This is a genomic window from Mangrovibacterium lignilyticum (assembly GCF_010882175.1).
GTDB classification, from domain to species: Bacteria; Bacteroidota; Bacteroidia; order Bacteroidales; family Prolixibacteraceae; genus Mangrovibacterium; species Mangrovibacterium lignilyticum.
Genome location: NZ_WKLH01000002.1, coordinates 634,387 through 692,057 on the forward strand (window position 1 = coordinate 634,387; position 57,671 = coordinate 692,057).

The following is a 57,671-nucleotide window of genomic DNA, read 5'->3' on the forward strand; positions in this document are numbered from 1 at the left end:
AAGAAAGGTTTTAAATGGACCATCGCAGTACTCATTGCCTTTGCCGACATCAATACTTGCGGGACAAACACTTTGTTTTCGCGGAACTTCACGCCAACACGCTCCATTCCGGGCATCAGGCCCTTAGTTAACACATCCTGAGCAGCAACGCCTTGTTCAATTGCCTGACGTGTAATTTCATCGGCTCCGTCCATTCCTTTCATTTGTGGCGGAAACGGAGCAGCCTTATTGACTTTTCCAAACTCTACGCATTCCGAAAGTTGATTCAATAAATCACTCATATTTTATCAGTTTAATCAGGTTCTCCACAAATTTATCGGTGAAAACAGGCATAAAAAATAGTCCATTTTTTGAAAAAGATGTATTATCTTACTTTCTTCGAAAAATAAGAAAATACAAATGATAATAAAACGAAGATTTTCGAAAGTTCCCGACGTTATTCTGAGCGCACAGCGCCATGATGAGCTCACCCTGGACTTGTATTTATGCGAACTGACCGAATTGTTGATGGGTAAACAAACAATCCACAAACAGCTCACTCCCTTGAATGATTACCTATTAATATACTGCACTAAGGGCCATTTATTACTCTCCATTGCTTCCGACAGGGTTTGGATGCAGAAAGAGCAATTTTGTATCATCCCTAAGGGCTTTCAATACCATTTTGAAGTCGGAGAAAGCGAGCCGACAAATGTTTTCTTATGCTATTTTAACGGCTCCAAGACCAAGATACTTGAAAAAGAATTCACAGCGGTTCGAGACCTTGTTCCATCGGTAAACAACCTCGTTGCCAATCGCAAGATGCTGTTTGACGAGCTTTTTGCAAACCTGAGCAGAGGGTACAACAACGCGAACATGCACTATATAAACTTCACCTTTGCCCACCTACTGGCTACATTTGTATTTGCCTCGCGAACCGGGGATGATCTTTTGACCGAGGAAAACCCGATGGTTCAAAACCTGATTAGCTTTATGGAGCAGAATATTGAAAAGAAAATGACATTAAATGATTTTGCGCACGAAAGCGGCTACTCAATTACTTATTTGTCAACGATTTTCAGGCGGGTCACCAACTACAGCCCACTAAGTTACTTTTCACACCTGAAAATTAGCAAGGCCTGCGAATACCTTGATCAAACCAGTATGAAGATTAAGCAAATTGCCTACAAAATGGGCTACACAGACGCTTATTACTTCTCGAAGGATTTTCAGAAGAAAATGGGACTTTCACCCCGCGCTTATCGTCAAAGGCTGAAACAATAAAAAAAGCCAGCCGACTAAGTTGCCGACTGACTTAAAGCAAAAACCAATGTAGAAATTTATATTATTTCTATCTGTTCCTTAAGAATGAATTAAGATGTCCGCTATGATTTCACAAAGCGCAACACCTCCGTTTTGTTTGTAAATTCCACATTCACAATATAAATCCCGGTATTCATGTCAGGCAAACTAAACTCTTTCCGGTAATCACCGTTCACCTGAAGATTTAGTAGCTTCTTTTGAAGCACCCGACCTGAAACGTCAATGACCGTCACCGATTTAATAACATCGCCATTGCTGAACCCCACCAAGGTAAACGACGGGTTGTTAACCGGGTTAGGAACAACGTAAATATCGTTCAGTTTCTCCTGAAGGTCATTCATCCCGGTTGAAAAATCGGGCGTACAGCTTCCCTGGTTATTTGGCGTAAAAAATGCCACAACCTCTTTTGTCTTGCTGTCTCCATCTGCATCAGTCACTGTTAATATAAAGGACGCCATTCCACATGTCGCGCATTTAAATTCAGCGACATTGTCTGTAATCTCCACACTCCCGTTTGTTACATTGGCAGCAACAAATGAAGCAGTAGCCTCATAGCCTTTGAAGAACTCAGTCAAATTGATCGTAATTGGTTTGTTAACCGACTGGATAAAATGTGGTTTAGCCATCCATTGCAGGTAATCTTCCAACTCGGTATAACCGTCACTGTCAAGATCCTGATTGGCTTCAGAGTAATCACCTTCAACCGAATTTATATTTAGATTGTAGTAGTTTTCCCACCAATTAGGAAGGCCGTCTCCATCACTATCCCAGGATGCATCGCGGCTCTCTTCCGGGTAATCTTCCCAGCTACTAACATCCGCCTGATCATCGGGCAAGCCCGCTTTTCCGGAAACGCTGCCGGAGTAGGTGTATGTTCCGTTTAACGACTCATTAATCACCCGAACATCATGGTCATCGAGTTTCGGCTGAACGCATCCCACGTCAGACAAAACATCTTTGTAGGCTGCTTTGGCTGTCTGTGTTTCAACATAAGATTCGAAGAAAGGCTCGCTTACAAAGGTCTCCCAATCAACAATAGCACCATTCGATATCGTAAATTTTCGACCTTCGTCCTGGTTCGTTTCATCAAAATGGCCAGGCATCACATTGCCATCGAAATAAGCTCTTTGTGTTCCATTTCCCGTGCCTTCATGTTGCATGTTTAATGCATAAAAGAAATTAGTTGCCGCTCCCGGTTTATAATAGTTGCCTACAAAGTTGACTTCCATTGCTCCACCGTCGGTAGCCCGGTGGCCCCAGTTGTAAACCACATTGTTCCGTAAATCGAGTCTTCCCGCATAGTAACCGTTTCCGTCCAGCCCTCCGGCTAAACTCCAGTTACGCCCTTCGCAATGGGCCAGCAAGTTATGATGGAAGCTACCAACATCGCCACCAATACTGGCCGCATAGCCGTGAGCAGTACCTTCCGGATAATTCGGGTGACCAGCAACATTTAATGCTTCAGAAATCAGCGTTCGTTGCAGGCTGATATTTTTCCCCGAACGGGAACTAAATGCCTCATCAATCGTCCAGCTAATAGAGCAGTGGTCGATGATGCAGTTATTGCTTCCCTGCATCCCCATGCCGTCCAAGCCATGATCGTAATCACCAATATTTCCTCGTCTAACCCGAATATTCTGAACAATCGCATCGTTTGCTCCACTCAGACCAAAAGGTGCATCGCGCAGGCAAATTCCTTTTCCGGGAGCAGTTTGGCCAGCAATAGTCACATAACTACTCGCCAAAACCAAACGGGATTGTAATGTTATCAATCCTGAAACATCGAAAACAATTGTTCGGGGGCCGGTTTCATTTTCTATGGCATATCGCAAACTACCTTCGCCACTATCATCCAGATTGGTAACGTGTACCACTTTACCTCCACGGCCACCTTTAGCATAGCGTCCGTAACCTTCAGCTCCGGGGAAAGAGAGCTGAGCCAAACGAAATGACCATATATTTCCTTTGGTCAGTGTTCCGTCTTCCTTCTGTTCATCAATTCGCCAGAAATAATCGTTTTGCGTATTCAAGCCGGTCAATTGATATTCAGTTTCAGCTTGGGAACCTTTATACGCAGCATCATCTGTTGTCGCATCAGCCACTGTTGCTGAATCGGTAGCAAAATAAATTAGGTGCAAAGTCGCTTCATCATCGGCTGTCCAGCTAAGTGCCACCGATCCGTTATCGGCAACTACATGTTCGTCCCCATTTTCAGGACTTGGGCTGATGGCTTGGTCGAGCATATTTGGCGTGTTGAGCTCGATGCCGTTTACAACAACATTTTTAAAATCTTCGTCACCAGCTGTCTCTGCCCTAAACGTGATTGCAACATTTTCTGATTCCTGCACGGTAAAAGTCAGATAAACAATCTTAGCTTCGTAATTGGTAGCGGCTCGGATTGTTGGAACAACATTGTCCTCAACAAGCTCTCCGTTAACAAGAATATCGACAGGGCTAAACGTCCCCGCTGTCGGACTATCAACATTATTCAAATAAACCAGCAAGGAATGATCCCCGGCTTCAAGTCCGCTGATGGTCAATGTGATTTCACCTCCAGCATTGCCATTGTCTACAGTTACACCATCACTGACTAACTTTGCCGTGCCAATTCCGGCTTTATACCAATTACTTTTCAATCCAACTCCGGCTGCACCTGTCTTCTCCAAGGTAAAGCTAACACCGTCAAATGTCATGCTTACAGGATTTGTATAGCTAACCCAAGGCTCATAGCCAGGTGTGTTGGTTTCAGATTCACTTCTCCCGGCTTGGTTGAAGTCGATCTTTACAATTGGGCTTCCGGCCCACAGAGAAACTGAGAACATAATTCCGCAAAAAGTTGGAAAAACCCGCCTCGTCAGCATCTTTAATACTTGATATCTCATTAAGTTTAGTTTTGATTTGCAACGAAGGTTTCAGGCTACAGTTCAATTCCTTTTTCCCGCAAACGTTCATGCCATTCTTCACTGGCTTTATTCAAGTCATAACCTTCTTTCGACAGGTAGTTATTAATCCGGCCTTTGTATTTACCAAACCAGGCATGTTTTGCTTTTGATGAACCGGCATCCATCGCTTTTTCGCGCGCCTCAACCAACGCATTCCAAATGTAGGTTTTCTGGTCTTTGGTCAAGTCGGGAAGCATATCCAAATAGCCATCCCAGGTATGCACCAACACACTGTAAGTCATACCATTTTTAACTTCATCAATTTGCTCCGCAGTCAGTTCTTTAGACAAGTCTTTTAAATACGATTTATGCAGTTTAGCCAGATCCTTTTCGCGCTTGGCGTTTAGCTTCTCAATCTCCTTTTCTTTCTTGGCCTTTTCGAGATCCGATTTTTTCAGTTCCTCTATTTTCTCGTCTGTGGTGTCGTGAATGCCATTCAATCGGTAATACTGTGCCGCAATTAAGTCCTGCACCTGCTTCTCTTTCGCGGCATCCTTCAAATCCATGGACTCAACAATTTTTGCTGCCCTTCCGGATACGACTTCCCAATATTCTTGATTGGTAAACTCTTTATAATTCATTTGCTGTGCCATTCCGCTCAGGCTAAAAACCAGGATCGACACAAAAGCGATTAAACTTATCTTTTTCATCTTGTCTGCTTGTTAGTTTTATTGAAAAATTGATTTTAAGTAAGCCACATTGGCTCCGAAATTTCCACGAACATCGCGTGGGTTATTGGCGTCTCTCGACCGTTCTACAATTAACCAGCCACTCCATCCCATTTTATCGAGCGTACTCTTCACCTTCTGCATGTCAATCTCGGGATCGTTCTCTAACCAAACGCTATCTTTATTGGTTGCGTGTATCTGGCAGATCCGGTCGGCTCCCAGTATTTCAAGTTCCTGGTATAAATCGCGTCCGGCTTTCAGAGGGTTTGAGAAGTTGAAACTAATTTGAATAGCCGGACTACCAATTTCGTCCAACAGTTGCACTTCACCCGTTGCATCCAGTGCGGTTTCGATTCCAATTACGACTTCAGCTTCTTCGGCATATTTTGCCACCTCTTTTAGCCGTTCAACAATAGCCTCGCGGCGTTCCGGATGTTGCACAAGGTCACCTTCGACGCCCAAAGGCAGAAATCCAACTTTTGTGCCAACCTTTTTCATGCTAGTAATGCAATCACGAACCGCCTGAACTGCAGTTTCCTTATAGGGGAACGATTGAGCATAAAAACCGGACATGGACAAGGCACAAATTTCAATTCCGTTATCTTTTGATGCCTGTAAAAACAAGTTCAGCAATGAATCGTTGGCCAGCTTGTTATCGAAAGTTGGTCTTTTCCCCAGACCTCCCATATCCACTTCCAATCCTTCAGCTCCAATTTCTTTCGCCAAAGGAAAAGCACTGAGCTTTTGCCGTTTTAGAATCATCAGGTCGACAACAGCAATTTTATACTGTTGTTCTTTTTCGCTTTTCTTACTTGCTGACTGGCAACTAACCGTATTCAGGCATAGCGCAGCAAGCAAAAAGAGACTTATGATTTTATAGTTTGATTTTTTCATTTTCATGTTAGTTTGATTTCAGTCTACATCTTTCGAAGCCAGAAAACAGCGTCCGAATCCTTGTTGGCTTTCAGCTGAACTGATTTTCCTCCTTTTACCCGAACGGACTTACCGACCTGTTCGCCTGATGAAGGGGCAATTTGAACAAGCTGATAATTTCCGTTTGGAACTTCGACCGAATATTCGGGGTTTTTCCCATTCAAAAAGAAGATACTTCCTCCACCTGCTTGCTCTAATTTGTAGACCCCCTCTTCAGCAACATCCACTACGTTCATACCGGAAGCCGCGTCGAGAAAACCGTCAACTTTAATTGCAGGAATACCGGCAAGCGACCCGCCAGCCATAAAAACAGCCCACGCCCACTTATCCGATTGGTCGAATGAATACATGACTGCCTTTTCGGGGAAAGCTTTTTTATAAGTAAGTACATCACTGTATACCTGATCGAACGAACGTTTTCCGATCTTCTCCAAACGCATATGCTGACGAGGCGCTAAATGTTGACCGCCAAGTGGTGCAAATTGGCTACCGTCGTCACGACTCGACCAGTATCGAATATCAATCAAGTCAACGATTTTTGAGCGAACCGGGTCAGCCAGAATAGAATCCTGAACATCTTTGGTAGCGCTCAATCCTACCAACTCATGAATACCGGTTTCTTTTTCCCATTCAGCAATCGCATCCAGCCAGAACTGCATGAAATGAAGCGGTCCGGTATATTCGGCACTCAATAATTGAATGACACCATTATTATCCTTGAAATTATCCAAACACTGCCGGATGAACTTTCGATGCAATTCGCGACGAACCGGGTTGGTTACATCGTAGAAATGCTGATCCATAAACACACGCTTGTCTCCTGCAAAAGGTACTGGCTCCGGAAAGCCGGTGTTATTGATATTATTGACTGTTCGCCAGGGTGAATCAACCCAGTGTGCGCCTGCTTCAATAATGTTGTGTTGAAAATAATTTTGATGAATCAGCAATAGCCCTTCCTGATCGGCCATATCGGCAAATTGCTTCAGGCGCCCCCAGTACCAAGGGTTGTATTTCGTCAAGTCATACTTGCTCAGGCCATCCCAAGCCAACTCTTTACCGCTACGGGCAAAAGGCAATTCGTAGTATGGAGCCCAAGCCTCACCATCCATCCTGCGGATGCGCTCGTGATCATCGCGACGGCGATCATACCAAAGCGCATAATGCTGCTCAGCCCCAATCATATTTGCATCCGTCATCCATTGGATGACATCCGTCAATCGATCGGTATATCCGGTTCCCAGTCTTCCCGGCACATAGCGTGTAATTGCGGGCTGGGCCTGTTTCACTTTTCGCGGACGCAAGCTACCGTTCCACCATGGCACCGTATGTCGTTTACCGGTCAGCACCTCTTCTCCGCGAACTAACCATCCGTTATCAACATGCATTTTTGGCGCTAATTCCTTCGGCGCATCGGTCGATTTTTTGATATTTAGCCTGCTGTATGCAATTGCATTTTCTGAAGCTAATGAGATTGGATTTTCGGCTGCCTTTTGTTCGATGAATTCAATCAATGTAACAGCCGGGTGTTCTGCAAATTTTGTTAGCTCTGCAGCTTCTTCCAAAGTCGGGCTACTCGTTTCATTGGTTGTTATATCAATCACCGGCGATTTGGGTAGTTTATCAGCCCCAATACGCTCGCCTAGTTGAGCAAAAAACAGACTTCGTGGATGAATATGCTCATTGGCATTTTTCCAGTAGCCATTGCCTGCAAATTGTGCCCAGGCACCAAACGCCCAATTAGTCGCTCCCGGTGGGTTGTAGCACTCTATTAATGCCGCAGAACATTGCCAGAACATGCAATTGGCAGCCGTCCATCCGGCGCCATGGTCATGCATTTCCCGATTCCGGAAACTCAGCGCATTACCATCAACATTTACAATATCGAACAACGCTCCCGATGCCCAACTATCAACAGTACCGCTAAAGCTCGAAGCCAAATGCGATTCACACTGCACAAATGCATTTGGGCCGGCAGCACATGCTCCTGTTGAAAAATCGTGATACCCAAACTCCGCATACAAGCGCAGAAACAGACACTGCTGACCTTCGGTAAAAAAAGTATTGCGACGCAATGCTGCGATCTCGGACACAGGATCAAACGACATACAATCCTGGACAGTAATCCGCGATGCTGATTCGAAAACAGCAACAGCAGAGCCAGCCAGATTTTTAAATTGAACTCGTCTAACCCACGCATCCGTCGTATTTTCAAAACTGATTCCATTCCAGCAATGTTCTTCATCTTTCACATTGTCCGTATTGAAATCGGAAATAATACTCAAGTTCTCTATTCCAATGTGATTAATCCTTTCATCAGCCTGATAAGCTTGAACAAAAGCACCTCCGTATTTACGATCAAGAGCCGTCGTCAAGGGTGCATCCAGCACCAGGGTATCTCCTTTTACCGAGACCACGGTCCTATCCCATCGCAAATCTCTTCCCCCGGGCTTCCACCCCAGCCAATCCGTTTCGCCACCAAACCAATTCATTTGCAACAAGTCAATCCAGTTTTGGGTTGAAGGGCGTGTAATGGCCACTTTTGTGCCTACCGGAAACATCGTCGTATCTTCTACCTTCAACTTAAACGATCCGACAGGAACGTAATCCTGATTCAGCCCTACCTGCTTCTCATTCAGTGTTACCTCTTCCCCTTCGATCCGAATCAAAGTTTCACGGCTAATACCAGCGGCTTTTAAAACCGTGCCGTTATTTCCGAAACCGGCTCCGCGAATCACAATTCCGGAATCATGAATCATCAATCGGCCAGCCAGATTATACTGCCCCGGCTCTAACAACAAAGCACCTCTAAAACCATTCTTATCGAGAGGAAGCCCCGCCAAATAATTAATTGCTTGTTGCAAGCTTGCCGTAGCATCACCTTTTGTTGGCCCCAGCATCACTTTTACCGGAACAAAAGGAATATTCTCGGAAGAAGCCTTGTAGCCACAATAGGAAAAATCGGGAACCCGATTTCCCAGCGTGTCCGCTGAATAAACCAAATTCCCGATTTCTGATAGCTGAAGCGGCGGTGTTTGTTCTTTTTTCTTCTGCGCATTTGCAGACCAAATAGCTCCTAAAGAAAGTAGTAGCAAAAAAACATGTTTCAACATCTTACTCATATTTCTTTTAAAGCGTCCGGACACCATCTTCATTTTTAAAGTTTTAATTGATTACCAAAGTTTACCGTCTTTTTTGTTCAACGTATCGTAATCATTCTCCTTGTTGGTCCAATCAACTTTCACAGTCGGATCAATTCCGTTAATGTATTTTTCGATGTTTGTATAACCATCGCCGTTAAGGTCTCCGTTAGCGTCAGATGGGTCATTCGGGTTCAATTTATACTTTTTCTCCCAAGCATCTGGCATACCATCGCCATCAGAATCTTTGTAAGGTGTTCCTTTGTATTCAGGATAACCGCCAACTTGAGCAATATCGGTAATAATTCCTTTTTTGTACGAATCTTCCGGCAAACGACGGTATTTAAAATGAGGAACATGGCTTAAATCAACATTCTTCGGATATTCGACAACACCGGTTTTAACCTGCTTGGTAACACGCGCATCTACAGCATCGCGTTTGGGGAAGGTAGCACCTGCATTGTCCAACACATATTCGAAAGCCTCTTTTGCAGGATAAATAGTCATATAAGGCATCGGATGCGGGTTATCCCATTTGATGTAGGGCGTATACTCGCCGGCATCTTCCATCTCTTCGATCTGCACACCACCATCCCAATTGTCTTTTGTTACTTTATCGTTTCCTTCAACAACGTTTCCATTCACATAAACCAAGCCGTAAACTTTCCGGCCATTCATGGTATAACGCGATTCAGGCTTCAGTATTCGATGCCCCACTGGTGAATCAGCAGGCGTTAACGGACCAGGTTTAAAATAGTTATTGATGATGTTGTAACGAGCAGTCTGGTCTCCACCATCTAAAGAACGGTGTACCCAGTTAAACAAAACATTATTGACAAAATTGAAGACACCATTCCAACCGATCGATGGATTCCTTCCGGTATTATCAGCCCAAAGGTTGCGAATAAAAGAACAATTCTCGCCACCAATGGTACTTCCAAAAGCATGATTCCAGGTATCCAGTCCTTCAGAAAAAATTGAATTTTGGATGGTGATATTCACGGTACCCAGTTTTTCTTCCGGTTTACGAGGATCAGTCAGATACATGTGACGATAGATCGACATGTTTTCATCGAGTCCCCAGCTGGCCGAAATATGATCGAGCATAATGTTTCCGACCGGGTTACCACCAATGGCATCGTCACGACGACCAACCCAGGTTTCACCCCTGCGGAAACGCATGTGACGAATGATCACATCGTGCGTATTAATCCAAACAGTTTCACCGGCAATACAAACGCCATCGCCAGGTGCTGTTTGTCCGGCAATAGTGATATAAGGTGCCCGGATAATCAGTGGAGATTTAATGCGGATGATCCCTGCAACATTGAAAACAATAATCCGCGAACCACCAGTTTCGCAAGCTTCGCGAAAACTACCAGGACCATCATCGTTCAAGTTAGTTACTGTAATTACTTGTCCACCACGACCTCCAAAGGTGTACATACCGCCACCTTCAGCACCAGGGAAAGCAGGAATTACAGCCTGTGGCAAATCAGTCGGACGCTTTGCCCAAGGTACATATGGTTTCCCTTGAGCGGCTTCTTTTTCGATAGCCGGTATCGCTTTTTCCCAAGCTATGTCGGAATGCTCTTCCGCTGCCTTCATCAGTTCTTCTGCTGCATGTTTCACTGAATCCGGAATTGTTGGATACTGTGCATACACAGAACCTGAATAGAATGTGCAGGCTGCTAATGCAATAACGACTCCTAATCTTCTAAACTTCTTTCTCATAATATTATACTTTTCTACAATTACCTCTAGATCAATTGCTTATTTTCATTTCAATTATTAAACAAAAACTATTCCCTATATTTTTAGCAAATAGCAGTTACCAATAGGTGAGGTGCCGCTAATTGGATCACACCCAACGGGGCACAAGTAGTGTGTTTTACTTGTAGCTTCTTCATTAAACATCTATTTCCAGCACATCGGTTAATGAGGTTTAATTGAGTGCAACATGTTCGAATTCATTTTGAAATATCTTAACAGAAACACTTCTCTCATCATGTTACGTCTTCAAAAATAATACAAAAATGATAACGTTTACATTTTACAGGGCACTATTTACGAGTATTTTAAACTTTATTTTTAAAACTAACATGTAATCGTTACAACACCAGAATATTACTTTTAAAAATAGGTTGTAGAACATACTGAGGGTCTCTTTTAGAAAAATTAAAAAATGGTTTAACATGAAAACTCCTTTTTAAGGAAAGAAAAAAACCGCTGAGAATAATCTCAACGGTTTCTCCTATATCAGTTAACAACTCGTCAGTCTGTTCTAGAGTGACTCATCATCATAAATCGAGTTTCTATTCATATAACGCTGGATTACCTTTCGATGCTGAACCACCGGTAATCGTAAAGTCCAGGTTATTCAGATTGGCAAATGTGACAGAAACTGTAGGTCCTGCGAGTGGATTATTCACCGTATTTGAGTTTGCACCGTACAATTGAGCTAAAGAAGTTCTTGTAGTCATCGACACTGCATCGGCCGCCTCATTTGTTGACGGGTTAAAGTTGTAGCCATTAGCTATCTGTCCGGTCCTTGTTGAATACGAACCATTGCTGATATTGGCAAACAAACAATCTTGCACAAAGATACCACCCGCGTATGATTTTCCCTCATAGTTGTAATCTTCAACCAGGAAGATTGGAGCTTCATCAGCAATTGCAATCAAGGTCGTGTTAGAAAGCGTAAACGTACTTCCCAAGGTGTTGTTATTTAAATTCTTACCAGCGTCAATTCTCACCAAAGAATTTCCACGTGTATAAACATCACCTTCAATCGTACCACCTTGAGTGGCTACCTTATAAGCTGTTGATCCCTCGATTGTAATATTTTTAACAGCTGAACACCAATATGGGTTACCTGCCTCAAATTTCGAGTTTACGCCTTCCTCGTCCCATTTTCTGAAGTCAATCAGGCTACCGTAAATATTTGCAAAAGTCGTATTCGAAATCGTAATACTCTCGAGTCTTTGGTAAGCCTCTTTCGGCGAGTAAATCGCTGATCCGGTATAATTAACAACCCAACAATCCTGAATATTGATACCAGTTGCCTCAGCAGGAACACCTTGTTCCACAACATCCATATTGGCACTTTGGAACGTAATGAAGTTTTCTAACTCATTATTACCATCGATGTTTAGTCGCATCAAGTTGAGCATACCGCTTTGTTCCTGGTATTCAACAGCCAATTTAATCGTTACAGTAGAAGCTTGCGTACCGTCGTAAGACTCAGGTCCCATCAAGTAAATATCGCCGGTAGGCATGGGGCCTGAATATTCGTAATCGGTTGTTTGTTCAGCAGAAAGCGTAATTGCACCGCCGCTCGACATAAATTCTTCGATAGCCATAGCCAATTCGCTACTGTTGTACACAATTGCTCCACCTGACATTGATGTTTTCAACGTATAGCGGCCAACAACTCCGCCGTCCTTATCGATCAGTTCTGCAGTATAACCAGTAAAAGAAACCAACCCTTCAACGGTTATCGAAGTAGAAGAAGAAGGAATCTCCATTTCAACAACAACAGCCGTTTCCTCAGCATTCGGATTCAGATCATCTTCATTCGGCGTCACGACAATTTTCTTTGCCACCCCGGCACCAATAGGTTTCCATTTAAAGGTTGCTGTTGTTGCAGTTGTTGCAACTTTCGTATTACTTCCCACGATGTCGTCAATAACAGACTCGAATGTGATCGTTGCCGCATGCCCCTGAGTTTCGTTCATATAGGGCATAATTTCCACTTCGTATATTGTTCCGCTCAGGAGTTCTTCATCAACCAGCACACTATAATCATCAACTCCTTCTATGTGAGTAACTTCTTTGACCGTTGAGATTGGCGTGCCACCTTCTTCAATCAGTCCCTTATAGGTGGTCACTAAATAATGAGTAGCAGGAGTTTCGTCCCGATCTTCCCACGTATAAGTTCCCATATTGTACGTGCTTGAGAATTTATCTTGATCAAGCGAATAAGTCAGGTTAATCGGCTGAAAAATGAATACTTCATCCCCTCCGTCTATGTCATCTTTACAGGCATTAAAGGCCATAGACATACTCAGTACCACCCCAAGAAGTACCAAGTAATTTATAATTTTTTTCATATTCTTATTTTTAAAGAATTCTGTTCAATAATTTAATTTGAAGCGTAATATTATTCTGCCTGGAAATCAAATGTTCCCGCAGCACCAGTCTCAGTACTCCATCCTTTTGTCTGCACCAACCAATCATTTTGGGTAAGCAGGTTTGAACGGAAGCCACTCACATAGTAGTTGTTATTCCATGTAAACACATTCTCTTGCTGCAAGTACTGATCCATATAATTGGACAGTTCCGCTTCTTCAAAATTAGCATCATACCAAGCGCCTAAGTCCTCCAATTGACTTTGAAAGTTGGCCGAGTTTGGATCGGCTGCGACTAAGTTAGCCTCAGCAATCGGATCATCTTTGCCGGAAACAGTACCTGTGTATTTAAGGAAATAACCTCGGCGTGCGCCACCGGCCATTGGCTCTACACCAATCTTGTTACAGGTATTATTTGTGGTAATCGCTTCGTCTCCTCCATCGTTGAACAACATCCAGCGTTGCATATCCCAGTAGCGTTTACCTTCGTATGCCAACTCAACCTGGCGCTCGTATAAAACGGCGTTAAATGCATCCATTTTTCCATTTGGATTATCAATCTCTCCGGCACCTACCCTGTTGCGAACACGATTGATGTATTCCGCAGCCATGGCTGTATTGCCAACACCTGCGTAACCTTCGGCCATGATTAACAAAAATTCAGCATAACGATATTCCATGATGTTAATTCCCGACAACGAATAATTCGTACTGGATGCACTGGCATTTCCAGACATTTTACGCACAAACACGGGGCTCTGAATATTATCATTCTCGCCGGCGAAATAGTTAGTAGAACCCGATTGCCACATGTAGGTATATAAGGTGTCTGCAGTATTCTCCTGGTAAGGCCAAATTACCCCGTTAAATGCAAATGTGCGATAAAAACGAGGATCCCTGTTCAAAAAGAATTTGAAAGAATCGTAACCGTTTCCGGGAGTTGGACGGGAACCGTCAGCCATTGGAAATAGATCAATCATATCGCGGGGAACAGCAACGCCCCCACTACCACCCTGACTAGCCAGGCGCAAACCATTTTCCCAGTTGTTTTGGTAAGCATTGCTCGAACCGCTTTCCGGGGCATTCAATAATTGAATGACAATTGCCTCCATATTACTTGACGCACTGTAAGCATCTTCGCTCAACATTTCTTCCCAATCTTTTACAGAACTTCCATAAAGGCCATAACCTTCAGCCTCCAAGGCGGTTTCTGCCTCCATACCTGCATTTACAACATCCTGCCATCTGGATGCATCTTCCCAGTTCGGGTTAAACAGCGGACTGGCATAAGTTAACAGCACACGAACTTTTTGGGCCAGCGCCGCACAGGAAGTAGGACGTCCATAGTCTGAAGCAGGATCGCTCCAGGTACCGGGAAGCAACTGGGCTGCCATATCCAAATCAGAAATAATTTGCGCAACCGTTTCTCCTGTTGTGGAACGAGGAATTTTGATCGATTCATCATCACTTGATGAATTTTGCACACTGGTCACAATTGGAACACCACCATAAACCTTCATCAAGTCGTAATATTGTAAAGCACGCAGATAATACATCTGCCCTTTCACTTCATTTCTGAATTTTTCAGAAAGGTAATCAGCTCCGTAAGCATCTATCTTCTCCAGAACATCTGTAACGTACCGAATCCGGTCGTACGAATAGTTCGTAACCGAACTGCTCAGGCGGTCAGGACCAATGTATGATGGAAACATGGAGTCATCTCCGGTTGAATAGGATGCATTTGTTTGAATCCACTTATACGAAGAAATTCCTCCTCCACGCTCTTCAGTAAGGCGAGACGGCATATTTGTATAAACTCCGACCAAATTCCGATCAGGCGAAGTAAAACCCGAAAAATAGTAGGTATAAAGTGTCGCCACGTGGCGATTCAGCAAGTTTTCACTTTCGTAGATATTATCTCCAAAGCGGTCAATTGGCCCGGCTTCCTTTAAAAAATCTTCACTGCAAGAGTTGAACGCAGTCAGAATAGCCAGCCCTAATGTTATATGTTTCAGTATATTTTTCATTTGAATAATCTTTAGTATTAAAATATAATCTTCAATATCCTGATTAGAACTGAACATTTACTCCCAATGACCAGGAACGTAAAGTCGGATAGCCGGCCGTTGACGAGTCGTACATATTTCGATATTTCTTCGGATATGGATTGTATAAATCCCACAGGTTATATCCAGTCACAACAAAGGAAGCTTTATCGACACCGATAGCCTTCATCCAATCTTTTGGTAGATTATAGCTTAAAGACATATTTCTTACAAAGCATCTGAATGTGCCTACTTCCCAGAAATCTGATTCGTTCAGGTTGCCGGATACAGATGAAATTGGGTAACGCCCAGCCGATGGATTGTTCGGATTATACATATCAGCCCAAAAAATCTCAGGATTCCAGAAGAAATCATTGGTGTATGATTGTACTCTGTCAATATATCTTACACCTCCCCACGAAGTGCTAATCTGTGTTTTTAGTCCGAATGATTTATAGTTAAGTCCCAGGTTCGTTACAAACCCATGATGGGCATTTGCTTTTGAAAGCTCGTAGAAATCCTGGCTACCATCTTCACCAATACGACCGTCGGCTTCGCTCATCGAGCCATCGTCATTGGGTTTACCATAACGGTCCTGGTAAGCCAAGTTACCCAATTGCATTTGACTTTTATCGGTAACACCAAAGTAGTAAGCTCCATCGCTTCCTGCAGTCGTAGCATTTTGCGACAGGTAGTCCCAATAGCTATCTATATCTCCCTGGGTGCGAAGAATACCATCGCCACCCGAAGTCGCTGTCCAGGCTTTATAACCGAACGAAGGACGGATGGTTGATTCGCCTTCCTTCATGCTAACATCGGCAGGATACCGATAGTTCGATTCGAAATACTTCACAACCTTGTTGTTACTGCGTCCCCAGTTAACACCAATGCTATAGCGCAATTCGGAACCAATTTTATCGCTCCATTGTATCTGTGCTTCATATCCCCAGGCATCAATCGCGCTGTAGTTTTGTTCCGTGAAGGCTCCTCCTGTTGTAATCGGAGATCCCAGCTGTGCACTCATCACTGTCAACATATCTCGCGACATATCGTAGTAAAAATCAAAGCCCAGCGTCAGACGATCGTCCAGCACGCTTGCATCAATACCAAAGTTATTTTTGTAGGTTTTATCCCACTTAACATCCGGGTTAGGAGATTTCCCAGGCTTTAAACCTTCGACTTTGTTACCTCCGTCTTCGCCAAACCCTGTACCACCGTCTGAAGTATAATCATACTGTTGCAACCAAAGCCATGCACGTATATTATCCTTACCGGTAACACCAAGCGAATAACGAATTTTTAAATAATCAACCCAAGGCAGTGCATTTTCAAACCACGATTCCTCAGACATGACCCAACCTAAAGAAAGGGAAGGAAATGTCCCCCAATAGTTATCCGGGGCAAATTTTGTAGAGGCATCGCTACGAATAAGGAATGACGCCAAATACCTGTTTTTGTAAGAGTAGTTCACACGACCAATGTATGACATCGAGGCATTTTGATATCTCATGACATAGGACCCATCCTGAATATCACCGGCAGTAGAACTACCCCCTAAATAGGGATCATCCGGGTTGGAATAGATCTTACGCTGACTGCTTCGGTATCCTTTGGAACGTTCTATTGCCCCCATCGCAGAGATAGTATGTTCGCCGAATGAACCCGAATAATTGACGTAAAAGTTGTATTGGTCTCTTTTGTTATATTGGGTATCATAAAGAATCTCCAAATCATCACCCCCATTATTTGTTGCCGATACAAAACTGGCATCAGGGTCGTACAGGTGGTGGTTAACCTGATTTGTATTTTCCTGGTACAACAACTCTACAGGAAGTGCGACCTGGTCGCCCTCGGTGTAGCTTTGCTGAATGCTGTAGGTTCCTTTCACCGATAAGCCTTTGATAAAAGGCACTTCATATTCCAACCCGAAATTAGCATTATAAGACATTGACTCTTCAATGGATTTGGAACCCGAAGCCTCATTTGCAAAATAGTTCCATCCCGCCATGCTCGATTTCGAGTTGACCGAAGATGCCGTAGTCGCAATCGTCGTTCCCATTAGCGGAGAGAAAAAGTAGTTATCGTCTTCATACGCTACTTCCCATGGGATATGCGTTGGCATGTGCAAAAGAACGGCGTAATCACTTCTCGTCCCTGTAGCATAACCATTCCTGATATTTGCGCTGGCTTTTGTGTACGAACGTTCCAGATTTCCCTTGTTTGCACTAAGGTTTGCATTCAATTTTAAGCCATCTGCAACTTTCACCGTTACATTTGAACGGAAGTTATAGCGTTGATAGTCCTGCGACCCCAGGTTTGCTCCCTGATCAAAAACAGACATCCCTGCATAATAGGTCGCATTGTCTGAACCGCCGCTAACCCCTACCGAGTGTCTTTGTGTCATACTCGCCTTCCAGGCTTCGTCAAGCCAGTTGTAATTGGCGCGGGACATATCGTAGATCTCGTTAATCGAGTAAAGGTCATTTACTTCCGCGTCGCCGGTAATATCCACGAGCGTATTCCAGTAATTACCGTATTCTTCTCCGCTTAAAACTTTACCGTGGCTGATTGCATCGTTATAGGTAACTTGCCCGGAATAAGTAATTTTTGCAACTCCTCGCTTTCCTCTTTTCGTTGTAACAATGATAGCACCTTGCGCCGCACGAGCTCCGTAAATTGCAGCACTCGCATCCTTAAGCACTGTTATATTTTCGATCTCAGAAGGGTCCAGCATATTAAACTGTTCCAAGGTTGGAAGGCCGGTATTGGCATCCAATTGCATCACATCGTCAATGATTACAAGAGGAACTGAAGTACCTCCGTCTTTCGACAGACTAAAAGTCTGGCGAATGCTCACATCAGCCGATTCACCCGGCCGACTGGAAACATTGCTGATATTAAGCCCGGGAATTACCCCTTGCAATGATTCCGACAAATTTGAAACCGGAAGTTCGGAAATTTCCTGCGCTGATACAGTAGCGACAGCAGCAGTAAGAGCTCCTTTAGTTTGTGTTCCGTATCCTACAGCAACAACTTCTTCAAGTGCAATATTTCCGGAGGCCATTGTAACATTAATGGAAGTTCTCCCTTTTACCGAAATCGTTTGAGTTTCCATTCCGATAAACGAAAATATAATAGAACCGTCGGCAGGAACTTGTGCGAGCGAATATTTACCGTTGACATCGGTTATCGTTCCGTTTGTTGTTCCTGCGATAACAACTGTAACGCCGGGAAGCGGGCCAGTATCGTCTCTGACTACCCCCGATACAGTAATAACGTCTTCAGATTGCATTGTAGCCGAAGGTGAGTCAGCCGACACAATAACGATCTTATTACCGGAAGCAAGATTGTATTCAAGGTTTTGTCCTGCAAGAACCTCGCTCAGAACGGTCTCAATTGATGCATTCTCTGCCTCAATGCTTACCAATTCATCAAAATTCACATCATTACTTTCGTAAATAAACTGATAACCTGTGCTCTCTTCAATTCTGTGTAGAATGGTTGACAACTTCTCATTTGAAGCTTCGATAGTAATTGTTGAAGCAAGAGTGCCAACCGATGCTGTAGCTTGTACATGTGTAAATAACATGAAAGCAAACAGCAGACACGTCATTTTCGCCGGAAAAGGTAGTCTCCCAAAACCCGGAGCTAACTTAGAATAAAGACCTTTTCTCATAAAATTTTGTGGTTTAAATTAGTAATTATCGTGTTCATATTAGTTAAATAGTGCTGGTTTGAGAATGCAACAACTTTTCCTAAACTTCCATCGTCTTTACAACCAGCGACCTCTTCATTCGGCCAAGTAGTAATCAAATGGAAACGTTTACATGGAATGCCAGTCAGGTTTTTATTTTGTGATTGCAACAACTCTGAGCTAACCTGGAGTAAAGATTTGTTTTCGTAGAACTCTAATATTTAAAGCATTGTACACTTTAACTATTGTTTTCAATAAGCACCTCTTAACTCTAAGTCAGCATCAGGTTTGAAATCGGATAACACTCCATCATGCAGTCAAAAGTAATAAAAAATAATGGTAACGTTTACATTAAATTTCAAAAAATATAATAACTCGTGCAAAACTGGCTACAATAACCTAAAATACAACTAATTGACAAAATACAAAGAATATTATCAAACCTGTTCCACACGACATTAACTTTCAAAATCACGTAATAACATGGCACAAAAAAAAGCAAGCCCGGAGGCTTGCTTTTATATTATTTGTATGTGATCAGATTAGTTAACAACAACCGTCATTTGAGCAGTGTTACCCTCGCTGTCTGTGATCGTAATGATAGCAGTTCCGGAAGCAACACCAGTAACAGTTAATCCATCGACAGTGGCAATAGCTTCGTCGCTTGAAGTCGCAGAAGCAAAAGTTGCACCTTCAACTTCAGATTTAAACGTAATGTCAAGTGTACCAGCAACATCAACACCGTTGTTATTAAATTGCCAATAGTTATCAGCGTAAGAAAGGGCTGCGAGAACACCATCTTCATACTTTTGGCCAGATGGAGCTTCAGCATAAACTACTGATTTACCGTTTTCAGTGAAATTAATCACACCTTGATCAGATATTGATGCGATATTCGTATCAGACATTCTGAAAGTAATATTGCCTTCGTCTCCTGGCACATTGGTGTAGAACATCACTTGTACATTTGCATCGTTAATAGCAGTCGCATCGGCGTATTTCATACGAACCTGAGCACGGTTTTTAACTTCTTTATTCGCCTTCGTATTATAAGTTTTCTCGTAACTCTCACCATCGGAAGTATTAAGAACTACCGTGTAAGCATCCTCAGAATATGGAAGATCGTAGAATGAGATATATTTGAATTCACCATTTTTACCATCTGCCGGATCAATTTTTTCATGAACATATGCCGCTGTAAGCGCAGCAGCTTCATCGAATGTCGGAGTCACATAAGGAGCGTCCGCGTTAATATAGGAATATTCATAAACTGTCTTGTCTTGACTCCATGCACCAATCTCAGCAAGGACGTTACCGGCAGCATCTTTAACTTGCACGGATGAAATATCTTCATAAGTCACACCATTTCCAATCTGGATACGATCAGTGATTCTACGACACTCAGCCATGCTGTTTTGTGCAGAAGAAGCATCTCCATACCAAACAGACTCATTTTTAGATGCCTGTATTCCTGAAATTGGACTTGGCATCGTTGTATTGGTAGAGTCTAACACAGTACCCGAGGCATCAACAATATCGAACCAGTAAGACTCGTTTGAAATAAGAGCTGAAACTGTTACAGCAGTATCTGCTACAATAGAACCTACTTCTGCATAGCTAACTGCATCGCCTCTGACGTAATATCCACCATCTACGATAGGGGCACCACGCAAATAAACATTTACACCTGCTGGCACAATACCACTGTTAACACAGGCAATATCCCAGTCGAAAGAAATTGTAGTAAGCGTTCTGTCTGTAGTGGCAAACTGATCGTGAACTGTTGGATTTTTCCATACTGGATCTTCTGATCCCTCAACTGTAATTTTCACCTGAACAGTCACCCCGGCTTTGAACTTATCGCTTCTTCCGGTAGGTTTCATAATAAAAGACCCATTTGTATAATCGGGCAAGAAAAAGAAGTCGATGGCATTTTTATCAGCCTCAAGATCACCTCCTAAGAGCGTAACCTCTCCTGCTTCATCATAAACAACAACATCAGTAACGGTCATCTTTTCAGTATCCCAGGTATACTCAACTGAACCGTTAAGCAAACGAAGCTCTGTAAACGTTGGAGCAGGTTCAGCAGCGATAACTTCCACAGGAATAGTTACTTTAAGACCAGAAGAAGTTCCTGATACCGATACAGTTGTATTTCCACCCCCTACAGCTGTAACAACACCTGTATTGCTGACACTGGCCACAAGAGGATCAGCTGAAGTGAATGTGTAATTTTCCGTAAAAGCTTCACCATCTTTAGTGGTTGACGCAGTGATCGTTTCAGTAACAACATCTCCATCGTTCATGTCTAAGCTAATGGACGTAACATTTGTTGTCATTAGGTAAACCGGTTCTGCCACCTCGTCGTCCTTACATGACACCGCGATAACCCCAAGGATTAAAGCAAGAACTGGCAACCATCTTAGATTTGAAAACGTTTTCTTCATAAGTTGATAAATTTTAATATTAGAAATCAATAGTTAATTGTGATCTAGTTTGGATTACAAACGTAAACAGAAGAATTTAATGCTGCAAGCATTTTGCCGGATAATTTAAGATATTGAAAAGCCTAAATAACAGTTAGTTTCAACAAAACAAGAGCTAACAATCTAATTATCCGAAAGATATAATGTAAACGATTACATTTAATGTTTTGAAAAATGTTTGGCAACATAGCAGCCACACGATAGCGCCGAATTTCAGCTTTCACCCTCTTGGTAAAATATAAAAATCAGCTTTTAATAAACCAAATGGGCTCTAATACACATTTACAAATACCAGTCTAAATACGCTAAACAACAGTTATTAAACAAGATACATCACATTAAGCTTTTATTGTAAACGTTTGCATAACAGTTCTTGCAGTATGGTAAGCTTCTCGGGGAGACTTCGCTGGAGACCGTCGGGCGGGCAATGTTCCTTACAGCGAACTAATGTTTTATTGTGAGTCAGTTCGATGTCCATTTCAACCTGCATTTGTGCTTTGAGCTGCTGCAGCATTCTATGTTATAGCTGCCATGCTTTAATGTATGTTGGTAAACGACCATTGCTGCAGTGCAGTTTTTTGCAAGAAAACAATCCACAGTTATTTGAACGCCCTCAACACCCCTCAAACAATTGACACAGTTAATCTTCACACAAAATCTGAGACACTATCGAGAAATCATGATTTATTCCAGAGAAATCATGATTTATTCCAAGAAAATCATGATTTATTCCAAGAAAATCATGATTTGTTCCAGAGAAATCATGATTTATTCCAAGAAAATCATGATTTATTCCAAAGAAATCATGATTTGTTCCAAGAAAATCATGATTTATTCCAGAGAAATCATGATTTATTCCACAGGAATCATGATTTGTTCCAGGAAAATCATGATTCTTTCCCGGAAAACATTATCCCCAACGGTGCTAAAAAGGTTACCGGGTAGTTTCTGGACGTTGAAACTGGACGGGCACAATGCCAGCAGCCCCTTCCCTTTTTCTTTTTAAACAGATCTTTTGGAGGAGTTTCGACACAAAAAGAGGGAAGCAGTTTTTCTCTGCATCCCTCTTTTTATCGCTTGCGTTATTTCAATAAAATAGACTTAATGCCCGTTAAAGAGTATATAAAGTCCAACCATGACAACAACCAAGGCGATCCACAGGCCGACAACCCCTTTTGAAGGCTTCGACAATTTCCCGTAGTCCAATTCGTTAACGGTATTGCTTGTTTTATCGAGCAATGAAATAACGACAATCAATACCGAGAGAACCACAAATAAAATAAAAGAAAGCAACAGGAAATGAGGCCAAAAGTCATATTGTTCTTTCGGGAAAATCCACAGGTAAAACACTCCGGTTCCAATACTTAAGATCGTTCCTACAGACAAAATAAAGTTGGCAGCTCTGCGCGTTGTTTGTTTCCAAAGCACTCCGGACAAAAAGACAACAGCCATTGGTGGCGCAATGAAACCCAAAATTGCCTGGAACACATCGAACAGGTTCAGGCCTTTAATCGAGTCGATGCCCAATGCCATTAAAACAGCAATAGCGGCTCCCAAAACTGTTACCACCCGACCAATCTGCACAATCTCTTTTTGCGTGGCTTTTGGGCGGAATCGCTTCACATAGATATCCATCGTAAAAACGGTACTGAGAGAGTTCAGTGCTGAATCGATGGTACTCACCAAAGCTGCGATCAACACAGCCATGACCATCCCAATCATCCCGGAAGGCAGCAAACGAGTGACCATCGTCATATACGCTTCGTCCGGGTTCGAAAGATTTGGAAAAAGAACGAAACAAGTGATTCCCGGGATAATGAAAAGAGCAACATCCAGAATCTTTAACCAACCTGTAAAGTTAGCACCAAGCTGCCCCTGCTTCAAATTTTTGGCACCCAAAACCGATTGGACCATCGACTGGTCGGTACACCAAAACCAAACGCCCATTACCGGGTAGCCGAGTACGATAGCCAGCCAGGGATAATTGTCATTGTCCATCGGCAGCAATAAATTCCAGTAATTGCCTGGCGTGTGCTCGAAAACAGCCATCGGTCCTCCGGCTTTCACCAAACCGACAACCGTCAAAAACAAGGAAACAGCTATCAGTAAAATCATCTGAAATACGTTGGTGTAAGCAATTGCTTTCAATCCACCGGCTATAGTGAAAAAGCCAGCGATGCAGACCAGAATAATCACCGAAATCCATAGTGGGAAATTGAGGATTTGCCCAACAAGGATCCCCCCGGCAAAAAGCGTCAGCGCTAACCACGAAATCAGTATGGTCACCAATGTGTACCATGCCAAAATACTTCGTGTCGACTGTCCAAAACGTTTCCCCATAAATTCAGGTAATGTTTGAACATTCGCCCCCAGGTAACGGGGAGCAAAAACCAGCGACAACAGCAAAATAAAAACAAAGGCATACCAGCCAAAGTTTCCGGCAACAATACCGGTTGTATAACCGATGCTGGCCGAAGCAATCAACATCGAAGGTCCAACATTGGTACCCCACATCGTCAGCCCGATGCTGGACCATCCTAAGGTTTTGCCTGCCAAAAACAGATTTTCATCTTCGTCGTGTCCTTTCACAAAACTGACCCAATAGCCAATTCCGATCAGAACAATAAGGTACAGCGCAACGACAATAAAATCGATTGGCTGCAAAAAACTATTGATACTCTCCATGTTGTTTGTTTAGGTATGATTTCGTTTAATTTGGTTTATTTATTTCATAATGGAATATCTTCGAGAAGCGACTTCACCTTGACAGGCACCCCTGTTTTTAGTGATTCTTCCATTGCTTTCATCACAGCGATGGTACCAATTCCCTCCTTTAAATCGGGATAAGCCGTCACTCCTTTTTCCAGACAATCGGCAAAATATTCGAGGTAATTTTGGTATTCTCCGGCATGATGCGACTTGCCTTCAAAACGGAAATAGTGCTTTAGTTTATGGTCGAAGGTGATCAGCTTTTCTTCCCCTGTTTTATCAGTAATTGCATAGCGTAAATCCATGTAATCGCCCTGACTGCATCCTTCGCTTCCACGCAAAATACAGGTCATTTCGCTGTCGCGTTGTTGTGGTTGAATCGGGCAGGTGTAAGTACCGCTAACACTGGCAATTCGGCCATCAGTGGCTTTCAAAATAAAGTGCATCGTATCTTCATTCTTCAGCCCTCCGGCTTTTCCGTTTGGGCTGAGCATTCCATAGCCCATCACTTCTTCAATATTGGGCAAGTACCAACGCACCAAATCCACTGGGTGACTTAATCCGCCATACAACCACTTGAAGCTATCCTGTAACGACCATCCCTTCCCTAAAAACCAGCGATGGTCTGCATTGTAGTTCGCTTCAATGGTTACCAGTTCACCAATTTCCCCGGCAACGTAATCCTGCCGTTGTCGTTTCATAGGCTCGAAAAAACGCGAACTTTGACCAACGAAGACCTTTTTCCCGGTTTCTTCAGAAATCTTTAGCAACTCGGCAGCATCGGCTAAATTATCCAGCAGGGGTTTGGTACACACCACATGTTTACCAGCCGTCAATGCCATCTTAATATGCGTGGCATGTAAATGATCAGGCGTATAAATGCCAATGGCATCAATCTGCGGGTAGTCCAACATTTCCTGAAAATCAAGCGTGTAATTATGAAAGTCGAACTCTTTGCAGCGTTGCTGACAAAGTGCTTCATTTCTGTCGCAAATAGTTTTCAACTCCCATTTCTCACTTTTCAAGGCAGCTGACATCGTGCTTCTGCCTTCCCCCAATCCCAAAATTCCTAGTCGAAGCATATTCTACAGTTTTAAGTTAAAAGTTTACAGTTTTGAGTTACTATCGATATTTTTCAATGATTTTCATGGCCGCTTCAATGTCTTTCTCGTTTTTAAAGTCAACATTGATATGCATTCCCTGGTTACCGACATTGTCCAACAGCGGCTCCAGTTCATCCAGTGTTACCCAGTTGGCCATGATCGATTTCCCACCAGCCAGAATCTTCTTATACAGGTCAAACCAGCAGGGATCGCCGCCTTGTGGCTCACCAACCCCGGGGGTCCACTGGATGGCATTCAGCTCCGGAATATCAAGCAGCATATCCAGGTGGCGCTGTGCTCCCACTCCATCCAAATGATAAAGGGTGTAGTCGATTTTCTCGCATTGCTCCTTGATAAATGGAAAGACAAAGCGCTGGTAATCCTCTTCCGAGATCATGATGGAAATATCAGACTGGACTTTGGCAACCTTGCCCGGTGCCCAAAGCGAGAAATAGCAAAAGGCACTTTCATCGCCCTCGCGGATGATATCGTAAATCCGGTTGAACACCTCGAAATACACCTTATTGATCTGAGCTAGTTGTTGCTCCAATTCATCCGGCTGCATCATCATATCCATCAACACCTCCTGCGTGCCGCGAATACTGGCCAGCACATCCAGCCCTTCAACCAGGTCGGGACAGCCGACATAGTATTTGCCCTGTGCATTGGCTTTACTAGCTTTCAACAGATCGACATGCAGTTTCCACATCGGGTGATTCTCATCAAACTCCAGTTTCATTTCTGTTCCGGCTTTATGGCGGATCCAGATGGTATCTTCTCCGCCATCCAGTTCTGCTCCCATCAACGCGGCCAGCGAGCCGGGGCCCAAGTGCGTATTGGCAATCGGTGGAATGTCGGCTAAAAAGGAGCTGCGAGACAGCAAGTAGTGCAAATTGTCGGCCCGCCATTTGGGGTCGAACCAGTATTGTTGCAGATTTTGAGGTGCTGCAGGTTGTGCAATATTCTCGTAAGGTGTAACACCTTCCTGCAGGTGTTCCCACATACTCAGCACAATGCCTTTACCATTCCACCAATCAGTATAATGTTTCTTGGATTCCTCCCAATTTTTTTTCCAGGTATTCATGTTTCAGTTAGTTTTGGTTTAACGTTATTTTTGGACTTTGAGCAGGTTGGCAAGGATACTGTTGCCCAGGCCGCTGTAAGTTTGATCGAATACAAGCTTTTCAGTTCTGGCAAAATCCATTTCATCGGTATTGCTGACCGGTTCCGGGTAAACAGTGATCTTTGCACCGGCTTTCACCCACACAGGCATTTCATCCAGCGGGCAGTCGAAATTCTTCAGCCATTTGCCGCCGGTTAATTGCCCCCCAGAGAACAAATTTACCCACTCGCCTTCCGGTAAATACACGTCGCGTTTATTGGCACTGTTCATCACCGGGGCAACCATCATATCATCACCGAAATAATACTGGTCGTCGATGTGCCAGCACATTTTATCATTGGCATGATGGAAGATCAAGGCCCGCAACACCGGGTAACCGGTTTGCGTTGTTTTGTCACTTTGCTCCACTAAATAAGGCAGAATTGCATAGCGTAATTTCAACCATTTCCGAACGATTCCGGCAATAGCAGGATATTCATAGGGCTCGCGCTTGGAGGTTCCATGATAACGCAGGTGCGATGAAAACACACCGAACTGGGTCCAGCGCACATACAGATCATCAGGCACCACCGAGTTCATAAAATCGGGGACGCTGTGAAAGCCCGGCACATCGTGGCTCCAGAAACCAAAGCCGGACAAACCGATGTGTAATCCTCCTTTTAGCGATCCGGCCAGTCCATCCCAGGAACAGGCTGAGTCGCCTCCCCAGTGCAGCGGGTAACGCTGGCAACCAGCCCAGCCGGCCCTCGCCCAAACAATACCGTCACCGGTTATTTCTTTGGTCACCTCGTAAGCTGCCTTTTGATAAAGCAAACCATATAAGTTGTTGAGTTTTTCAGGCTCCATACCGTGGTATTTAGCCTGCATATGTATGTCTTCACCAAAATCGGTTTTGATACACAACACGCCCATATCGAGCAGTTCCTTCAGCAATCCCTTGTACCATTCTACAGCCTTGGGATAAGTAAAATCGATGGTGCCTGCGTAGTCCAATGCACTAAAGTTAGACCCGCCTTGCTTTTCGCTTTGCTCAAGAATACACATGTACTTGTTCTGCAATGCTTCTTCACATTGCTCAGCCTCCCGGGCAATATAAGGCATTTGCCACAAGCTCACCTTGTAGCCGTCCTCCCGCAAGTTTTTAATAAACCGCTTTGGATCGGGAAAACGCTCCGGGTTGAATTTCCATTCACAAAGCCAATCCGTGCGAAACCAGCCGGTATCTAAATGAATCACATCACAAGGAAAATCTTCGGCACGCAAACGACGGCAAATCTCATTCACCTCTTCCTCTGAAAAATATGTCATACGGCTCATCCAGGTACCAAAACTCCACAAGGGAAGCTTGGTTGGAAAACCTGTCAGGCAGCGATAGTTATATAAAATTTCTTCAGGTGTGTCGCCACCTAAAAAGAACAGATCCAATACCGGTTCTTCACTCATCAGCTGCACTGAGCGACTGGAATGGTCGGCGATGGAAAACTTCGAATAAGCTGATGTATGCATGAAAACACCATACTTCCGACTCGACAACAGGAAAGGCACATTTTTATACGTTCGGCGATTATTCACGCCCTGCCCGTCCTGATTTTTCAACTGGAATGTTTGTCCGGCCAGGTCCATTTTGGTAAAACGTTCACCGGTTCCTGCAAAACATTCGTCAGCCTCGCAATGAAACGACAATGTTGTACATCGTGTTTCCCCTTCCTTCTCAACATAGGCCAATGCAAATGCATCGTGGCGGGCAGGAAAAAACTGGTCGTAGGCACTTATCCGAATTTCCTTTTCTGCATCGGGATATAACACCAACTCCAAACCTTTGGAAGCTGCCGGTAACAAATCGCTCCAATAGTCCAGTTGAAACGCTTTGCGGTTGATCGATGCTTTTAATTGGCCATCGGCTGTTTGTATTTTCCAGCAATCAGTATCTTCAATAACTTTTAAAGTTTTTTGCTGAACATCAGTATGAAAGTGCAGGATCTCGGAACCTGGCAATTCAGCATTCTCAAAGCCAAATGCCACCCGTAAAATTTTATCGCCATATGCCCGAATACGAAGTTTCGCCATTTGTACAGGACAGTCAGTGTCGGGCTCCAAGTCGTTTTGTGCTTTTTGGCGCTGAAAGGGTATTTCTATCACCGCATCGCCTTGTTCCTCCCGAACAGCGAGCGGTTCTCCACATTTCCAAAGGAACTCGTCCCCCTTGAAGGCAGGGTCGAAATCCAGGAAATCGATTAGTTGATAATTGGTTCGTTTCATTAATTGGTTTTATTTAGGTCGAAAGGCTTACTGTACTTTTACAAAGCGGAACCACAGCGGCCCGTCTTTTTTCAATTTCAATTTCAATTTATAGGTTCCGGCATTGATGATCGTCCCGGTATCTGTCCGGAGACTTCGCCAGCGGTTTATGGCCGGAACGAATTCCAGATCCATCGAACTCATTGGACGACCGTCTTTACTTTCAATCGACATTTCTACCGGAATATCTTCTTCGTAAGGGTTTGAAAAACGGAACTCCAACCCGTATTTCGAGGCCAGTCCAACCTGGAAGGTAAAGATTGCTTCGTCACCAGCTTTCAACAGCTTTTGTGCCGGCTGCTCCAAATATTCCTCCAACACCGTATTGCCGTTTCCTTCAGCATCAGTTGCCTGGTAGGTCACCGAAGGACGTAAATCACGGGCATCGTCCAGCGTACTAACCGGAACAGCAGCAACCAAAGCACAGGCAACAGATCCCTGGTTTGCATCAAGCGTCACGGGTTCTCCTGCCTTTATTCTTTTTTGGTACAATTGGTATTCAATTTCACCATTCCGGGTAATCTTCACACCTGTCTTAGGAGATATTCTAAATCCATCGGGGATTAAATTGGTATCAATTAAAGCGAGGTAAATATCAGCCTCGGCAGCAACCGAGAATTCGAGTTTTTCCGCATTTTCGACATTTCCAGGTTTCAACCACTCAGTACCATAGAGCACTGGTGCTAATGACGAAAATAAACAAGTACCGGCGCCATCAATTGACTCACCTGTATTCAACCAATTTTCAGCGGTCCAGCTTTTGTTTTTTGTGCTAGGTTGAATGAGCGTTTTAGATGCCGGTGCAGCTTTTAACGTGTTGTCGACAGTTGAAATGGCAATAGCTGAAATCACAGCTTGCCCTGATTTTACGGTTGGAAACGACAGATCCAATTGGCCATCGGTTATCGAAACTGGAATTTTCTTTTTCAGCAAACGGTCGTGACCTACTTCCTTCCAGATGTCGAGGTCTTTCAACACAACTTCACCGTTAACAGCCACATCAAATACCCGCCAATCTTCGCAAACAGCACCACCGCCGGTACCAAACCAAGGCTCTATGAAATACAGCTCCAGTTCGTAATCGCCATCTTCCAGCGGAAAATGATAACCCAGTTTATGTTGCCCGTAACGGAAGGTTTGCAGCAACGGCCACTCTTTCGTTCCCTGTATTGGATCGTAAGTTTGGCGTTGACTACCATAGAAAGCCGGTAAGCCGGGATAATCGTCCGTCCAGTTGCGCGATCCCCAGCTGTCACCGCCATCCCAGCGAACATCAGCCATCCAGGTATTTCCCGATTGGTCGGCATAGTCTGCTCCTCCGCAATTTACCCGATAGATGTAGTTGCGACCTTGACTCCCTTGTTCCGGTGCAATTTTACCAGCCAACAATTCAATATTTTTAGCCTCGGGAAGATGATGCAATACGATTACATCCTGCGCCACTTCTTTGCCATCAACATAGCCAACAGCCATTAGTACATCATTTTGAATGTCGACATCATTAAACACAAAGTGATGGCCTCGTCCCGGATTCTTTTGCTTTCCAAACGATATTTCACGAACGCCGTTAAACAATTCAACTTCGTCGCAGTTAGAGAATACCCGAATGCCGTTTTTCAGGCCAGGTTCCGTCCAGCGATCGGGCCATGTGTGCGATACAATGTAAACCATCGGCTCGGTCTCTTTGGGCGCATAATTTGCGCGAAACATGTAATATCCGTCGAGTGGTTCACCCCAGGCCGAAAGCAATCCTTTGTAGTTCACCGGACCGACGCGATCCAGCTCACGAAATCCTTCACCTCCCTGTGTGCGCCCGGGATTTTCATGCGAATTCAACAACCAGTGATACTGTCCACAAACACGATCTTTCACTTTTTCAGCCAGACGAATCTTTGTCTCCATCAGCAAATTGAAACGGTCTTCACTCCACGGACCATCCTGTTCAAAGTCCCCTTCGGTATGAAAATCAATACTTCTCCATGCTCCATATTCTCCGTTCAGCAATTGTTTCGAAAGCTCCTGGTCGTATTCAAACGGCTTTCCGCCGTAGGTTCCCGACCAGTTTTGAATGACATTCCAGTCGGTTCCTTCCCCTCCATTGCAAGTTGTTACCAATCGTTGTGAGCTGGTTGTTGGATCCAACTTGCGGATTAAGTCTGTACATTCCTCAGCAAATTCTTTTGGGAGAGTACTCTCGTTTTCAAGTCCCCATAGGATAACAGACGGACTGTTTCGGCGCTCGCGCACCCAGTCGGTCATCAGCTGCTTAAAATTCTTCTTAAAATCGGGATTATCGAACCAAATGTGTGCAGCCATCTGGGTCCACCACAAAATTCCCAGGCTATCCCAATATTCCTGGTATCGGAAGTTATGCGGTTGGTGAGCATCTCGAAACGAGTTATAACCGGCGCCCACAATTTGTTGAACGCGGGCTTTAATTTGCTTATCGGTAAAAGCATGACTACGGCCCATAAGGTGTTCATACTCGGCAGTTCCGTTAATGTAAACCGGCTTTCCGTTCAGGTAAAAGCAGTTCGTTGCACCTTCGTGATTCACATCCCATTCTATCCATCGGATACCGTAGGGGGTGCCCAGTTTATCCAGCAATTCTTTGCCTTTGTAAACCGACGTTTCAACCGTATACAAATACGGATTTTCGATCGACCAAAGAATTGGGTTTTCGATTGATGTGAGCTGCTGACTGATAGTGTCTGTAACTCCCGGTTTTGCGGTAATTTTTGAGACAACTTCTTTTACAAGCTGGCCATCAACATCCAATAAGCGGCTGACAACTTTCAGCTTTTGTGGCTGTGAACCGTAGTTACGAAGCTCTGTTGTCAGGTTCAGTTCAGCTTCTTTTTCGCTGACATTATTGTCGTTCCAAATGTGCACACCAAAGGGTTCGATTCGAACTTTATCGGTTACAATCAAGTGAACAGGTCGAAAAATCCCTAAAGGCTGTGATCCCTCAGAGAATCCCCACTCGGCGCTACAACCGCCGCAAACCCAAGGCAGGTCGCGAATTTCGGTTGGATGATCTACTTTCACCAGCAGTTCATTGTCGCCGGCTTTTAGTGCTTTGGTAATGTCGAGCGTAAAACTTGTGCGCCCCCCGGCATGGTAACCGATAGAGTCGCCATTGAGCCAAACAGTAGCATAAGATCCCACCCCCTCAAACCACAGAAAATACTGTTTATCCTGTTCCAGCTTGTCAACTGTCAGGTTCTTTCGATACAAAGCTGAGCCGTGCAAATTACCATGAACCATCCGTCGATAGCCTGCGTAATCATCCCAGTTGTGCGGCACATCAACCGGTTTCCAGTCACTCTCTGAAAAGCGATTGTCAGAATAATAAACGAATGCTTTCTCTTCATCGAGCAAAAGCGTTCTCCATTGCTCGTTTAAGTTAACTTGCTTTCGCACCGGCTGCTGTTTATCCAGTGGTTGGGCATTGCTGAATTGTGCATTCAGCAAGCAGGTAAATGCCAAAACACCACCCTTAACAAGTTGCGCTATTCGACTTCTATTTTTATGTTTTAATCGACCAATCATGAATCTCTATTTTGCTAGTTTCAGGATGTACGTTTTTCCGGCTTCCGTTGGCAGATCGTAGCTAAAAGTCTCCGCCAGATTCACCGGTTCCAGTTTTGCTTTGTTTGAAATCAAAGGCTTTTTCACCTCACTCAGTTGGTAGAACGGATTTTCATTTTCTCCCTGAGCAACTATTAACTTCTTCCCGTTACTGCTCATTAACTGATTCAGCGAACGGATACGACAATTACCACCCAATTTTGAAAGCAGCTCCACTTCGGCAACTTTTCCGTTTTCCCATTTAATATCGATTTCAAAACCTCCGCGAGCCACTAGCCCGGCAATCTCTCCATCCTTCCACTGATCAGGCAAAGCCGGAAGAATGTCGATACAACCATCGTAGCTTTGCATTAGTATTTCGGCAATACCTGTAGTGCATCCAAAATTGCCATCAATCTGGAAAGGTGGATGTGCATCAAACAGGTTCGGATAAGTGCCACCGTGCTCTTTTCCGCCACCCGGAGGTACAGAAGGCGACAACTGATCACCAATTAATTTCAGAGCATGATTACCATCGCGGAAGCGAGCCCACAAATTCACTTTCCAGCCCATTGACCAGCCTGTAGACTCGTCGCCACGATATTCCAATGAGTTTTTGGCAGCCTGAAATAACTCGGGTGTGCGGAATGGTGAAATTTGGTTACTCGGGAACACAGCATACAAATGCGAAACGTGACGGTGATTATCATCAGCCCGGTCCCAATCTTTAATCCATTCCTGTAATTGACTGATTTTTCCAATTTGGAGGGGCGGCAAACGATCTTTTGTCGTTGCTAACGTATCGGCAAATGCCGTATCTGTATCTAATATTTTGGATGCCTCAATGACATTTGAGAAAAGGTCGAATACCAGTTCGTTGTCGCAGGTATTTCCTACTCCAACATTAATACCCGGTAAATAGCTGTTTTCGGGCGACACAGAAGGGCCAATCACCAACCAACCATGCTCAGGTTCTTCAATCAAGATATCCAGCAAGAATTCTGCAGCACCTTTCATCGCCGGATAGACTTCTTTAAGGAAGCTTTTGTCGCCTGTATACTGATAGTGCTCCCACAAATGCTGGCAAACCCATGCCCCGCCGGTTGGCCACATACCCGACCGTGCCCAGTCAATAGGGCCAGTCACCCGCCAAATATCGGTATTGTGGTGAAGTACCCAACCACGAGCATTGTATAATACGCGGGCAGTTTCCTGTCCACTCACCGACAACTCTTTTACCATATTCAGAAAGGGCTCATGCAGTTCCGACAAGTTGGTCAGTTCGGCTGGCCAGTAGTTCATTTCAGCATTAATGTTACAGGTATATTTGCTATCCCAGGGAGGTGTTACCCGATCGTTCCAGATCCCTTGCAGGTTCAATGGCTGTCCACCTGGTTGCGAACCCGAGATCATCAGGTAACGGCCAAACTGAAAGTATAAGCTTACCAGCTGCGGATCGTCGCCACCTTTAAAGCGTTCAACCCGAATATCAGTTGGAAAAGCAGAGGCTTCACTATCGCCTAAATCAATGCTTACACGATCGAAATAGCTTTTGTAGATTTCCGCATGTTTCGCTTTTGAATTTTCAAAATCACCAGACATCGCTTCGTGTAAAATATCTTCAGCTTTCGCCAGTCCGTCGCCGCTAATATCCTTGTAGTTAATGAAATTCGTTCCTATTGAAATGAAAACCGTTGCTCTGTTTGCTCCGGTAATAATCAACTCATTGCCGTCCAACATCATCTGGCCGCCATCGATCTGAGGTTTAACCAGCGCGTGGAAGCGAACCCGTCCAATTTCTCCTTCGTGATCATCGGTAATTCCCGACAAATGAATGGTTGAATCCTTTTCCATGTTCACACGACTGCGAAGGCCGCAATCGAGTCCCATTTTGAAGTTGATCTTTCCTTCTTCGTCAGCTGTCAGGTTCACCATGATGGTGTTGTTATCGAGTGAAGCGATGTACTCACGGGAATAGTTCACCTTGTTCAGGCGATACTCCACCTTCGTAACGGCATTTTCAATATCAAGCTCGCGGTAGTAGTTCTTCACTTCACCTTGCTCAGGGAAAGTCAACCACAGGTTACCAACAGGTTGGTACATCATCCCGTTATTAGGGGAACGCTTTTCCGCATTGGCCAAACCGTCAGCTTCCTGGTACTTTCTTTCGAAGAACAACTTAACAATCTCCGGCATTACATCAGCAATTTCCGGATTAATATTTTGGTTTGGGCCTCCCGACCAAACGGTTTCTTCATTTAGTTGAATCTGATCAACATCTGTTCCTCCATATACCATCGCACCTAAGCGTCCGTTCCCAATCGGGAGCGCTTCATTCCAATTTGAAGCCGGTCGTTTATACCAAAGCTTCATCTTGCCATCGGACTGTGCCATTCCGCTTAATCCAAAACAAACCAATGTCAGCAGTATTAAAACACGCCTCCTCACACATCCGCTAGCTATTCTTATTCTTTTCATCTTTATTATTTTTCGTCTCCGGTCTATTAACCTGGTATCTCTTTTGTTTGTGCTTAATAGAAAAGCCAGTCAACGGCCGGTCCATTCGGATCATCGACCATACCGGCATCGTGAATTTCAATGTCTTGTCCTGCATCCATAAAGCCCAGAATCAGCACCCGGCCTTTACCTAAACCCAATTCCTGCTCACCGGCGTCAAAGCGATAGGTGTAAACATTCACCGGGTACAATCCCGGCAGGTCGATCGCATTGGCAATTTTAATATCTGCCTGTCCGCGATCGTTGGCATTTGCATTCGTTTCGAGCGTTGGTGGTTCTAAAACGGTGTAGCTGTTTGTGTTAAAATAGCCCACCACTACCTTCACCGATTTTTCAGATTTAAAGCGAAGAACAGTTCCGTTTTCGCGCTGCTCATTATCCGAAAATTTCACGCCCGACAAGCCGTTTAATTCGTCAGCTACTGCTGCTATTGTCGCTTTATTGTCGGTGTACACCTTCTCGCCTGGGGTCAATGGATAGCGTTTCACGCCTGCATTGAGGACCTGTACATTAACCGACTTCAATTGTGGGTAATCAGACTTCACTTCTCCAACATTGTCCTTCAGCATTTGCAAATTGCGCTTGAAGTTATCGACCTCCGTTTGATAATGTGGCAACAGTTCCTCCCATATTTTATTGGTTCCGTCGATCCCCGAAATCGGAATGCGACGTTGGGCTGTTTGCATGCTGTTCGCATACAGGTAAGTGTCTTTAGTGAGATCAACCAACTTTTGATAATGCTCCAAACTCTTCACCAAATGCGGCAATGCAAATTCCAGGTCATCAATTTTGTTTGAATACTTGTACTTGAGTACCAACATGGCCGCTTTCACCTTCTCGGCAAAGCAATCGGCAAAAGCCTGGTAGCAGTGCATATCGTTTTGAAGTCGTGCAAACTCCACTGTATTCTCTGTGATTTGGGTTGAAACGGCATCGATAGCTTCCACCGCTTTCCGCCCATTCGCAGTCACTTCGTCGATAATTCCCGACGGAGTTTCACCTTCGTGCGCTTCACCTTTAAATTCCTTTTCAGCATAAACCTGCAACACTTCTTTCACAGGGCCGCTCGATGTCCAGAAGTTGCTGTATACATTGTATTTCTGCGGATTGACTAATTGCCCCATAAACATACCCAGCAACAAAGTCTGGCGGTTACCATCCGAAATCCCGAATGTGCGCAGCAGCTTAGGTGCAATTTCACCACTTTCTTCGTAAGCCGTCAAAATGTTTTCACCGGCTGTTTTGCTGCCGTAAAATTCATTCAACTTCCCCGACCAGTAATTCACTTCCTCCAGGCTGTCACGCTTCGCTTTCCAGGCATAACGTCCCCAGGCGCCATACCAGATCCAGTCGCGATCCATTTCCAGCAACCTGTTGTCGGTTTTATCGGCCGAGTATGGCCAATCCCAGTATGAAGCCTGTGGATATACATGCACACCATTTGCTCCCTGATCACGGTGCATAGCCTGTACACTCTTTTGAATGAAGTCGGGCGAACCATAGCGGAATGGTTCCAGATTGGCCAAGATGTGCACATTTGAAATATGCACCGATCCCAGCTGGCTAAGCGCCGTCGGAATAGATGACCAGGAATCACGCGGCGTATATGTTGTGAGCGATTCACCATTGTACTTAAACATCGTGTACAGGTTTTTATAAATCGGCAAAGCGGCGCCCATCACGCGTTTGGCGTCGGTGTCGTGCCCACGCAACACAATCGGAGGTTCGTGGTCAGATCCCAAAGCTTTCAGGCCGTCCTGAACACCGGGGATAATGGTTTTGGTGAACCAGTCCACATCGTCATCAATGGTATTCATCGCTTCACCCAAAGTTACCAGCAAACCAACATTCGGATAATTTTCGATAAAGGCGGCGATACTTTTCCGCGTGTAATCAGCAATCAAAGGCGTGATTGGCCGGCTGCGATCCTGCGTTTTCAGGTTGTTGTGCTCGGCAAACGGTTTGGAAAGGATGATATTATAGAACATTTGAATCACCCAGATCCCCCGCTTATCTGCCTCTTTGGTCAGGAACGCAAACATCTCCTTATTCTTTTCAAAGGTTGCATCGTCGACCTCAACGGCATACGGATAATCTTTCAGCTTCACGAGTGAGGCAAATGGATGGCCATTCCACAAATACAAGGAATTATAGCGGTTTTCAACCATCATATCGAGATACTTGATCCAAAGCTTTTTGTCGTAAAACCAAGGAAAATTCTCCGGTGTATAGGGATATTCGTAAACGCCCCTTCCCGGCAAATAAGTTGTTTTCTGCAGTCCGATACAAGTACCGCGCATGACCATCTCCGGCTGATCGGCCAAATTGATGTCAGCAGGAAGTTCTCCCTTTTCTTTCAACTGATCGGCCAGATACAAACAACCATATAATATCCCGCTGATTCCGGTAGCGGTCACCTGAATGTTGCTGCCTTTACTTTCGATGGCATAGGCCTCTTCTGACAAATTAGCTCTACCATCATCCACCTTCGTTGTATCTTTTTGAATCTGTTGCAGGATAATTTTCGCGTCTTTTGTATCATCCGCAACTGTAGTAATTTCAACCTGATAACCGGCTACTGACAACCGGGCTGAAAGCTGCTCAACGGCGTACTTTTCGCGCGGGCTGCTTTGTTCTGATACGATGACTACTTTCCCTTTTCCAGTGCAAGCCCAGAACGTAATCAGGGTAACAAGAAGGTATAAACTGTGTTTTATTCGTTGAAAATTCATCCGTTTTCTGTTATTTCAAATTGAATGATTGTCGTTACTTTTCCCTCGGTTGAACAGGATCCAGAAAAACCCAGGTTTCACCAGGTTCTGTTCCTTCTATTCCTTCCTGGTATTTACTCATGATGTTGTTCCACTCGACCATGCGGGGATTGTTTTCCACCGTTTTGGGATCAAGCTCATCAAGGGTTTTATCTGCTGGAATTGAAATGACGAGCATCAATTGGCGACCTGTTCTGAAAACCAGCAATTGTTGAAAGCCGGCATAGCAAAAACCTTCTGCCACCTCGGGCCACTCGTCAAACTGAACAGCATGGTAGTGGATGTACTCAGCCTGCGCCACCGAATCGTCAACCAGATTAGCAGTCAGCAGGTAATCGCGCCAAGGTTTCACAACCGAGCTATCGCCGCAATCCTTTGTCCGATCAAATGCGTAAAAGGGTGCGTTGTAATATTTTATCTGCAGCTTGATTCCTGTTTTTAAAATCTTCTTGCTCAGGCCGCTTGTATCGGCAGCTTCTCCAAACAGCACCAAGTGGTTTTTCCAGCGATAGCTATCCAATCCTGTTTCGCCCAGCTGGTCCGCAAGAGAATCAACAAGCGGTTCCTCTTCCAGAATCAACTCAATGGCAACCCGGTAACTTTCCGCTGTTGACTCCTCTCCGGCTACTGTTACCTTTTTACCGGACTGATTACAGGAAGCCAAGAGGAGCAAAATGAAGTATCCTCCGAAAACTCGAATTAAATTGATCTTTTTCATATTCTTGACTTCCGTTTAATGGAATACATCGCGTTCTTTAAAACCTTTCGGGTGAATGCTGATTCGTTCAGGTTCTTCTTCCGGGATAATATCTTTGTACTCATCCTCAATTCCCGCATTCTCGATTACTTTCTGTGCTACCTCCGGAAATTCATCTTCGCGAAAAGCGTAGGTTTCTTCAATGATATCGTTCGTACCATTGTCCATCAATAGGTTATTTTTTACATAATTTTCGCGAGCAGTAATATCGTGGCACCGCTTAGTCCACAGGTGCAACCACATCCATTTGTAACTATCGTTACCGATCACATTTCGTGTAATGGTCAGATAAGCAGATCCATCGTCAGGATAAATACAACGTGGCCCGTTAAATATGTAGTTACCTTCGACCACCGTTCCCGGTTGCTCACCAAGCAGGTAAATAATTCCACCATCATCTAATACCTGGTGCGTATTACCGGCTCTGTTGAAACTGATGCTGTTATTCTTTGCAACGGTCGATGCCGGAATCTCAGAGTTCCCCCACCACCAACCGCAAACAATGGCTCCGTAGGGTGTCCACTCAATATCGTTGTGCTCTATTTTTGTATTCGCCACGAAAAAAGCTGTAATCCCTTCGAATTGCCGGAAATCGAGACTTACATTCCGCAAATAATTATTGGCTATTTGATTGTTTTCGCACAGCCCTTCTATGCCGGCCAGGTAAATGGCGCCATCACCTGGTTTGTATGTGGGTACATAGGTATCGCCATTCGATGACGTATATGAATAAGTAGCATCGTCACGGTTGTTGTCATTGCCATTGATCACTGAACCTGCATCAGCGAGCAGCAGATCGCCATGTTGCACGGCAGCGCTTTCGCCGGATATAGCATCGCCAATCTTATAGTGCTGCGGGTGTCCTACGTTAACAGCATTCCCGAGCAAGTCCTGAAAATAGTTTCCTTCTACCCGGCTGTCTGTTACATCATTTACCAAATTGATGGCAGTACCTGAGCTAATGCCAACGAAGCGATTTCGAACGCACTCAATATTTTCGGCATTTTCAACCTGAATTGTTCCGGGTGGAACATCTGTACTGTTGTATTCGGTGGTATGCCAATTTCCACCGGGGATATATTTCACTGCTAAGCCCAAACTTTGAATACCGGCCAAACCATGTGATCCGGCCACTTCCATTAACGACCAATGGTCGTATGAAAAAATGATTCCTTCAAGGCGAATATTTTTGACCCGGTCTGTAGTCGATTTTCCCTTTACTTCAACTAAACCCTCTACTGTCGGAGCAATCACTTCAGCTGTGGCCATGTCTTCGCCATCACTGTAATAGTAAAGTGTTTTTGTATGACGGTCGAAATAGAACTCTCCCGGTGAATCCAGTAATTCAAAAGCATTGCGAATCACAAAACTCTTTTCGTAATTAATCTTGCCTGCCCAGGCCATGGTTGTTGCAATGGCGCCATAGGGCTGCTGCAGCTTGATCACAGTCGTATCAGCAATCTGCTCCATTTCACGAGCGCACAAAATCTTCTCAGTCCAGATATTGAATTGTACCAACTCAACATCGTCAGCATTGGAAAACGGCTGAATATCGGATGCAGCAAACTTAATTCCGTCTATCGCAGAGCCAGCACCAAAAGCCCAATCTTCATCACCGTCGATTTCGAAGGTTCCCCAATCCCCCAGACCATTAACCGGCACATCTGTTCCAGCCATATGCATCCGTTTGCCATTTACAAACAACGAACGCAGCTTTGTGTCACGATCCAGACTGGCCTTGTAAATGTTGCCATCATACTGTTCCCAACCGGTTACCTGAACACCACCGCTCACAACAACTTTGGCCCCCTCTGCTGAGCGGATGATTGTTGGAGACTCCTTTGTACCGGAATCGTCGGGGCCAATTACAATTGATTCATTTAAATCGTACGTCCCCTCTGCCAAAATAATTTGAATGCCGTTTTTGACAGCCGATTGATTTTCCTTACGAAGCTCTCTCGCCTTTTCCAAAGCCTTCCGGATGGTTAACAAGGGCTTTTTCTCAGTACCCGAATTGGAATCTTTACCGTTAGGTGAAACCCAAATATCAGCTGCTGATACTGACAAGCTAAAGGCCGCCACCAGTATCGAAGCAAGTATGGTTTTAAGTTTAAATCGTTTCATGGTTTGTTTTTTTTAGTAGAAATCGACTATTGGTTTGAAGAGAAATTGAAATACAGCGTCATTTGCTGACTGCGAATCCGCCAGTCATCAAAGGGTCCGTAATCGAAAAACTTATTTTTTTGTCCTGCAGGCCCCATGTTCCAAGCCTCGTTACATTTTGTTCCGATTGCCGGGATTGCCTGCATAAACGAGATGTCACCCCCGGGAAAAGCCGGTACAACGCGAGGATCAAACGGATCAGGCTGCGCCGGTGTGTACAATCTCAAAAAGACATCATCTGTTGATGTTGCCACTGTAAATGATTGTTCTTTTGATTGTATTTTTGCCCAATACAGATTGGAATGATAGCCTTTAAACTCGGGATAAATAATCGGACTAACACCTGTTATTGTATTGTTGTAAGCCTTCTGATGTAAGCCGAATTCAGCTCCCTGCATCCGGTTTTTCCACACGCGATAGGGGCCGTTTCCTAACCATTCTACTCCTTCAACCAATTCTTCCGGATAAGAGAAATCCACTCCCATCAAGTCGAAATCAACATCGTAAACCGGTGGGAAATAGTAAATGTGCAGTTTGGCCCAGCCATTCGGGTAAAAAGTCCAGGTGAATTCTTTCATCCGTGATGAATCTGCATCTCCTGTTTCAAAAGAACTAATCAGAACGATACTATCCTTTGAGGTTCTCGCCTCTACATTCTTAAAGGCTGTAACACCCGCGCTTAATGACGGGCCTTGGTTGAATGGAATGATACCCTCTTCGTTTTTCACCTGCTGCAACATCCCATTGTTCTTACTAATTGAAAACTGGTTCTTAGCGGCCTGAATCACAAATGCATCATCCCCTTCAGTCAGGCTCAATTTATCCGAGTTTGATGCAGATTCCACCAAATTACTTGCAACTTCACCTGCAGTATGCAGCGGATAACTCCATGTGTATAGTTCTTTTCCGTAACGATCGGTTGCCGTGATTTCCAGCACATCAAAATCGGCCCAATTTTCCGACAGCGGAATCACCAGTTGTCCTTTTGCTCCCGGATTCAAATCCGGTACAGGAATGCTACCTGTTTCCACTGTTTGGATGACCATTTGACCAGGCAAAGGCAGTTTTTGCAGTTTATAGCTGAAATTGCATTCGTTCAGGTTAGTATAAATATACCGGTTTTCGATACCTATTTTCTTTTCCCAAGTTGGCGTAATTTCCAGGTCTTCCAAACGAACCGGGCACCAAATTTTTTTAATAGCGAAGTAGCTCCCTTCACGCTCCAGCTTCGGTCCTACAATTCCGTCGGCACCATGGTTGCCGTCAGTGTCGTAGACTTCGCCTTCCTTGTCAGTTCTCAAAATTCCCTGGTCGAACAAATCCCACAGAAATCCACCGGCTGCTTTGGGTTTGTTCCAAATGTATTCCCAGTAATCGTACAAACTCGCTCCGTGCCCGCCATCATACATCCCATGCAGAAATTCAGTTGGCATGGTAATCAACCGGCCATTCCAAAAGGTTCCGGCACCGTAATCGTACCCCCGATAGTGTTGTGTGGCCAGGCCATTGTGCTCCATCCACGGATAAATTACCAGTCGTTTTTGAATATCGTATTGGGTGAACAGCTCATCGAATGCCGGATTATGTCCGCCTTCATTGCCATTATCCCACATCAGGATTGATGGATGATTCACATCACGCGTCACCATTTCTTTTACCAGCTTAGGCCCTACTTCGTTGTCGTAAGTTGCATGCCAACCGGTCAGCTCGTCCAGCACAAAAAGCCCGAGCGAATCACAAACTTCCAGAAAATGTGAATCCGGTGGGTAATGAGACATCCGAACCGCATTCATATTCATGGATTTGATCAATTCCACATCTTCGATACTAATTACCTTACTCGATGCACGTCCGTATTGCGCGCGGAATGTGTGACGGTTCACCCCTTTAAATTTCACTTTTACGCCGTTTACATACACGCCATCTCGCTGGCGGATTTCCACGGTGCGGAATCCAAAACGAGTTGTATTTTCATGAACGGTATTGCCGTTAGCCTGCAGCTCAAATTTCACCTGATACAGTTTCGGATATTCTGCGTTCCAGGCTTCAACGCCATTCAATTTAGCATGCAACTGTACTTTATCTGCTCCTTTTTTAAGCTCAGTAAAAAATGCGACACCTACAGGTTGCCCTTCGAGGCTGTAAATCTGCGCTTTCACGGCATCAGCACTCGATACACTTGTCAGAAATACATCAGCTGTGAACTCGCCATCTGCTTTCGCATCAATAGCAACACGTTCAATATTTTGCTCTGGTTTTGCTTCCAGGTACACCGGGCGATAAATACCTCCGAAAATCCAATAATCACCATGTCCTTCAGCCTTTTTAACCGATTCGTTGTTAGAATGCTTGGCTACAGTAACTTCCAACTGGTTCTGCTGTCCGTACTTCAGCAACTTACTGATATCGTATTGAAATTGGTAATAAGCTCCCTGGTGGACTACACCGGCTGATTTTCCGTTAACTTTCACATTTGCATCGGTCATCACTCCCTGAAAAACAATTTCGACTTGCTTTTTATTCCATTCTTTTGGTACGGAGAACTGGAAGCGATACAAACCTTTTTCATCCAGACGCTCTTCATCTTTGGCATGTCCGTAATTATAAACTCCAAATCCTTCTTGCTCCCAACAGGATGGAACAGGTATTTTTGTCCACTCACCGGAATTGCGACCTGCTGTGCAATAAAAATCCCACTCAACCTGCTTATCCACGCCTGTTCCCGACAAGTAAACCAGCTCAGTAGATTGGGCAGAAACCTGCAGACTAATGTAAACGTTTACAACTAACAAAAGAAGTAATTTGATCGACAATCTCATAAGTATAAAAATAGGTTTAGAATTGATACATGCTTTGTAAACCGCTAATTTAGTTATTTTTTTTAAGGGAAATAAGAAAATAATCCGAAAGTAGAACAGTTACAATCTCAGTTCCACAACTCAATTTAATTCAAAATATTTGAAAACGTTATCAGCCGGTCTTTCCATTAACAATCTTTTATTATCTATTCGCGTGATCTGTTTTCAAAATATCGGATAGAGGTCTTCATTCGCGAAAGAACAAAGAGGGAGCCCAAAGCTCCCTCTCCATATAATTTTTCACTAACTATTGAGATACATTATCATCGTTCTGTGTCAATGCAGGGTTTGAATCCAGGTCATACTGAGGAATCTTAAACAAGAAATCCTTTGAAGGAACAAACTCCAACGGTGTATACATATAAATTCCCTGTGTTACCCCCCATGCAACATGATTACTTACATTCTCGCCAATGCGATTGGTACGCAGTTCATCAAAGAACAATTGCCCCTCGCCAACCAATTCAAAGCCACGCTCGCGGTAGATCGAATCAGCCATTTGCTCTGTACTCAAACCAGCAGGAAGATCATCTAATCCGGCACGAGTACGAACCATATCAATTTTCTCATATGCATCAGCCGATGCTCCGTTCAGGTTATTTTCCGCTTCGGCATAATTAAGCAACACATCGGCATAACGAATGGCGTAGAAATCGGCCTGTGGCTTTTTCAAACTGGCAGATTCTTCAGTACGGTCGTAAAATTTGATATTACCGGGTGAGGCTGTTTTCCAACCTCTGGTTCCGGGATAAAATCCCTTGTCTTCGGGTACAAAAACAAGGGTGTCTAAAATATTCGATGTATTTCCTTTTTCTGTCTGGTAGAATCGCGTTAAAAATGTCCCTTCCTTACGTGCATCATCGTCGCTATATGACAGGTAGTGGTCGATGGTCGGACCAAAGCGACGATACATGTAACAACCGATTGTTGCTTCGGTAATATTCACTCCAAACATCACGTGCAGGTTGTTGTATTCGTTACCATAGTTGCCAAATTGAATTTCAAATACTGATTCGACACCGTTTTTATTGCCAGTGTTCCACCAATACCACAGATCTTTGAAATCGGGTTCCAATTCATATTCAGTCGATTGGATCACAGCCCCCAGGTAATCTTTGGCTTGCTGGTAGTAACTGTCATTCGACAACATATCTCCCATCGTCAGGTAAACATCGCCGAGCAGAGCTTGCGCTGCTCCCTGCGAAGCTCTCCAAACGTCGCTTGAGGCGTATTCCGATTTCTTAGGAAGATTTGCAATTGCATACTCAAGATCAGCCACAATATAGTTATAGGTTTCTTCAACCGTACTACGTGAAACTTCCAGTCCTTCGAGCCCTTCTGTAAAACTTTCAGGAATTGGTAGCCCACCATACATGCGTACCAGGTTGAAATAAGTCGCTGCCCTCAAGAAACGAGCTTCAGCAAAATATTGCGCTTTCAAATCTTCATCCATATCAATATCAGCACCACGACCAACCACCAAGTTCGCGCGGTTTATCGTTGCGTAGGCATCGTCCCAGTTTCCGAAGACCATTTTATCGGCATTGTTTATGTCCGACCAAACGTTCCACAAATGTACATTGTCTTTGGCATAAGCGGGAGCGCCAAACTCGGTCATCACCTCCAACTGCATAATGTATTTGTAATAGCGCACAAAGGTTTCCTGATAGCCGTCATACACACTGGTTAGGGCCATTTCCAAATCATCAGCTGACTGGTAGAAATTAGACGGTGAGAGGAAGGTATACGGATCTTCTTCCAGGTCAGTACATGAGGTAAAGCTAAAGATTACCAGACTGAAAAGAATATATTTTAATAGTTTCATAAGTCTTTCTAATTTTTGAGATTAAAATTTAGCTCTTACACCGAAAAGCATGGTTTTAGCATATGGAAATTTTGAATTGCCGTTCTCCGGATTATATCCCCTGTGGTTGGCGAAGTTGACGTAATTTTGAGCGTTCACATAGAAATACAGTTCATTAACCCAATTATACTTTTTGATGATGCTTGAGAAATCATATCCCAATTTGATATTTTGAATTACGAAATACTTCCAATCGCCATTGGTTTTGTCGCTTAGATAGGCTTCTTGCGCACCTGCCCGAGGCATGTTTCCATTGGTATTTGTAGTGCTCCACATACGCTCATAGGCATATTTTGTAGGAAGGTAGTTGCGGTTCTGAATCTGGTACTCACCATAAATCAAGTAATTATCATCGTCGTTGGATGCGATTCCGGAAGCTCCTTGTCCAAATACATCCAAGGTGAAATTCTTATAGCTCAAACGGGTTGAAATACCGTAGAAGAAATCCGGCATCGTTGAACCAATATTGATGTAGTCGGCTGAATTAATTGATTTATCATCGTTGCGATCAACATACATTTCTTCTCCCAACTGAGCGGAAGAACGAATTTCCTGGTAAGCTGCCAACTCTTCATCAGTCTTGATGATTCCGGCTGATTCGCGTGCCCAAACACTGTTTACCGGCTCCCCGATTTTCAGGTAACTGGCAATGCCCGATGATGATGATCCCAGGTTGATTTCCTCAACATCACCATAAAGTTCCACCACTTCATTTTTATTGCTTGAAACATTAAGCGTCACATCCAATTTCAGTTCGCGATCGATTACCCGGGCGTGTGTCGTCAATTCCAAACCGTAGTTTTTCACTTCGCCAATATTGTCGAGCATGCTTGAATACCCTGAAGTCGTTGGAATTGGTACATTGTACAGCAAATCTGAAGTCCGGCGTGTATAATAGTCCAGGTTGAAGTCCAACCGATCCCAGAAGCTAACATCTAAACCAACATTATACTGTACGTTGCGCTCCCATTTCAAATCGGGGTTTCCAATCGTTTCGGTGAAACCAAGAATTGGCACCGCGTTGTAAATGTAGTAAACCGACTGCAGTGTAGACAGCGACTTGTAGTTACCAATTTCCTGGTTCCCGGTTACCCCATAACTGGTTCTCAACTTCAGGTTTGTAACCGCCGATTGGTCAGCCATGAAGTTTTCCTGGTCAATTCGCCATCCGAAACCAACTGATGGAAAGAAACCCCATTTGTTGTTTTTACCAAAACGCGAAGATCCGTCGTAACGACCGGTAACAGTCAGCAAATACTTGTCAGCATATGAATAAGCTGCACGTGCAGTCCACGAAATCAAACGATTGGAATATTTATCGGTGTCATAGCTAATGCTCTCGGTATCGGATAACGACATATCGTAAGCCCCTGTAGCATCGTTTACAAAACCGCTACCAGAAATTTCCATGCTTTCGTAGTCGTAATCTTGCCATGAGTAAACACCTGTAGTCGTAAGCCGATGAACATCGTTCCAAGTATTCGTATAACTCAAAATATTTTCAGTCAAGCGGCTGGTCTTCCGGTAACTGCTTTGTCCACCAGTACCTGTACTACCCGATCCGATACCTGCAGTCGATTTTGACGTGTAATATTCGTAGCCTTTTTCATTCGCGATATCAACACCAAAGTTGGTTTTAAACTTGAAGTTTTTCAAAAACTTGAACTCAGCATACACATCCCCCAATACCCGATCACTCGATAATTGGTTTGTTACTTCGCTGGCTTCCGACACAGGATTCCAGGTTCCTTCAAAATAAGAGCTGATTGCCGGATCTTCAGTGGCGTAATACCACGATCCATCCGGGTTTTTGACGGGCACTGTTGGCCATCCGTAGCGAAAAATATTCTCTGTCGGATCTGTCCGGATATCACGTTGCGAACGGCTGATTTGCATGTGTGTACCCACAGTCAACCAAGGTTTAAACTCGTGGCTCAGGTTCGAGCGAACAGATAGTTTGTTGAACGCTGCAGCTTCAACCATCCCCTCCTGATTGTAGAGGTTTCCAGACAGCATGTATGTTGTTTTGTCTTTACCACCGGCGAAAGAGATTGAGTAATCCTGAGTCAATGAATTATCGCGCATAATTTCATCCTGCCAGTCCGTATCGTAAGCCGGAGCCGGATTGGATGAAGAATACACCGGCATTCCATTGGAGTATGTATAAGCCTCATTGATGAAGTCCAGAAAATCTTCGCGCCCCAACATCTCCGGAACACGAGCCGGAGTATTGACACCCAACGAACCGGAAACCTCCAGGTTGTTAGCTCCTTTGGAACCTCTTTTGGTGGTTATCAGAATTACACCGTTTGCACCACGAGAACCGTAAATAGCGGCAGAAGATGCATCTTTCAGAATTTCCATTGATGCGATATCATTGCTGCTAATGTCATTCAGGTTGTTATTGACAAGCGGAAAGCCATCAACAACAATCAACGGATCGTTGCCGGCACTAATAGAACCGCTACCACGAATACGTAAAGTTGGAGAAGAACCAGGAGAAGCGTCAGCATTCATCACTGCTACACCGGAGGCACGTCCAGAAAGAGCCTGAATAGGATTTGATCCATTTACCGTTACCAGGTCATCCGCAGATACGCGCGTCACCGAACCGGTCAGGTCACTCTTTTTCATCGTACCGTAACCAATGGCAATTACCTCTTCAATACCAACTGTTTCTTCTTCTAATAGTACATTTAGGCTGGTCTGCCCGTGGAAAAGTACTTCCTGACTCTGCATACCCACAAAAGATATCACGAGAACATCCCCTTCTCGAACATCAGCCAACGAAAAATTTCCGTCGACATCGGTGATGGCTCCATTGCTGGTTCCCTTCACTACAATCGTTGCACCCGGAATCGGCTCTCCGCCGGTTGTTTTTACTTGTCCGGTGACGGTTTGTGGCTGTGCTGATTTACCAGCTTTAGTGGAAGACTCATCTTCCCGAATAATAACCTGACGATCGAAAATCGAATATTTCAGGTTCTGATCTTTTAAAATGATTGCTAAAGCTTCTTCTATTGAAGCATTCTCCAGGTCCACATTAACTCTCTTACTTTCATCGAGTTCATTCAAATTATATAAGAAAACAAAATCGCTTTCAGATTCTATCTGGTTTAAAATTTCCTTAACAGTTGAGTTGTTAAGTTTCAGGTTGAGCTTCGTTGACTGCGAATAGGTGCTCGCAGCTGCTGTGATTACGAAGCAAAACGTAATCAACAAGGTTAGTTTCATGATTCTACATAACTTTTTAACGCTTCCCCTAAAAGGGAAGTCAGTTAATGACTTTTTTTTCATAAATTTGAAATGTTTAGATTATAACTAAATCAGCTGGTTTACAATGAACTGGCATAAACCGGAGGATGTGCCACCATCTTCCGGTTTTTTCATTTAGTTCAGTTCATATTCACCTGCACTGATTTTATTCACTTTTCCATCAGTAATATTTTCGAGGTATTCAAAAACTTCATTTAATTCGGCATTCAAGTTCAATTTACCGCTCATCACACGGCTTTGAATTTGAGGATCCGGTATTTGTATCGTAATATTGAAATAGTGCTCAACCTTATCAATCACGTCAACCAGTGGTTCCTCGTTGATTTCAAGAATTCCTTTTTTCCACGAGGAATAAGCCTTCTGGTCGCCTTTCACTAAGCGGGTATTGCCTGTCGCACCATTTGTTAATGCCTCCTGATTGGGTTTCATTTCCGTCCACCCGGCAAGAACCGAGTGTTCTGCGTTGCGAATCATTACCTTTCCTTCACTCAGGAATGTTCGTTGTTCAGGCAGATCGGCATATGCTTGCACTCGGAAGCTGGTTCCTAGTACCTTAATTTCAGTCAATATTGTATTGAGAAAAAACGGATGATCCGGATCTTTGGAAACGTCGAAAAATGCTTCGCCCAAAAGATAGGCTGATCGGTCTGTTCTGGAGAAATGTTCCGGAATTAGAATCCGACTACCGGCAGTTAACTGCACCTGGCTCTTATCAGGCAAGCCTACTCTTGCTCGCTTTCCGTATGGTACAACCACCATATTTACGCGATTTTCGGATCCCGTGGCGCTCATCACCAGCGTGTCGTTCCCTAAAATAAGCTTTCGGTCGGATACAAAATCAATCAACAAATCACTGTTACTAACTTCTTTCTTGCTGCCATCGGCCAAATAGATCGTCGTATTATTGGCTGCACTTTTTACCAACAACTGTTCAGATACAAAATGGGGGTTCACCTGCTCGGTCAGTTTCATGATTAAACTCCCCAGCGAAAAGAAAACAAGCGCTACTGCGGCGTAAGGCAGCAACTTTCGATACAACAACCTGGTCTTGATCTCCTGCTCAATTGTTTTTTGAGCCAGGATATTTCTGTATATCGCATCCTTTCTTTTTTCTGACACTGATTTATTCCGAACAGCGAGCAACAACAACTCTTCATGGGCTTTTATCAAAGCGGCTTTTTCTTCAGGATGTTCTTCCATGTACTTCTGGTAAAAAGCACTGGCTTCAACATCATTATCCATCGTCCAACGAATAAATCTCGGATCCTCAATGTAGTCTTTCAAATTTTTCATTCGTCTTGTGTCTTTACCTTCTAGTTGCACAGAATGCTTAAAAGTGGACATACATTTATGGAAAAAATACATGCTGCAAAACACATCGGTCTCCGATTCATGACACTCTCCGAAATTACTTATCAGCAGCAAGCGATCAACGATAGTTTTCCCCTGCAAACTTGTCTGAGAAATGACCTTTCAACAGTATAACAGTCCTCGACCATTGTAGCAAAAAAAAGGCAGCCGGAAAAGATTCTTTCCAAACTGCCTATAAACCATGTATATAAAAACGTATGAGAAAATCGTTCTCAAGTCATATCATCCATGCTTTAGAATCTTATTTATATCCCGGGTTTTGAGTGAAATTCGGGTTGGAGTCCATAGCTTGCTGCGGAATCGGGAACAACACTTTGTTATCGTCTTCCAGTGTCTTTTGCTCCCAAGTGGTTTTTGTAAATGTTTCGAATCGAATCTGGTCAGTACGCCTGATACCTTCCCAGTACATTTCACGACCTCGTTCATCGAGCATCATATCCAGGCTTGCAGTCATTTGGCTTGCTCCGCGTACTTCCCGCAATTCATCAACAATGCTCTGCGCTGTTTCGCCATTCGTTGCGGAACCACCTCGGAGAATAGCTTCAGCTTTCATCAGGCGAACGTCGGCAAAACGCATCAGCACAAAACCACCATCGCTATTCGGATCATACTTCAATGCCCGGAAGCCTGCATAGTCGGGGTTACCCGATAACAGGATCTCGCGTGTGTAGACTAAAGGATCACCAGTACGATTGTAGTAGGGAGTGCCATCGTCTTTCAACTGCGCTCCAACCAAAAATCCAAAACCACGACCGGTGGCAGGTTTAGTACCGATACGCTGATCAGCATCTTCAAAAATATCGTAAAAACTGCCGAGCGTTGTAGCTCCGTTCCAGCCACCCTGGCTGTTATGCAATTGTGGCCAAATCCACATGCCATTCCACCAACGGGTATAGATTAGAATCTTTTCACTTACTCCTGTAGCATTAAAATTGTCAAAATAATTGGATTCATAATCGAAGCCCATGTCAGCAACGGCATCGCAGTGCTCAATCACCATGTCCATGTCCGACGCACCGAATGAATAAGGACCGGCCGGCACATCGGCCTTGTAAACAGCTTTATTCAGATAGAAACGAGCCAGCAATGCGTGTGCAAATGCCTGCGTCACTTTCGTCAAATCTTCATAACCGGGACCACCTACAGGAAGGTCACTCATAGCTGTCTCCAGATCATTCACAGCATAATCAAAAGCTTCCGAGCGAGTCCAGACAACCGGATCAACATCAACCCCCTGCCCCACTTCACGAAAAGGCACTTGCCCAAATAAATCGATAATATTATACAAAAAGAAGCCACGCAAAGCATGCGCTTCTGCCGCTTGCAACTCCGTTGGTCCGGCAGCCAATATTTGGGTACAGTAATAAACCCCTTGGTTTAAATCGTTCCACACATCCAAAATATACGAGTGACCGGCATCCCAACCATGCGAGTGCAATTCGCGAAAGACTCCGCCATTTCCCCAGTCGGTTGATCGGGTAGGAATGATCATCTCATCAGATGTAGGTTCGTTCAAACCGCTAACACCAGTATACGACGATCCGACAATATCGCCCAATTTATTATAAGCCGAGTTCAGGTTTGCTTCAATATCAATGCTTCCACCACCTTCCGATTGCTCAATTTTTATCGAATCCAGATATTCCACATTCAGGTCGGTACATGCCCCCAACATCAGCATCGATACGGCCAGGAACAGCATGCTGTATTTTTGTATTTTGATTTTCATAACTGTTTCAAATTTGAATTGATTAGAATTTCACTTTAAGCCCCAATAAAATTGTCCGAGAACGTGGGTAGGTTGTATAGTCGATACCCAATGAAGGCACACCGTTGCTGCCTTTATTCACATTCACTTCAGGATCCTGTCCACTGTAGTTAGTGAAAACGGCCAGATTCTGACCAGTCACATAGAAACGCAAGCTCTTGAGAATGCTGGTCGATTTTAAAGGTACATTGTAGCCCAGGCTCACATCCTGCAAACGAACAAAGGAACCGCTCTCCAGGAATCGGGTTGAAGGGTCGGCAGTGTTCAGCGGAGATTCACCGTTGGTTACGATGTCTTTGGTCACATTGCGGCCGTTTGCCAGGTTACCGGCATAGAAAAAGGTGTTTGCAGTGTTACTGTACAACATATGTCCAAACTGACCACTCAGGTAAATATTAAGATCGAAATTTTTATAACTGAATGTATTGGTTAAACCGACATTTACTTTGGGAATGGGGCTTTCACCATAGTATTGCGGATAATCGCCATCGTAAACTGAAATTCCGTTTTCATCAAATCCCTGGAATTTCCGAATATAGTAGGTGTACATTGGCTGGTCGTTGGTAATCCGCTGAATGGTTACCCCCGACAAGCCTTGTCCGTCGAGCACACCAGTTTCAATGGTCGTTGATAAATCTTTTACAATGTTTTTATTGTAGCTAACATTGGTTGTTATTCCCCAATTAAAATCGGACTTGCTTAACACATCAGCATTCAGCGAAAACTCAACCCCGGTGTTATAAATGTTTCCATCCATATTGGTCCAGTAAAATGACTGTGGTGCCGGTTGCGCACTGTTTAAACGCAACAATAAATCGGTTGTTTTCTTGCGATAAAAATCGATGGATCCCGACAAACTATTTCCTAGGAATCCGAAATCGATACCGGCATTGAACTGACTGGTTGTTTCCCACTTCAGATCCGGATTATCAAAAGTAACAAAGTAAATTCTTCCGGTATTTATTTCGCCCTCACCGTCTAAAGCCGAACTATTATACCGTTGCCGTTGCGTATACAGGTTGTGCGGAATTTCCTGGTTACCCGTAATCCCCCAGCCCAAACGAACTTTCAAATTACTGAATGCTTCAGGAATAAAACTTTCCTCAGACAAACGATACCCCAATGCCATGGATGGGAAATACCCATACTTGTTATTATCACCAAAGCGTGTTGAACCGTCCGCACGCATGGTCGCTGTCAGCAGAAGTTTTTCTTTAAACACGTAGTTTAAACGAGCAAAGAACGATTGCAGTTCATCTTTTTGAGCACTTGAGTTCCCAACAATTGATTCGCCCGCTGCGATATTATTCATCATCAAATCAACATCACTGAAACGGAATTTGGCAGCTTGCATGCTTGAAGTTTCCAATTCGAACGATTGATAGGAATAACCCAGCAATGCATTCAATTTTGAATTTTCCATTTCCTTATTGTAAGTCAGATAATTTTCCCAAAGATTGTTCTTCCGACTGATAGTACTAATACCGGCTTTACCGTTTTCGTATATGTACTGGGCATACAAATCAGGTGAATACGCATATTTCCGTTCCGATTTCGAGAAGTCGTTACCGTAGATCGTTTTAATACTTAAATCCTTGGTAATTTTCAACTCAGCCGACAGACTTGCCAACGAACGTAACGTACTGGTGTTATCCTTGCTGTATGCTAACATGGCAACCGGGTTCAACTGATCGTAGGAGCTTTGGTTGTATTCACCGTCGACCATAACCGGTTGAGTTGGATTCATATACAAAGCCGAGGCAATCAGGTCACCATAGTGGTTCGGACTATTTCCGATTGGCACGCCACTATCTTCAACATCAGATACTGTAAACTGGCTTTCAAACTTCAGGCGGTCGTCGAAAAAGCTACGATTACCATTGACACGTACCGTGTAGCGTTTCAGCGAACTTTCCTTAACAATACCGTTTTGATCCAGGTAACTGATTGAAACCCGGTAGTCACCGCGGTCATTGCGATTGCCGAACGAGATATTGTGGTTTTGCGAAACACCTGTCCGAAAGATTTCGTCTTGCCAGTCAGTTTCAGAACCGCCATCCAATGATGATGAATTCCCACCATAGCCGTCAATAGCATCAAGGTACTCCTGTGCACCAAGTACATCGTATTTTTGTGTAATGGAACTGATACCTACAGAAGAAGAGTAGTCGATTCCGGTATCTCCGCCTGCACCACTTTTTGTTGTGATGATCACAACCCCATTGGCACCGCGAGAACCGTAGATTGCAGTTGCCGATGCATCCTTTAAAATGGTAATATCTTTGATATCATCCGGGTTCAGGAAGTTAAGCGGGTTACGGGCTGTACTTCCACCGAAGCTGACATCCTCTCCTTGAGGAGAAACATCATCACCACTCAATGGAACTCCATCAACCACAAAAAGCGGGTTGTTTCCACTACGCACCGATGAAGTACCCCGGATGTTAATGTTCATTGCTGCACCGGGCTCACCACTTGACGAAGTGATCTGAACACCGGGAGAGCGTCCTTGAATTAGTTGCTCAGGAGAAGCTACCATTCCCTTGTTAAAATCGTCGGAGCTAACACGAGATACTGCTCCGGTTACATCTTTAATTGAGGTAGTACCATAACCCACAGCCACGATTTCCTCAATACCAACGGTTTCTTCCTGCAGTTTAATCTCCAGTGTCGCTTGCCCTTCATAGACAACTTCCTGTGTCACCATGCCGACGAAAGAAATTGCAATCACGTCACCTACCGATACTTCCGGCAGTTGAAATTTACCATTCTCATCGGTTATTGCCCCGTTCGTGGTTCCTTTTATCACCACTGTGGCACCCGGGACAGGCTCTCCATCGGATGATTTAACCGTTCCGGTAACTGTCTTCGACTGTTGCCCTTGATTAGGCACAGCCTGATTATCATTTTTGCGGATGATAATCTGACGATCGTAAATGGAGTACTTTAAATTTTGATCACTCAAGATAACATTAAGTGCTTCGTCAATTGAAGCATTTTCCAAGTCGATATTCACTCTCCTTGTTTCGTCCAATTCATTTAAATTGTACAGGAAAATGTAATCGCTTTCACTCTCAATCCGGTTCAAGATTTCTTTAACCGACGAATTCGTAAGTTTTAGGTTCAGCTTCGTGCTTTGTGAATAAGAGTTGGCTGCAGCCGTAACTACAAAACACAAAGAGAAAAGTGCGATTAATCTCATAATTCTCCCCAATGTTTTAACTCTTCCCCATAACGGGAAGACGTTTAACGATTTTTGTTCCATAAATTTGGTTTGTTTAGATTAATAACTAAAGCCACTGGTTTCCATCAAACTGTCATATACCGATTTATGTGCCACCATTTGTCGGTTGACTGGATTATCCGGGGTTTTCCAGGACCTATTTGATCGAGTTTTTCATTCGTAATATTTTGTGATGAATATGATCTAATTTGCTTTCCGTCGGCGGGCCTGGTTGCTCGCCTCTGAATCAATTCCGGCTTATCCCGACTGAAAGAAAATTATGTGATTGATGATTATTCGGTTTCTGAATAAGCGAACTACTCTGGAATCTTTTTCCAAAGGGCACTGCATCATTTCCGTGACGTGCTGTTTCGCTACTGGCATGTTTAGTTTGTTAGTTTAACCTATAATTGATGCCGCAGGACAAAAGTGGACATGAAAAAATAAAAAACTCAACATGCTCTAAAACACATCCATAGCAGTCTCCCAATTTCTAGCGGAAAACTACTTCAAAAAGGACTTAATATTAATATGAAGTGAAAAGAGCTCAAGAAACTGATCGGCCAAAATCTCCTTCAACCGGGAAATTATGCGGTACACTTGTTTCTTGGCCGAATCGGGTTGAATGCCCAATAACTCACCAATTTCTTTATAGGAAAGGTTACTGTAAAATTTGAGATAAAGTATTTCACGGGCTGAGGGCGTCAGTTCCTGAACGGTATCTTTGACCAACTGAATGCGTTTGTTCTCGATTCCAACGTGTTCTTCCGATTCAATTTCAAGCTCTAAATTGAAGGCATCCAACGACAAATTCAGATCTTCAACTCGACTCTTTTTTCTTAGCTTTTGATAAATGGTTAGTTTAAGCGACTTTAACAAGTAAAACTCAAGCTGTTTCGTATCTGAAAGATTTTCCCGGTGAGTGTACAACTTGATAAATAATTCCTGAATGCAATCTTCCACCAATTCGTCGTCGTTGGTTATTTTCGTACCGTAATGAAAAAGACGGTCATAAAAGAAATCGTAAATCCGACGAAAGGATTCGTGATCGCCCTTTTTAAACTGCCTCCATTCATTAGTCCAATTATATGATGGTTGAAAAACTCCCGACATGTAATATGAAATTTTAGTGGGAAATTAATATTAATCTTCTTAATCGCCCACTTCCAATGCATTCTATTCCTTGAAATTTTCGTCAAGAGAACTGCTGTTTATATTTTTACTTCCCCTGCAAGCTGATTCAGGAAAACTTCCAAATTGGTATAGCCACCTTTTTCAGCTTTCATCCCTCCATCGGCTGCATCATTGGGATCTAGGCCGTTTTTCAGTTCCCAATCGTCAGGCATTCCGTCGCCATCAGTATCAACAAGAGCCGGCAAACTTTTCAATTGTGGCCAACCACCGGCTTCCTCCACTTTATTTATCACACCTGTTCCTTCAATAGCCAGTTCGCCGGCAGCTTGCGCAACAATATGATCTTCGCGCAAATCTCTACGGGGAACAATTACACCGACATTTTCCAACACCAGATTGTAAGCTTTTGTCGCAGATACTTCCGGTGTCTCAACGGTTGGTAATGCTTCTTGAAGCAAACCATTCGCTGCATTTACACCGTCTTCAAATTCAACACCGTTGGCATTGTCGCTGGCAAGCGCATCGTTACCTTCCATAACATTGTCGGACACAAACCATTTTCCTTGAAAATGATAGCCCTGTGCATTGTCGACCCGAACGAACCGGTTTTTAACGACCTCGCTGGTATTCGGGCCCGGCTTGTAGTAGTTACCTGCAAAGTTTATGGATCGGGGTTTCCCGTCGCCAGTACGATATCCGTAGTTAAACACCACATTGTTGCGAAAATCAACGTCGATTGAGCTTTCTATATGGTTGCCGCCAATACTTGGGTTGCGCGCCACACCCGAAGCAAACAAGTTAAACAAGTACGAGGCCCGGTTACCACCCAAAGAAGCGGAGAATCCATGCGCTCCTTTTTCGTGTACCGATTTATTCAACGGTTCTGAAATCATACACCATTGTACCGTAATATTTTCGGTTCCATGCCAGGTGTTCAACACTTCATCTACCGTCCAGCTGATGGTACAGTGATCTACAATGACATTTTTACTATCTCGAATTTCGATGCCATCAATTTCGCTTCCGATCAATCCGGATTCAATGCCCGGACGAACCCTGATAAACCGGCAAACAACATCATGAGTCCCGGTAATATGCAACGGAAAATCTTTCAAACAAATGCCATCTCCCGGAGCTGTTTGTCCGGCAATTGTAATGTACGGATTCGAAACCGTGAGCATCGATTTCAGTGAAATATTTCCGGAAACCCTAAAAACAATAGTTCGCGGTCCTTCTGCTTCAACTGCAGAACGCAAACTACCGGGGCCACTGTCATTCAGGTTTGTTACTTCGATTACTTTGCCGCCCCGACCTCCTTGCGAATAGGCCCCGTAGCCCATCGCACCGGAAAAAGCCAGTTGCTGCGCATTCAACGAACAACTACATAGCACAATCGCTATGAGAATCGAATATGTTTGAAATGAATTCATAAGTTTGAAGTTGTCTTATTTTACTGAAACATCGCTTCCAGTTTGTCGAAGTCCTTCAGTGCATTCGGCGGAAGGTTTTCACCATCGTCTCCAAAAACTTTCAGGTCATTGCCCGTTTCAACAGTGATAACTGATTCATCCAAATTGCCTTCCTTGTCAAAAACCTTCGACTCGTCCATTTTTAAATACTTCGCCATGAAGTGATACATGGCGATTCTTTTAGATGGCCCGTAATCGTGCTTTTCATTCGGCAGGTGCACGTTTTCAACCACTGCATCGGGGCCATAAAAGCTGTAAATCCTTTTTAAAAATGGGAACTCAAGTTCCGGAACATTGGCAGTCCAGTCACCTCCGTCGGAAACAACAAGTTGTGGTTTAGGGGCGAATAAGCCGGCAATC

General features: G+C 44.0%; 31 protein-coding genes (2 of these 31 only partly in view). 3 read left to right on the forward strand and 28 right to left on the reverse strand.

What is annotated here, in order from left to right; translation table 11 throughout:
• Positions 1 to 281, reverse strand: partial view of a corrinoid protein gene (locus tag GJV22_RS09995; protein WP_163712448.1) — the start only. It extends 388 nt beyond the left edge of the window; 281 of the gene's 669 nt are visible here — the first part of the coding sequence; its start codon is at positions 279 to 281; its stop codon lies beyond the left edge, outside the window.
• A gap of 118 nt (positions 282 to 399) precedes the next feature.
• Between GJV22_RS09995 and GJV22_RS10000 the strand changes: the two genes are divergently transcribed.
• Complete coding sequence (locus GJV22_RS10000) at positions 400 to 1,263, forward strand: helix-turn-helix domain-containing protein (RefSeq protein ID WP_163712451.1); 864 nt, start codon at positions 400 to 402, stop codon at positions 1,261 to 1,263.
• A gap of 101 nt (positions 1,264 to 1,364) precedes the next feature.
• Here the strand turns inward: GJV22_RS10000 and GJV22_RS10005 are convergent, their stop codons facing one another.
• The 9 genes from GJV22_RS10005 to GJV22_RS10045 form a co-directional block, all read right to left on the reverse strand.
• Positions 1,365 to 4,184: a T9SS type A sorting domain-containing protein gene (locus tag GJV22_RS10005; RefSeq protein WP_163712454.1), complete on the reverse strand. Its 2,820-nt coding sequence runs from the start codon at positions 4,182 to 4,184 to the stop codon at positions 1,365 to 1,367.
• A gap of 35 nt (positions 4,185 to 4,219) precedes the next feature.
• Positions 4,220 to 4,894, reverse strand: a complete 675-nt coding sequence (locus GJV22_RS10010) for a DUF3826 domain-containing protein (protein ID WP_205461820.1) — start codon at positions 4,892 to 4,894, stop codon at positions 4,220 to 4,222.
• A gap of 18 nt (positions 4,895 to 4,912) precedes the next feature.
• Positions 4,913 to 5,806: a sugar phosphate isomerase/epimerase family protein gene (locus tag GJV22_RS10015; protein WP_163712458.1), complete on the reverse strand. Its 894-nt coding sequence runs from the start codon at positions 5,804 to 5,806 to the stop codon at positions 4,913 to 4,915.
• Positions 5,807 to 5,829: 23 nt separating this feature from the next.
• Positions 5,830 to 8,997 (reverse strand): DUF6298 domain-containing protein, encoded by a 3,168-nt coding sequence (locus tag GJV22_RS10020; RefSeq protein WP_205461821.1) that lies wholly within the window; start codon positions 8,995 to 8,997, stop codon positions 5,830 to 5,832.
• Positions 8,998 to 9,015: 18 nt separating this feature from the next.
• Entirely contained in the window at positions 9,016 to 10,716 is a 1,701-nt protein-coding gene (locus GJV22_RS10025) for a pectate lyase (RefSeq protein ID WP_205461822.1), read from the reverse strand.
• A 581-nt stretch (positions 10,717 to 11,297) separates the two neighbouring features.
• Entirely contained in the window at positions 11,298 to 13,094 is a 1,797-nt protein-coding gene (locus tag GJV22_RS10030) for a hypothetical protein (protein WP_163712462.1), read from the reverse strand.
• A gap of 50 nt (positions 13,095 to 13,144) precedes the next feature.
• A complete protein-coding gene (locus GJV22_RS10035) occupies positions 13,145 to 15,139 on the reverse strand; it encodes a RagB/SusD family nutrient uptake outer membrane protein (RefSeq protein WP_163712466.1) in 1,995 nt (664 codons plus the stop codon).
• Between the two features lie 43 nt (positions 15,140 to 15,182).
• A complete protein-coding gene (locus tag GJV22_RS10040) occupies positions 15,183 to 18,833 on the reverse strand; it encodes a SusC/RagA family TonB-linked outer membrane protein (RefSeq protein ID WP_163712468.1) in 3,651 nt (1,216 codons plus the stop codon).
• A 560-nt stretch (positions 18,834 to 19,393) separates the two neighbouring features.
• Positions 19,394 to 21,298, reverse strand: coding sequence for a hypothetical protein (locus GJV22_RS10045; RefSeq protein WP_163712471.1), 1,905 nt, complete (start codon positions 21,296 to 21,298; stop codon positions 19,394 to 19,396).
• A 718-nt stretch (positions 21,299 to 22,016) separates the two neighbouring features.
• On the opposite strand from GJV22_RS10045, the gene GJV22_RS10050 reads away from it, so the two are divergent.
• The gene (locus GJV22_RS10050; RefSeq protein WP_163712474.1) at positions 22,017 to 22,343 is read left to right on the forward strand and encodes a hypothetical protein; all 327 of its coding nucleotides are present in this window, start codon (positions 22,017 to 22,019) and stop codon (positions 22,341 to 22,343) included.
• Between the two features lie 95 nt (positions 22,344 to 22,438).
• On the opposite strand, the gene GJV22_RS10055 is transcribed toward GJV22_RS10050, so the two are convergent.
• The 13 genes from GJV22_RS10055 to GJV22_RS10115 all read right to left on the reverse strand — a co-directional run bounded on the left by GJV22_RS10055 (position 22,439) and on the right by GJV22_RS10115 (position 49,639).
• Positions 22,439 to 24,022, reverse strand: a complete 1,584-nt coding sequence (locus tag GJV22_RS10055; RefSeq protein ID WP_163712477.1) for an SLC5 family protein — start codon at positions 24,020 to 24,022, stop codon at positions 22,439 to 22,441.
• A 44-nt stretch (positions 24,023 to 24,066) separates the two neighbouring features.
• Positions 24,067 to 25,128 carry a Gfo/Idh/MocA family protein gene (locus GJV22_RS10060; RefSeq protein ID WP_163712480.1) on the reverse strand — a complete coding sequence of 354 codons (1,062 nt, stop codon included), beginning with the start codon at positions 25,126 to 25,128 and terminating at the stop codon, positions 24,067 to 24,069.
• A 40-nt stretch (positions 25,129 to 25,168) separates the two neighbouring features.
• A complete protein-coding gene (locus GJV22_RS10065; RefSeq protein ID WP_163712483.1) occupies positions 25,169 to 26,233 on the reverse strand; it encodes a uroporphyrinogen decarboxylase/cobalamine-independent methonine synthase family protein in 1,065 nt (354 codons plus the stop codon).
• Between the two features lie 24 nt (positions 26,234 to 26,257).
• On the reverse strand, positions 26,258 to 28,531 hold the full coding sequence (locus tag GJV22_RS10070) for a glycoside hydrolase family 31 protein (RefSeq protein ID WP_163712486.1): 2,274 nt from the start codon (positions 28,529 to 28,531) through the stop codon (positions 26,258 to 26,260).
• Between the two features lie 27 nt (positions 28,532 to 28,558).
• Positions 28,559 to 32,122 carry a malectin domain-containing carbohydrate-binding protein gene (locus tag GJV22_RS10075; protein ID WP_163712488.1) on the reverse strand — a complete coding sequence of 1,188 codons (3,564 nt, stop codon included), beginning with the start codon at positions 32,120 to 32,122 and terminating at the stop codon, positions 28,559 to 28,561.
• Between the two features lie 6 nt (positions 32,123 to 32,128).
• Positions 32,129 to 34,618, reverse strand: a complete 2,490-nt coding sequence (locus tag GJV22_RS10080; protein WP_163712490.1) for a glycoside hydrolase family 95 protein — start codon at positions 34,616 to 34,618, stop codon at positions 32,129 to 32,131.
• Positions 34,619 to 34,671: 53 nt separating this feature from the next.
• The gene (locus GJV22_RS10085) at positions 34,672 to 37,389 is read right to left on the reverse strand and encodes an alpha-d-galacturonidase (protein ID WP_205461823.1); all 2,718 of its coding nucleotides are present in this window, start codon (positions 37,387 to 37,389) and stop codon (positions 34,672 to 34,674) included.
• A 34-nt stretch (positions 37,390 to 37,423) separates the two neighbouring features.
• Positions 37,424 to 38,146 carry an L-rhamnose mutarotase gene (locus GJV22_RS10090; RefSeq protein WP_163712494.1) on the reverse strand — a complete coding sequence of 241 codons (723 nt, stop codon included), beginning with the start codon at positions 38,144 to 38,146 and terminating at the stop codon, positions 37,424 to 37,426.
• A gap of 15 nt (positions 38,147 to 38,161) precedes the next feature.
• Entirely contained in the window at positions 38,162 to 40,309 is a 2,148-nt protein-coding gene (locus tag GJV22_RS10095; protein WP_163712496.1) for a right-handed parallel beta-helix repeat-containing protein, read from the reverse strand.
• 26 nt (positions 40,310 to 40,335) lie between these two features.
• Positions 40,336 to 43,167 (reverse strand): glycoside hydrolase family 2 TIM barrel-domain containing protein, encoded by a 2,832-nt coding sequence (locus GJV22_RS10100; RefSeq protein WP_163712498.1) that lies wholly within the window; start codon positions 43,165 to 43,167, stop codon positions 40,336 to 40,338.
• A 286-nt stretch (positions 43,168 to 43,453) separates the two neighbouring features.
• Positions 43,454 to 45,031: a RagB/SusD family nutrient uptake outer membrane protein gene (locus GJV22_RS10105; protein ID WP_163712500.1), complete on the reverse strand. Its 1,578-nt coding sequence runs from the start codon at positions 45,029 to 45,031 to the stop codon at positions 43,454 to 43,456.
• A 21-nt stretch (positions 45,032 to 45,052) separates the two neighbouring features.
• Positions 45,053 to 48,304 carry a TonB-dependent receptor gene (locus GJV22_RS10110; protein WP_205461824.1) on the reverse strand — a complete coding sequence of 1,084 codons (3,252 nt, stop codon included), beginning with the start codon at positions 48,302 to 48,304 and terminating at the stop codon, positions 45,053 to 45,055.
• Positions 48,305 to 48,460: 156 nt separating this feature from the next.
• The gene (locus GJV22_RS10115; RefSeq protein ID WP_163712505.1) at positions 48,461 to 49,639 is read right to left on the reverse strand and encodes a FecR family protein; all 1,179 of its coding nucleotides are present in this window, start codon (positions 49,637 to 49,639) and stop codon (positions 48,461 to 48,463) included.
• Positions 49,640 to 49,696: 57 nt separating this feature from the next.
• Here GJV22_RS10115 and GJV22_RS22315 point away from each other — a divergent pair, with 57 nt between their 5' ends.
• Positions 49,697 to 49,831 (forward strand): hypothetical protein, encoded by a 135-nt coding sequence (locus GJV22_RS22315; protein WP_262888217.1) that lies wholly within the window; start codon positions 49,697 to 49,699, stop codon positions 49,829 to 49,831.
• A 127-nt stretch (positions 49,832 to 49,958) separates the two neighbouring features.
• Here the strand turns inward: GJV22_RS22315 and GJV22_RS10120 are convergent, their stop codons facing one another.
• From GJV22_RS10120 to GJV22_RS10140, 5 genes are all read right to left on the reverse strand, one after another.
• The gene (locus GJV22_RS10120; protein WP_163712508.1) at positions 49,959 to 51,446 is read right to left on the reverse strand and encodes a RagB/SusD family nutrient uptake outer membrane protein; all 1,488 of its coding nucleotides are present in this window, start codon (positions 51,444 to 51,446) and stop codon (positions 49,959 to 49,961) included.
• 22 nt (positions 51,447 to 51,468) lie between these two features.
• Complete coding sequence (locus GJV22_RS10125) at positions 51,469 to 54,687, reverse strand: TonB-dependent receptor (protein ID WP_163712510.1); 3,219 nt, start codon at positions 54,685 to 54,687, stop codon at positions 51,469 to 51,471.
• 525 nt (positions 54,688 to 55,212) lie between these two features.
• Entirely contained in the window at positions 55,213 to 55,821 is a 609-nt protein-coding gene (locus tag GJV22_RS10130) for an RNA polymerase sigma factor (RefSeq protein WP_163712513.1), read from the reverse strand.
• Positions 55,822 to 55,919: 98 nt separating this feature from the next.
• On the reverse strand, positions 55,920 to 57,272 hold the full coding sequence (locus GJV22_RS10135) for a pectate lyase (RefSeq protein WP_238480311.1): 1,353 nt from the start codon (positions 57,270 to 57,272) through the stop codon (positions 55,920 to 55,922).
• Positions 57,273 to 57,292: 20 nt separating this feature from the next.
• Positions 57,293 to 57,671 carry the 3' portion of an alpha/beta hydrolase family protein gene (locus GJV22_RS10140; protein WP_163712518.1) on the reverse strand. Its footprint extends 1,010 nt past the window's final position, so only the last 379 of its 1,389 coding nucleotides appear in the window; the start codon falls outside the window, past its right edge; the stop codon is at positions 57,293 to 57,295.

What these genes read in the sequence shown, in the direction of transcription:
- GJV22_RS10045 (WP_163712471.1), bottom strand. Translation starts at nt 21,298, where the DNA reads ATGAAGAAAACGTTTTCAAATCTAAGATGGTTGCCAGTTCTTGCTTTA.
- GJV22_RS10010 (WP_205461820.1), bottom strand. Translation starts at nt 4,894, where the DNA reads ATGAAAAAGATAAGTTTAATCGCTTTTGTGTCGATCCTGGTTTTTAGC.
- GJV22_RS10035 (WP_163712466.1), bottom strand. Translation starts at nt 15,139, where the DNA reads ATGAAAAATATACTGAAACATATAACATTAGGGCTGGCTATTCTGACT.
- GJV22_RS10000 (WP_163712451.1), top strand. Translation starts at nt 400, where the DNA reads ATGATAATAAAACGAAGATTTTCGAAAGTTCCCGACGTTATTCTGAGC.
- GJV22_RS10030 (WP_163712462.1), bottom strand. Translation starts at nt 13,094, where the DNA reads ATGAAAAAAATTATAAATTACTTGGTACTTCTTGGGGTGGTACTGAGT.
- GJV22_RS10070 (WP_163712486.1), bottom strand. Translation starts at nt 28,531, where the DNA reads ATGAAACGAACCAATTATCAACTAATCGATTTCCTGGATTTCGACCCT.
- GJV22_RS10095 (WP_163712496.1), bottom strand. Translation starts at nt 40,309, where the DNA reads ATGAAACGATTTAAACTTAAAACCATACTTGCTTCGATACTGGTGGCG.
- GJV22_RS10060 (WP_163712480.1), bottom strand. Translation starts at nt 25,128, where the DNA reads ATGCTTCGACTAGGAATTTTGGGATTGGGGGAAGGCAGAAGCACGATG.
- GJV22_RS10050 (WP_163712474.1), top strand. Translation starts at nt 22,017, where the DNA reads ATGATTTATTCCAGAGAAATCATGATTTATTCCAAGAAAATCATGATT.
- GJV22_RS10015 (WP_163712458.1), bottom strand. Translation starts at nt 5,806, where the DNA reads ATGAAAAAATCAAACTATAAAATCATAAGTCTCTTTTTGCTTGCTGCG.
- GJV22_RS10075 (WP_163712488.1), bottom strand. Translation starts at nt 32,122, where the DNA reads ATGATTGGTCGATTAAAACATAAAAATAGAAGTCGAATAGCGCAACTT.
- GJV22_RS10085 (WP_205461823.1), bottom strand. Translation starts at nt 37,389, where the DNA reads ATGAATTTTCAACGAATAAAACACAGTTTATACCTTCTTGTTACCCTG.
- GJV22_RS10025 (WP_205461822.1), bottom strand. Translation starts at nt 10,716, where the DNA reads ATGAGAAAGAAGTTTAGAAGATTAGGAGTCGTTATTGCATTAGCAGCC.
- GJV22_RS10040 (WP_163712468.1), bottom strand. Translation starts at nt 18,833, where the DNA reads ATGAGAAAAGGTCTTTATTCTAAGTTAGCTCCGGGTTTTGGGAGACTA.
- GJV22_RS10115 (WP_163712505.1), bottom strand. Translation starts at nt 49,639, where the DNA reads ATGAAAAATTTGAAAGACTACATTGAGGATCCGAGATTTATTCGTTGG.
- GJV22_RS10100 (WP_163712498.1), bottom strand. Translation starts at nt 43,167, where the DNA reads ATGAGATTGTCGATCAAATTACTTCTTTTGTTAGTTGTAAACGTTTAC.
- GJV22_RS10090 (WP_163712494.1), bottom strand. Translation starts at nt 38,146, where the DNA reads ATGAAAAAGATCAATTTAATTCGAGTTTTCGGAGGATACTTCATTTTG.
- GJV22_RS10110 (WP_205461824.1), bottom strand. Translation starts at nt 48,304, where the DNA reads ATGAAACTAACCTTGTTGATTACGTTTTGCTTCGTAATCACAGCAGCT.
- GJV22_RS10005 (WP_163712454.1), bottom strand. Translation starts at nt 4,184, where the DNA reads ATGAGATATCAAGTATTAAAGATGCTGACGAGGCGGGTTTTTCCAACT.
- GJV22_RS10105 (WP_163712500.1), bottom strand. Translation starts at nt 45,031, where the DNA reads ATGAAACTATTAAAATATATTCTTTTCAGTCTGGTAATCTTTAGCTTT.
- GJV22_RS10055 (WP_163712477.1), bottom strand. Translation starts at nt 24,022, where the DNA reads ATGGAGAGTATCAATAGTTTTTTGCAGCCAATCGATTTTATTGTCGTT.
- GJV22_RS10130 (WP_163712513.1), bottom strand. Translation starts at nt 55,821, where the DNA reads ATGTCGGGAGTTTTTCAACCATCATATAATTGGACTAATGAATGGAGG.
- GJV22_RS10120 (WP_163712508.1), bottom strand. Translation starts at nt 51,446, where the DNA reads ATGAAAATCAAAATACAAAAATACAGCATGCTGTTCCTGGCCGTATCG.
- GJV22_RS10080 (WP_163712490.1), bottom strand. Translation starts at nt 34,618, where the DNA reads ATGAAAAGAATAAGAATAGCTAGCGGATGTGTGAGGAGGCGTGTTTTA.
- GJV22_RS22315 (WP_262888217.1), top strand. Translation starts at nt 49,697, where the DNA reads ATGGAAAAAATACATGCTGCAAAACACATCGGTCTCCGATTCATGACA.
- GJV22_RS10125 (WP_163712510.1), bottom strand. Translation starts at nt 54,687, where the DNA reads ATGAGATTAATCGCACTTTTCTCTTTGTGTTTTGTAGTTACGGCTGCA.
- GJV22_RS10020 (WP_205461821.1), bottom strand. Translation starts at nt 8,997, where the DNA reads ATGAAGATGGTGTCCGGACGCTTTAAAAGAAATATGAGTAAGATGTTG.
- GJV22_RS10065 (WP_163712483.1), bottom strand. Translation starts at nt 26,233, where the DNA reads ATGAATACCTGGAAAAAAAATTGGGAGGAATCCAAGAAACATTATACT.
- GJV22_RS10135 (WP_238480311.1), bottom strand. Translation starts at nt 57,272, where the DNA reads ATGAATTCATTTCAAACATATTCGATTCTCATAGCGATTGTGCTATGT.